The sequence below is a fragment of the Acinetobacter sp. YH12140 genome, from assembly GCF_013418475.1.
Taxonomy (GTDB): Bacteria; Pseudomonadota; Gammaproteobacteria; order Pseudomonadales; family Moraxellaceae; genus Acinetobacter; species Acinetobacter amyesii.
In genome coordinates, this window is the sequence record NZ_VPBZ01000009.1 from 115,344 (window position 1) to 172,050 (window position 56,707).

The following is a 56,707-nucleotide window of genomic DNA, read 5'->3' on the forward strand; positions in this document are numbered from 1 at the left end:
CGTGCCAGTTTATAAGCACTACTTGGCCCCATCAGTGATTCATCGGCCATGATGGCAATATCAAAGCGACGAGTCAGACGTTCCATGGCATCAATATTGTCAATAGCACATGGCTGTTCGATCAGATCGACACCACCGTCTTGCAGCAGGGTAATGCCTTTAATAGCATCCAGTTCTGACCAGGCACGGTTCACATCAACACGAATAGAGACTTCATCGCCGAGAGCTTTTTTGATCGCTAGTACATGTTCAACATCGGCTTCAACCGCACGAGAACCAATTTTTAGCTTGAAGAAGTTATGGCGTTTCGCTGCCAGCATTTTCTGTGCTTCTGCGATATCTTTTTCTGTATCCCCAGAGGCCAGTACCCAAAGCACTGGAACGCTATCACGTAAACGGCCACCGAGTAGTTCAGATAAAGACAAACCTAGACGCTGTGCCTGAATATCTAGCAGGGCTGTCTGAATAGCACATTTTGCAAAACGGTTGCCATTGATGTTCTTTTTTAGAACTTGCATGGTTTGTGCAATATTCTGTTTATTCAGCGACTTCAGTAGTGGGCTAAAATATGTATCAATATTGGTTTTGATACTTTCTGGGCTTTCTTCACCATAGCCTAAGCCACCGATTGTGGTTGCTTCCCCCCAGCCAATCAACCCGTCCTGAGTTTCAATTTTGATCAGCACCAATGTTTGGGTCTGCATTGTGGCTACTGCCATTTTGTGAGGGCGTATGGTTGGGATATCGATAAGCAACGTTTCTATTGATCTGAACATATCGCTATATAATCCATTATTCGATATCACATACCATATTTGAATTTATTTTGCGAAAATAGGCTATAAATAGTATTTTAATATACTTAAAAAGTATTTAATGGGGCGGTTCAATGGAACTGAAAACTTTAAAATATTTTGTAGCGGCTTTGTTGCATAAATATGTAAGCATCTGATTTAAATAAATTTAATTTTGGATCAAAAAATAATCAAAACCTTTAAAATCATATAGTTATGAAATCTTTGTGCAACAAAGCCGTGTCAAACCAAATTGAAATATTTCCTCGATTTATTAATGCTCGATTATAAGAAGACCAATTGGTGGTACGATAAATTTTAGGCGCAGGCTTGTTCATTTGGAAATTATATTGTGGAATAAGCCCTTAACGATAGGTTTGTGCAACAAAGCCTATATGAGTTAAAAGTCGAATGTGGGCGTGCTAAGCAGAACAAATATAATAAAAAAAATTTATTAATCGATGGTAAATGGGTTGCAGAAGATGAATGGTTAATTCCAGGTTACATTCGACCAAGTGAAATAGTAGGAAAGAAAAAAGTATGATTAAGGTGATAAAGACTAAAGATCTTAGTCTAGAGGATATCCCAGATTCCTATCATTGGGATAGCTTTGTTAAACTTGCATTAAGCTTTGATTCATCATTAGAAAAAAAAGATTGGATTCAAAGTGATTACATAGATAGGACAAGACTACCTATATTATCTGATTCTATTATAGGTTTAAGAGAGTATCTATATAGTCTGCAACGAATAAACAATCAATATATTCGAGATGAAAATGAATTAAAAGAGAGAGTAGAGTATGTATACAAAATTTTAAGAAAAAAAATTAGAAAGCTAAGATGAATAAAGAATAATTGTATTAATCATCGGCTTTGTTGCATAAAGATTTTAAAGATAGAGCTTTCATAAGTTGTTCAAATTTAAGTGACAACTTGGGTATGAGGCCGGCCGAGCTCCGCAAACTTATTTAAGATGGCCACACGTGCATGAATCTCGTTGACTTGGCTGTCAAAATTTCGAGCACTGAGTTTATCGCTTAATAATTTGATGCAGTGCATCTTGGTTTCAACCAGACTTCGCTGATGGTAGCCCGACCATTTTTTCATAGTGTCCTGCCTAAACGTTTAACAGTGCGAAGTACTTCATTTCGCTCTAGCGAATGAACTTTTTTATCTTTCCAAGGCTTGGCATTTTTTCTTGGTGGTATCACTGCATGTGCTTGCCGATCTGCAATGACCTGTCGACATTGCTTGGTGTCATAAGCTCCGTCTGTATAGGCTGAATCAATCTGCTCTTCCACCGAGATTTGATCCAGTAAATCACCAAGTACTTGCGAATCACTCACGTTATTGGTTGTAAGCTGAACAGCTCGTATTTGTAGGGTTTTAGCATCTATACCAATATGTAATTTACGCCATTGGCGACGATATTCGGGCTGATGCTTTTTACGTTTCCATTCACCTTCACCTAAAAACTTTAATCCCGTGGAATCGAGAAGTAGATGGAGCCTATCATTACTTTTTTGATAGCTAATTTAAATATCAATATGTTTTTGTCTTCTGCACAGTGTGGAGTAATCTGGCGCTATCCAATCTAATCCACAAAGCTTAATCAGACTTTGGACAAAGCCAGTAACCATACGTAAAGACAGACGAAATAAGGATTTAATTATTAAGCAGCATTGGATGGCTGCGTCGGAGTAGGTTTGATTTCGCCCTTGTTTGCCTTTTGATGGAGCATACCATTGCGTAGCAGGATCAAACCAAATGGCAATATTTCCGCGACTCATGAGTGCTCGGTTATATGCGGGCCAATTGGTTGTGCGGTAGATTTTGTGTGTAGGTTTCTTCATTTGAAAATTATATCGCTGAAAAAGCCTTTACAGATAGGTTTGTGCAACAAAGCCCTTTTGAGTAGTTCATGCAACAAGGATAACCGAATACAGCTTATAGATCGGTACGAAATATAATCACCGAGTTGGTTGTTTTTGATTTATGCAAGATGTCTATTAAAAACTTTATAGGAGTTTTTTTGTTATATCAGGACATTTTATTGGGAGAAATAATTTCCAAAAAATCAGGTGTGGTTCAGTTAGTCATTGCTGATCATAGGTATATCTACCTATACAAATAAGTATTCTTATAGATTCTGTCAGTTTTTTTCTTATCACATTACACGATTTTGACTATTACTCCTTAGCTTTTGCCTGATAAAAGCACAGATTCATCCTTATATTTCCCTGCCATGTTTCAGGTCTAGATTAAGTCATGAGCTTAAAGTCCGATAAACAAAGACTTTAGAAATTAGGGGAATGCTGTAAATGGTAAGAAAATATCTGAAAACAGTGGCATTGACCACATGTCTTTTCAGTAGTGCAAGTTTAGCGCTTGCCGCTGAAAATGGCGGAAGTGCTTATCCTGATGGAACAGAGAGTTTTTTTGGTGGAGCAATGCCACCACCTGGGATGTATCTCGTCAGTTATAACCAATACTACAACGCAGATAAATTTAAAAATGATCATCCAGTATTTGATGATTTTAAAATTGATACTTTTGCCACAGTTGCTCGTGGTGTCTATGTCAGTGACAAAACATTTTTAGGCGCGACATGGGGCATGCATGCATTCCTTGTATATGCCCATGCAGATCTTACATTAGGTGGTCGTCAAGATGATCACATGGCAATGGGTGATCTCATTATCGATCCATTCTTATTGGGTTGGCATAAAGGAGATTGGCATGTAGCGACAGGTATCGACTTTTATATTCCAGTTGGCTCTTACAACAAAAATAGACTCGCGAATATTGGACGTAACTATTACACCATTCAACCAATTATCTCAACCACATACTTAAATAAACAAGGTATCGAAGTCAGTACAAAGTGGATGTACGACATCAATTTCGAGAATAAGGATACCAACTATGAATCGGGCAACGCTTTGCATGTCGATTACTTAGTCGCTAAACACATGGGACCTTTGGCGGTTGGTGTTGGTGGTTATATCCACCGTCAGATTGAAGGTGACTCAGGTGAAGGTGCTGTTTTAGGTGACTTTAAAGCTAAAGCAGCCAGCATAGGTCCGCAAGTTCGCTATCAATTCCCTAAAGGGTATGCAATCGCAGCGAAATATCAAAAAGAATTTGATGTTGAAAACCGACCAGAAGGTCAGAAGTTCGCAATTGATATCACCATCCCATTTTAAAACATTGTTACCTAAACATTAGAGCAAGCATATAGAGGTAAGGCCATGAAAATTAAGAATCAAGAATATGCAGCAGGCAGTGCTGGAGCTGTCGATTATTTAGTGGTGAATGAGTTTTCAGGCGGTATTGTGGGACCAAGCCAACGTATGCTGGGACCTTTAAAAAATGGTGGAACGTTAAAAACAGGCACACCGCCTGGCTGTTGGGGTCCAATGATTACACCTGCATTCCAAGGTGGTCATGAAGTGACACTCCCTGTCTTTATTGAAGGTGCAGAGGTAGGTGATGCTGTTGCTTTAAAGATTAAGGATATGCATGTCACTTCTACAGCAACCTCATCGGGTGTGATGCAATTTGTTGAAGGGCGTTATAAAGGAGATCCATTTGTCGCGAAATATTGTGAGGCATGTGGTACTGAACAGCCTGCAAGTTATGTAGATGGGATTGGCGACGATGCGATTCACTGTAAAAACTGTGGGGCAGAAGTCAGTGCTTTTCGCTTTTCACATGGTTATGTGATTGTGTTGGATGAAGAAAACAAAGTGAGCTTGACGGTCAACCAAGAGATTGCCAACAAGTTAGCTGGTAATGCCAATGAGCTTTCTGCATTACCTGAACATGCAGCGCAACATTCAATCTTGTCGCTTGCACGTGCTGACATGCCAGGGGTTGCTGCGCATATGCGTCCATTCCTCGGCAATATTGGTACGACACCTTCACGTGACTTACCAGACTCTCACAACTGCCATGACTTTGGTCAGTATTTGATTGATGCACCGCATAAATTCGGAATGACTGAAGAAGAACTTATCGCAGCCAAAACAGACGGTCACATGGATACCAATTCGATTCGTCCAGGCTGTATTTTGATTTGTCCTGTGAAAGTACCAGGTGCAGGTGTCTACATGGGGGATATGCATGCGCAACAAGGCAATGGTGAAATTGCAGGACATGCCACGGACGTTTCAGGCGAAACAGAATTACAAGTAGAAGTGATTAAAGGCTTAACAATTGACGGCCCAATTTTACTTCAAGCACCAGATGACTTACCACCAATGGCACGTCCATTTACCAAGGAAGAGCGTGAAAAAGTGAAAGCTTTAGGTGCGCGTTGGGGACAAACTGAGATTGAGGAAAGTGCTCCAATCACATTTATGGGAACAGGTAAGAACCTCAATGATGCAACGGACAATGCTTTAAATCGAGCGGCAAAAGTCACAGGTTTAAGTGTGGATGAGGTCATGAACCGTTGCACCATTACAGGCTCTATCGAAATCAGCCGTTTACCAGGAATGGTACGTGCAACCTTCTTATGCCCAATGCCAATTTTAGAAAAACTGGGGATCGCAAACTTAGTTCGCGAACATTACCAACTTTAATTCATCACGTGAATGGTGGTTGATTAGCGTGTTTCAAACGCTGTTCACAAATAAGCATGAAATTTACTGAACTTAAAACTTAGAAAGAGAACTTGAACAGGAGTGTCCTATGAACAGTAATGCAAAACTTCGTTGGGGCGATTTATATCCAGAACTTGGTATTGAGCCGATTCCAACCGAACCATGTATTTCACCAGAGATCTATCAAGAGGAAATTGAAAAGGTTTTCTCAAAAGTCTGGTTGAAAGTGGGGCGTGTAGAAGAAATACCAAATAAAGGTGACTACAAAGTTAAACGCTTAGATTTTGCTAAAACCTCAGTCATTTTAATGCATGGCAAAGATGGTGAAATCCGTGGATTTCATAACATTTGTTCACACCGTGGCAATAAAGTTGTGGTGGAGACTGGCAATGAAACCTTTGGTTCAAATAAAGCTGCAGTCGTGACTTGCCGTTTCCATGGCTGGGTTTACGATGCTAAAGGGGATTTGGTCAGCGTGCCGGAAGAAGAAAAATTCACATCTTGCTTTGACAAAGGTCATAACGGTTTAGCACCAGTACGCACCGAAGTGTGGGAAGGTTTTATTTTCGTCAATTTGGATAATGATGGCACTCAATCGGTAGAAGAATTCTTAGGTGGTATGGGACAGCATTTAGGCGGTTATCCATTCCATGAAATGGAAGAATGCTTTGCCTATAACACCTTATTAAATTGTAACTGGAAAGTCGCTCATGACGCATTTGCTGAAGCCTATCACGTTACAACCATTCATGCTGGCTCTTTCCCGAATGTCTTTGCTTCAGGCCTACAGGAAGTACAGTTGTTTGGTGATCACCGTACCTGTGCAGTGTGTCTGACCAAGAATGCCAATCCAAAACCTGCTGCAGCATTGTCGGGCGAGATTACAGGTGCCTCTTTAGTCAATCACTATGAACGTGTTCAGTTACCAAAAACAGTCAATCCAAATGATCGTGATGACTTCTCGTTTGAATTATCTGTCATTTTCCCGAATATCTTGGTGCATGTGACTGAAGGTGTATGGTTCACCCATCAGTTCTGGCCGGTCGGTCATAACCAAACACGTTGGGAAGGTCGTTATTACATTCCTAAAGCGAAAACTTATTCGGAGCGTTGGGCACAAGAATTTGCACAAATCTTACAACGTAACGCTTGGTTAGAAGACACTGCAACAATGGAAGATACTCAAGCAGCTCTTGAATCTAAAGCGAAAAAAGTGATGCATCTCCAAGATGAAGAAATCTTGATTCGTCACGGTTACCACGTTCTTGAACAATATTTAAATCGCGCATAAGGAGAATGCACATGTCAAACATCATTTCACAATTGCCTGCTGACTTTGCAAGCTTAGAACCTTTTGTCGCGAAATGGGCTCTAGGGACATCGAAACAACGTCATGCAGCACGCTTAAATTCGACTACAGCCGAACTGCAAGCTTTTTACGATGCTATTTTGCCTGAAATGCGCAAGCTCCTTGCAGCACTTGACCAATACGCTTTAGGCACATTGCCTGAAGATCTCCATAAATTGTATTGGTTAAGCCTGAGTTTCGCTGAAGTTGCTCCACATATTGAGCTTTATAAAGGTTCAGTGGGTGTGCCGTATGCATTTGAAGAAAACCGTTTCATTTATGAAACAGGCAACGTAGTTAACGTTTAAAGGAATGTCTGATGAGCCAGCACAATCTAGAACAGCGTTTGCATTATCTGGAGGCCTGCGAGGCGATTCGTGGCCTGATCGGTCGCTATGCAACAGCGGCTGATCAGCGCAACAATTCAGCCATTTTACAGCATGTATTTCATGAGGATGCCATATGGTGTGCAAATGGTTTTGGAGAATATCAAGGACGCCAAAATATCTTGAATGCATTGTCAGAGATTGCAGAAGCACAAGTGCTTTGGAGCTTACATATCATGGCGATGCCAGATATTGAAGTCATTGATCAAAATCATGCAAACGCGTCATGGATGCTTTGGGAAGTCTGTAATTTAGCCGAGGAATCAACAAAAGCAGCAACAGATCAAGTTAAATCTGCAACGACCTGTTGCTTAGGTGGATTTTATAAAACGGAAGTACGTCGGAATCAATGGGGTGAATGGAAATTTGATCGTGTCGAACTGAATCTGACCTTCAATCAACCTTATCCGAACACAGCAATATAGGCACTGTATCAGTACGGCCTAAGGGGAATTCAAGATGAGAAAAATCGCAATTATCGGTGGTGGACAAGCAGGCTTATTACTCGCGTTCTCGCTACTCGAAAATAAATATGATGTCACTTTATATGTAGATCGCCCTGCGGATGAATTGTTACACGGTCGTATGGTCAGTACCACGATGTTCTTCGCCAATACATTAGAGTTTGAACGCAAACTTGGTTTGAATTTCTGGGATGGTAAAGCCCATCATGGTCAAGCATTGCATGTCGATTTTCGTGCACCAAACGGCGATATCATGTTACCTGTGACAGGTTTTTTACATAATAATGACGGTATTGCCATGGACCAACGAACCAAATATCACCGTTGGTTAGAGGAATATCCGCGCCGTGGTGGCAAGCTCATCATTCAAAATGTCAGTCCAGAAGATTTGGAAGTAATCACTGTTGAAAATGATCTGACGATTTTGGCAGCAGGTAAGGGCAATATCACCAGTTTATTCAAACGCAACGAATCACGCTCAGTACATCACACTCCTCCTCGCAAATTGGCTGCAGCACTCGTCGTAGGTGATGATTTATGCGGTCCAAACAGTTGGCAAGGTCAACCATCTCAGACTTTGCATTTTAATTTTGTTGCAGGTGCAGGCGAATACTTCAGTATGCCGTTCTATAGTCACACGCATGGTCCATGTCGTAGTTTCTTATTTGAATGTGTACCGAATGGTCCAATGGATATCTTCGATGATGTGACATCTGGCGAAGAAATGGTCCAACGCATGAAAGAAGCGGTTGCCAAAGTAACACCAGATCAAAGCTTCCGTATGGTCGATAATATGGAATTAAGTGATCCAAACGCATGGCTCAAAGGTGCATTCCGCCCTGAAGTTCGAGATCCTGTTGCAACCTTAGATAACGGTGCAAAAATTTGGGGGATTGGAGACACTGTCATTGTAAATGATCCAATCGCAGGACAAGGCGCAAACAATGCAACCCGTATGGTGGAGCATTATTTAGCTGCGATTTTAGCACGAGGTGATGAAGACTTTAGTGCAGATTGGATGACAGAAGTATTCGAGCAATTCTGGGAAAAGTCAGGTCGCTATACGACTGAATTCACGAATCTATTGTTAAATCCACCAAGTGAGAGCTTATTACAAGTATTAGCTGCAGCCTCGCAGAACCAAGCGATTGCGGATGACTTTATGGGGCATTTCAACAACCCGTGCGGTTTCTGGCCAGCCGTAGATGGTGCAGAAGGGGCTAAAGAATATCTGTCACGTGAGGAGTTTCAACATGCAGCTGCCTGAAGTTTTGTGGCAGGACGTTGACCTAGCTGAAGCGAAAGCGCTTCGGCAGGCCTTCGGCGGTTTTGCCACTGGTGTCGCGATTGTCACTTGTCTAGATGAACAGCAACAACCTGTTGGTCTTACGATTAATTCTTTTAGCTCGGTATCTCTTGATCCTGCGCTGGTGCTCTGGAGTCTAGTCAATCATTCACCAAGCCGTACAGTTTTTGAAAATTCAGAATACTTTGCCATCAATATTCTGGGAGCCGATCAGCAAGAAATCGGACTCAATTTTGCTAAGCCAATTCCAGACAAATTCCAGCATGGGAGCTGGAATCTTGAAACTACTAAAGCACCGCTACTGGAAGGTTGCGTAGTGCAGTTTATCTGCCGCCGGGAACAGCAGATTGAAGCAGGCGATCACCAGATTTTCTTGGGGAAAATTGAACAGTGCCGACATAGCAATCAACGCCCATTACTGTTCTGCAAAGGGCAATTTACCGAATGGCCACAATACAAGGAGGTTTCATGACCAATCTGAATAATAAAGTGGTTCTGGTCACTGGGGGCGCAACTCACATTGGCCAGGCAGTAGTCAAAGAATTAAAAAGTTTGGGGGCGGACGTCATTATTGCTGACATTAACGAAACTCAAGGCAGGCAGGTGGCAGCTGAAACCCAAAGTCGTTATGAATATCTAGATCTCGCTAATGATGAAAGTATTCAAGCTTTGGTTAGTAAGCTGAATAGATTAGATATTTTAGTGAATTTGGCCTGTCTGTATGAAGATCATGGCTCACAATCGACCCGTAGTGATTGGCAAAATACATTTAATGTGACCGTGTTTGGTCATGCAGCTTTGGTACAGGTATGTAGACCATTGCTGCAGGCCAGCAATGATGGGGCTGTCATTAATATTAGCAGTGTTAGCGCCCGCATTGCCCAAAAAGAGCGTTGGGTTTATCCAGCCTCTAAAGCAACCTTAGAACAACTGACCAAAAGCATGGCATTGGATTTGGCTGCTGATGGTATTCGTGTTCATGCTTTATCCCTCGGATGGACCTGGTCGGTGCCGATGCAGATGATTTCAGGTAATGACCGTCCTAAAACTGATCGAGTTGCAGGCCGTTTCCATGTGCTAGGCCGTATTGCCGATGCTGAAGAAGTGGCTGAAGCCTTAAGCCTATTATGTAGCCCGAAAGCGAAACTGCTGACCGGCAGTGTGATTCATGCTGATGGCGGTTATCACACTTTGGGGCCTGAAGCGACAGACTCACCGATTGAGGAGTTAAGCAAATGAATATCAAAATGGCCAATATTGCAGAAAAATTCCTTTGCGTGACTTCCGCTATCGAACAAGGTGAAGGTTTACAGGTGATTATTGATGGCTATCCACCATTGGCGGTGTTTCACCTAGAAGATGGCGAATTTTATGTCACTGATGATACCTGTACCCACGGTGATGCTTCATTGGCTGATGGTGAAATTGATGGCTGTGAAGTGGAATGTCCGTTTCATGCTGGTGCTTTTGATATTAAAACCGGTGAGCCTTGTGGAGCACCTTGTACCATCCCATTGAAAACCTATCAGTCTATCGTCCGCGAAGATCGGATTTATCTTGTGGAGTGATACCGATGTATAAAATCCAAATTGAAGGGCAAGGGGAATTTCATTGTGCAGCAGACGACGTGCTGCTGCGCGGCGGCCTTCGTCAAGGTCTTGGTTTACCTTACGAATGCAATGCTGGTGGCTGTGGGACTTGTAAAATAGAAGTGCTATCTGGTGAAGTAGATAATCTATGGGCTGAAGCACCTGGATTGAGCGATCGTGATAAACGTAAAGGTCGGTTACTGGCGTGTCAATGTCGTCCTAAATCTGATTGTGTTATTAAAGTCCGTTTGGATGAAAAATGCACGCCTAAAATTCTGCCAAAACAACAGGCCGTCAAGCTCAAATATGTACAGCCGATTACACACGATATTTTAGAAATCCATTTGCAGTCAGAGAAACCAGCGCAGTTTATTCCAGGTCAATATGCTTTGCTTTCAGTAAACCAGCAATTATTACGTGCTTATTCGATGTCGAATTTGCCGAATGATGAAGGCATGTGGGTATTCCAGATTCGCCGTGTAGTAGATGGCAAAATGACCAATCTGCTATTTGATGAGCAACAGCGACAAAGTGCCGTGATTCAGATCGATGGCCCATATGGTTTGGCACATTTACAAGAGCAGCCACGACCAATTGTTTGTGTCGCTGGTGGTTCAGGTCTAGCACCGATGTTGGCAATTGCCCGTGGAGTCGCAGTTAATCCACAACTACAAAATCATAAGGTATGGTTCTTTCATGGTGGACGTGAACAGCGTGATCTACTGACAGAAGATCAGTTAAGGGATTGGACTGAATTAGGTTCACGCTTGAATTATGTTCCAGCAACTTCATCTGAATTGATCGAAGGTATTCGATCAGGCTTTATTCATGAAATCATTCATGATGTTTTAGGTGAGCAACTGATCCAACATGAAATATACTGTGCTGGGCCACCGCCAATGGTAAAATCTATTGAACAAATGGCGTATCAGGCAGGTATTCCACTTCAACAAGTGCATTTCGACCGTTTCTTCTAAATCCTTTATTAATCTTCAAAAAACAGGCGATAGGTTAACCCATCGCCTGTATAGTTTTATCTCGACACATCAATACCATATTTACAATTTGGGCAATGGATTCTGTACCTAACTTCTGCCGAATATGCGTGCGGTGAATTTCTACTGTTTTATGGCTGATATTCAACATTTGTGCGATATGTTTACTCGAAAGTCCATCGACCAATAAATTGATAATCTCACTTTCTCTTGGTGATAAAGATTTCAATTTAATCATCTGTTCTTGACGTTTTTCTTCTTCAATAAAGTCTTGTTCAGCAAGTTGCAGACAGGCTTGGATTTGATTAAGCATATGCTGTGGATTAAAAGGTTTTTCTAAAAAATCAAATGCCCCAGCTTTCATCGCATTGACCGACATTGGAATGTCGCCGTGACCAGTCATGAAAATGATTGGCATACGGATTTTTTGTTGATTCAATTGTTGTTGTAGTTGCAAGCCACTCATCCCTCGCATACGAATATCAAGGATTAAACATGCAGGCGTTTGCGGGCGCTGAAAATTCAGGAATTCAGTAGCACTATTGAATGTTTTAGTTTCGAGTTGCACTGAATCAAGCAACCATGTGAGTGAATTACAAATGTCTTGATCATCATCTATTACATACACAATGGGCTCGGGAACATGAGAATTAGTTAAATACATTTTGCACGCTCCTGTGCTGCTAAAGAGATATTAAAAATGGCACCAGACTCACCTTCACAGACCCATAAGTAGCCATGATGATTTTCAATAATGCTGCGGGATAGCGTCAGACCAATACCCATACTGTCTTTTTTGCTAGAATAAAATGACTCGAATAATTGTTCAGGATTTTGACCCTGTAATCCTGGGCCGTTATCAGCAATTGCGATACGGGCATGTTGGTTGTGCTCCCAAGTACGGATAAAGATGTCGCGTTTTCCTTCTGGGTTACGTTGTAAAGCATCTACAGCATTAAAGACCAAATTAATAATGACCTGACTAAATAAAGTTTCGTCGGCAGAAATATAAATAGGTGAAACGCTTAATTCATAATGTATGACACAGCCAATTTGATCTGCTTTTAAGCCTATCAGTGGATGTAGATCCTGAATCAGCTTATTTAGAGAGTGAACTTGAAAATTGGCTTCGCCCTTACGTAAAAAGCTACGCATACTGTGAATGATTTTATTGACCCGCTGGGTCTGATCTAATGCTGCATTCATAGCGTCGAGTGTTTCAGTGGTATTTGCCAAACCTTTCTGAATCCGAATAATGCTACCACCAACATAGTTGTTTAAAGCTGCAAGTGGCTGATTCAATTCATGTGCTAAAGCAGTTGCAAGTTCTCCCATGGTTTTGCAGCGTGACATATGACCCAGCTGTTTTTCCCTTGCTCGAGCCATTTTTTCTGCTTCGATTCGTTCGGTAATATCTCGATAATTGACGAGAATGCCCTGAATTTCAGGATGATCAAGCAGGTTGCGATAGGTGGCTTCATGATGTCGCCATTTGCCATTATGATGCATGATTTTATAGTGAATCACACCAGCAGCTTGGTGAGAGGATTTTCTAAAAAGTAACTGGCGTACATTCATGCGGTCATCAGGATGAATCACATTCAAGATATTTTTGTTGAGTACAAAACGGTCGTGGTAACCGAGAATACGTTGTAGAGAAGGGCTGGCATAGAGCAACTTACCTTGCAAGTCGAGGATAGCAATACCATCTCCCGAGTGTTCCAGAAGCATCTTGAAATATTGATCTCTAGATTGTAGAGCATACTGATATTTTTTGATTTCGCTAATATTACGGACAAGTGCTAATAGCTTAGGTTGATGCTCAATCTCAACTGTTTTTAAACAGACTTCGACCGGAATTTTTCGTTGATCTTGGGCTTGGATAATCCACTCAAACGTAATCGCTTCGTGGCTAGCAGCCTGCTGAACCTTTTTTAAGGCATGAAAAAAATCAAAACCATGGCTATGTGCGCTGATTTTTTCTACACTCATTTTCGTTAATTCGGATTTACTGTAACCGGTGAGGTTTTCAGCTGCTTCATTTACGTCCATAAATTCGACACTGCCGATATCATGCACAAAAATAGCATCACCCGCTTTATCAAAAATGGTTTGATAATAATTTAAGCTGGTCATTATGTTCCTTACCTTGGATGGCGTCCGGCTATCTGGTAGAGGTATGTTTGATCTTCACTGATAAACACTTTTTATTATTGCATTTGATATTGCAGCAAAACGTGCTGTAGTGCAATTAGACTTTGAGTCTAATTACATACTTTAAACAATATACAAATGCTCATTTAAGTGTTTATCTCTATCCCTATTTATTAAGCAAGGTTAGTACCATATTCACGTTTTATTTTGACTAATAAAGGTAAATAATTTTTTATTATTCCTAAATATAAAGAAACTTTTAGATATAAGAAGGTATTCTCTTTTTAAAAAGACACCAAGATTACCCAGTTTGGACGTGTTCTGAGCAATTTCAATATCGATATCATTTTCGCTAACTCCCCTCAAGCCAAAGGCCGTGTAGAACGCGCCAATAGAACGCTTCAGGACCGTCTGATCAAAGAGATGCGTCTAGAAGGCATCAGTTCAATTGCAGATGCCAATAAGTGGCTGCCGTGCTTTATTGAGCAATTTAATCGTAAATTCGCCAAGATGGCCTTTAATCCCAAGGATCTGCACCGGACTATCACTGAAACAGCCGAAGAATTAGATGATATTTTTACCTGGCGTGAACTCCGCAGGGTTACGAACAGCTTGACGATTACTTATGATAAATGCGTATATATCTTGGAAAACAGCGAAGAAAATCAAAGATTGGTCGGCAAGTATCTTGAGTTCCTGGAATATCCGGATGGTGCTGTAGCCATTGAATATCAGGGAAGAAAATCAATTACAGCATCTTCGATAAATTAAGTCAGCTCAATCAACGAGAGATTGTTGAGAATAAACGTTTGGGTTCTGTGGTGGCACATATTCAACAACAGCATGAACAACTGGGACACCAAAACAAACGCAATCATTCTCAAACGATGCCACGAAGACAAGCACAGAAAACAGCGATTGAACAACGAAATCTGAATCCTGTGCTTGACTTGGAAATGTCCATATAGGACATTTCTACTTGGGAATAACAAAAAAAGCCTAGACACTGGTCTAGGCTTTAAACTTTAAAAATACATAAAAATCAGTGTAATAGATTCATTTCCAGAACTTCATATAACGTGTATCATGTTAGTTTTAGGGAAATTAAAAAGTAAAATGAACTTAAATCTAAATAATAAAAAATTTGTAAATGCTAAAAATACATCTAATGGGGAAGTATCTCACGAGACTATATTTAATTATTATCAAGTAGGTGAGCGTATAGAAGCTACCTATTCTGGTGGCAGTATTACCAATGGACATTTACTAGGTTTGATGACTTCTGAAAAAACTTTCACTATGGCGTACCACCACATCAATGAGATGAATGAATTACGTATAGGGGAGTGTAATACTGAGATTCAGATCCAAGCTAATGGGAAAATTAAGTTAATTGAAAACTGGCAATGGCGTAATGGAGACTGCTCTACAGGCGAATCAATACTTGTTGAAGTGTAAGATAGAGATACATAAAGCCCTGATTGTAGTTCAGGTGTTATTCCCCAATTAAAATGTCTATGCGATAAACCATTTAAAATGTCCTGTTTTTAACTACAAGAGTCAAGCACAGGATTTAAATTTCTTTGTTCAATAACAACTTTCTGAGCTTTACGACTCGGCATACTTTTCTTGAGACGGGAACGTTTATTCTGTTTCTCCAATTCCTCATGTTGCTGCTGGATATGGGCCAGGACCGAACCTAATCTTTTATTCTCAACCACATCATTCTGCTGTAGTCCAGCCAGTTTATTGAAGACGCTATAGTTGATCTTCCGTCCTTCATGCATGATTGCCACAGTACCATCCGGGTACTCCAGAAATGAAATGTATTGCCCAACAAGCTTATGATTCAGCTCTGTCGGTTCAAGCATATAAATACACTTGTCATAGGTCAGGGTCAGATTCTTGGTGACCTTACGCGGTTCCTGCCAGGTAAAAATATCATCCAGTTCAAGATCAGATTCGGTTAATGGCCGATGCAGGTTCTTTGAGTTTCGCGCACATTTGGTGAACTTCTGATTGAACTGCTCAATAAAGCAGGGTAACCATATATTGGCCTCTGCAATCGAACCGATGCCTTCCAGGCGCATCTCTTTGATCAGACGATCCTGAAGGGTTCTGTTGGCACGTTCCACACGACCTTTGGCTTGGGGTGAGTTGGCAAAGATAATATCGATGTTCAAATTATTCAGAATCCGCCCAAATTGCGTAATCTGGCTGTCTTGCCTGGATTTCTGATTAACTCTGAATACCGAATGCTTGTCACTATAAAAGGCTAGAGGTTTGTCGTATTGTTCAATGTAGGCTCGGGTTGAAAGCATGTAGTCAAAGGTCGTTTCAGCCTCACAAAAGCGCAGATGCAACAGCTTTCCAGTGGCATCATCGATATAAACCAACAAGCAGCATTTTGCAGCTCGACCTTCAAACCAGTCATGATATGAGCCATCAATTTGGATCAGTTCACCGAAGCAATCCCGGTTATAACGTGGCTGATATGGACGCTTCAGGCGCTTGGATCGCGGAATCCACAGGTCATTGGCCGTCATCCAGCGCCGAAGCGTTTCTACCGGGATATTCAGGTCAAATATGCTGCTGAGCTTCTCATGCGCCAAGGTGGGTCCAAAGCCCAGCAAATGTTCAGCAATAATGGAAAGGCACTTTGATTTTAACAAGTCATCATGGCGACGATGGCCAGGTTGACCACGACTGGCATGTGCCATACCTGAGACACCATCTTGATTGAGCTTCTGCAATAACCGGGTAATTTGACGGGTGGAAAGATTTAGGATTTCAGCAGCACGGACCTGGGTAATACGATGATCTCGAACGTCTTGCAGAACTGCAAGCCGTTGAATTTATTTGTCAGACATAGTGATCAGCATCTATATTTATATCCAGTCCATGGTGATAAAAACCATCATAAACTAGACATTTTTATTGGTGAGAATATAGACACTTTAAATGGGTTCTAACATTAAAATTTCGTATAATCGCCATTATGTTAAATGGAGAGAAAATTAGTCTAAAATTCTTATATATTCTTTTTGTACCCCAGTTAAGATACTCACAAGTTGTTTCTTTAAATTATCAGCATCTTCTTTATAATCAGTATTCCAATCATTCCATTCAGTTGGTCTGTTAGCTAAATCCCAATCGCATAAAGCTAACCCATTTATTACTTCCATATCGAAAATTAAAGTACCTAATTGCTCCTGCATTTCTATAGGGAAATTATCTTTAAAACCATCGTAAATATTTTCAACATTTTTCGTAAATTCAGCATAGTGGTAATGAGTTTCTGTGGGTCTCGAATAGTTCTGTACAAATTCTAAAAGTTCATTCATTTTATTTTCCCTTACCATCAATTTTCCCATGCGATACTGTAACAACATTGATCCTAGCCAAAATAATGGACAGTACTTCCCTCTAAAGATAACGTAACGTTAACTTTGGAGATACAAGAAATGGGCAAACGTTTTAGTCCTGAATTTAAACAGCAAGCAATTGATTATGCACTTTCAAACTCACACGAGTCAGTAGCTGCAATCTCCCAGAAATTAGGTGTGGGTTATTCAACATTAGATAAACGGATTCGTGAAACCAATCCGGCAGGTTCAAGCAAACGTCAACTTTCACCAGAACTACAGCGGATCCTAGAATTAGAGAAAGAAGTCAAACAGCTCAGGGAAGCCAATGACATCTTAAAAAAAGCGCATGTGTACTTTCTGACAGATCATGCCAAGAAAAGTACACGGTAATTCAAGATCTAGCTGTGAATGGAGTCACTGTATCTTCTGTCTGTAAATGCCTGGCGAAAACGCCAGGCCAATACAGCGCAAAAATATAATGATTTAAAAGCCGTATATTGGCGGCATCATGCACGATTGGGTGCACCTTCATTGGTACATGACATGCATGATTTGGGTTACAGCATGAGCGAACGAACCGTTGGAAGAATGCTTAAAAAGCTTGGTTTACGTAGCAGGATTGCACGTAAATACAAGCATACGACAGATTCAAAACATCGTTTGCCTACAGCATCAAATCTGTTGGAGCGTCAATTTACAGTCATTCAGCCTAACAAGGTTTGGACAACGGATATCACCTATATCCGTACCAAGCAAGGTTGGCTGTATTTATGTGTGATGCTGGATCTATTTAGCCGTCGTATTGTGGGTTGGCAAACCAGCCATCGAATAGACCGTCAATTGGTGTGTGATGCATTTAATTATGCAATGGCTCGTCAGGGGTATCCAACGGGTGTTATGGTACATTCACTTGCGAAGCAGTGCTTCTCAGGCTCACAGTACTGTAGTCGTGATTTTAGGGCGCTATTATTAACGAATAACTGTATTCAAAGTATGTCTAGAGGAGGCCTTGCGCAGTATACTGCTCATGGGATAATGCAGTGACCGAAAGCTTCTTTCATACATTGAAAGGTCATGTAGTCCATGGCAGTGCGTTTGCCACTCGAAAAGAAGCGAATACTGTCTTGTTTGACTATATTGAGATTTATTACAGTCGGGTCAGAAGGCATTCCGCAAACGGCTGGTTAAGCCCAGAAGCCTTTGAACAGAAATATTTCAAGAATTTAGAGGGATTTTTGTCCACGATACTGTCTAGGATCAGGTGGACTTTCAGTACTCCAATATATTTTCGAAGCCGTTTTTGGTGGAGATTGGAAAAAGCCTGATGCTAGAGGAACCATTGAAGATATAGGAATGGATCAAGCAGGAAAGGCTTATGAGCATGCTAAAAATGATGCCCGTATGAAATATTTCAAAGTCCGTGACTCTGGAGATATTGATGGACGAATTGGAGATGCAGGGCAAGCTGCCATAGCAGGTCTTCAAATGACCTACAAAAACCGATTTGCGATGCTGCAATAATCTTCACTATCTAGGGTGATTTAGTAATTCTCTGAATAATGGTCTGAGTCGCCCTATCTGTCATAGAATGTAAGTTTTTAACTAATTGCACATATTGATCTTGTAAACAAGAAGCTGTTTCTTCATAAATTTTATTTTTGTCTTTAGGAATATCTACAAATGCGAAACTTGTATTCATAGCACAATATTCTTCAGATGCCTGAACATAGTTCCTCGCATATTCTCGCACCTCTTTTTCAAACTTACCTTTTCCAACTTGTTGAAAATAGTATTTTACTTCTTCATTTAAATATTTGTTTTTATAATTTTTTAATTCACAATGCTTAGTATGTTCTGTACTGCCTGATACACATTCATATACTCTAGAATCAACATTCTTGGCTTGAGTACAACTAGTTAAAATAAAGAAAGATAAGATGGAAAATAGTAATGTTTTAAACATGATATAAAATTCTTTGGTTCTTATAGAGACCATTATCTAATAATTTAAAACAAAATCCATATTCATTTGTTTAACTGTAAAACCACTCTAATCGATATGCATCAGGATATGCTTTGTTGCACAAAGATTTCATAACTATATGATTTTAAAAGTTTTGATTGTTTTTTGATCCAAAATTAAATTTATTTAAATCAGATGCTTACATATTTATGCAACAAAGCCCTTCATAATTAATATTCTTTGTCTGAATGGTTTTAACTATTATCTATTACAATGTGAAAATGAATAAAAATCAATGAGGAAATGGTGCTGGATTAGGTGAAATTGTAAATATGGATGAGTTGTTTATGGATGAAACAACGATTATTACTTCAATTTGGCTTTGTTGCACAAAGCTGTTCTTGAGGGCTTCTTCAGCAATATAATCTTCAAATGAAGAATCCTACACACAAAATCTACCGCACAACCAATTGGCCCGCATATAACAGAGCCCTCATTAATCGTGGGAATATTGCTATTTGGTTCGATCCAAAGACCCAGTGGTATGCACAATTACAAGGCAAACATGGACGAAATCAAACTTACTCCGATACTGCTATTCAATGCTGCTTAATGATCAAATCTTTATTTAAATTGTCTTTGCGAATGGTCAAAGGCTTTGTCCAAAGTCTGATTAAGCTTTGTGGATTAGATTGGATAGCGCCAGATTACTCCACACTGTGCAGAAGACAAAGGCATATCAATATTGCAATTGGCTATCAAAAAAGTAGTGGTAGTCTCCATCTACTCGTAGACTCTACTGGCCTAAAGTTTTTAGGTGAAGGTGAATGGAAGCGTAAGAAACATGGACCTGAATATCGTCGCTAATGGCGTAAGCTTCATATTGGTATCGATGCTGAAACCCTTCAAATACGTGCTGTACAACTCACCGCAAATAATGTCAGTGATTCACAGGTACTGGAAGATTTACTTGCTCAAATCCCTTTAGATGAACAAATCGATTCTGTCTATACAGATGGTGCTTATGACACCAAGCAATGCCGTCAGGTCATTGCAGATCGGCAAGCGTATGCAGTGATTCCACCTAGAAAAAATGCGAAACCATGGAAAGATACAAAGATCAGCTCGCTAGCACGAAATGAATTACTTCGAACAGTTAAACGTTTAGGCAGGACACTATGGAAAAAATGGACAGGATATCATCGTCGAAGTTTGGTTGAAACCAAGATGTATTGCATCAAATTATTAGGCGATTAATTAACAGCAAGGAGTTTTCCAAGTCAGGTGAATGAGATTCGTGCACGTGTGGCCGTCTTGAATAGATTCACAGAATCAGGTCGCCCTCATACCCAAGTTGTCTCTTAAATTTGGAATACTTGGGATAGTTTTATCTTCCTAATCTTTATGCAACAAAGCCGAGGTTCCTTATAAAAACGGTCCTCCAGATAATCAGCGTTACCCAGACTTTAGTGATTTCAAATCTGAAAATGTTAATATTAAAATGACTGGTTTGCCTGAAAGTAAAATAACACCACCTGAAACAGGTGATTTTTCAAAGGCGTGGGAGCAACTTGAACAGCAGAAAGGTGAAAAATATATCAATGAAGTTTATGGAATAAACAAAAGACAAAGTGGTCAAAGAGCTGGCAGTTGGCCAGATACTAGTCCTAAAGGACAAACTTGGCATCATAGTGGTAATGGGAATGATATGGAATTAGTGGATGGAGCTGTGCATAGACAATTTACCCATAGAGGTGGTGCATCAGGAGCTAGAGGAGAATAAAGATGTCTGATTTTATCATGATTGAAGAAGGGCCTTTGCTTGATAAAAAGTTACTTGCTAATTTTGAAAAAAAAATTGGTAAAAAGTTACCAAGTGAATATCAGTCTTTTATAGAAACTTTTAATGGTGGTAGACCACAAAAATCTTATGTAGATTTTATTCTTCCTGATGGAGTTGATGCTGGTGATTCAATAAATTATTTTTATGAAATATCAAATGACGCAGGTAATAGTCTTATAGATATTTATGATGAAATAGGTTGGCAAAATCCAAAGGGAATTATAATGATAGCTGAGTCACCTGCTGGAAACTATTTTGGTATTAGTATTAATGATAACGATTACGGTCAAATTATTTATAAAGATCATGAATTAGAAGACGAACCAACAAAGGAGGATGGGCTACCATACAACATGGTTAAAGTCGCTAATTCGTTTAATGAATTTTTAGATAAACTTTATGATCCTGATGAATAACTTAAATGAGCTTGATTAAGGATTACAATTTTTTGACCTAAAGCCATATGGTTATAAAGGGTATATCATTGTAATTAAAATTGTCTTAAAACAAAAAGTTGAATACTTCTATAGTGATCTGACCACAGAACAACGAGAACCCATCATCAAAGGTTTACCCCTCAATGCCTTTGGTCAACTGGAAAAGATCAAACATGCTGATGGGACTGAAGAACATTTTGTCCATGATGCTGAAGGACGGTTAATTGCTCACGTTGATGCTAAGCAACAGCAGACACGCTATGAATACGATGCAGCAGGTTTAATAACCAAACGCATCGATGCATTAAACCATACGCTAAAATATCAATGGGATCGTTTAGGACGCCTAAAACGATTGACGAATGAAAATGGTGCAAGTTACGAATTTGTTTACGATGCTGGCGGTCGTTTGATTAAGGAAATTGATTTCGATGACAAAGAAACAATTTATCATTATGATGAGTTAAATGGTCGACTCACCACAAGTATCGAGGTTGCGTCAGCTTATGGACAAGATTTAAAAGACCGTGCAGCACCGAAAGACCGAATTCAACAATTCATCTTTGACAGTATGGGACGTTTGGAACAACGTACCGCAGGCTATGGGCACTATGGCTTAGAACTAGAAGAGAAACAGACTGAAGAATTTGCTTACGATTACATGGGACGTATTCTGCATGCCAAGAATGCAGAAAGTAACCTACAATGGTTCTACGATGCTGCGGGTAATGTGATCAAAGAACATCAGCAAGATTACAAGAGTCATAAAACAGCGGTGTGGAAACACAGCTACGATGAAATCAATGACCGAATCAAAACCATACGCCCAGACGGACAAAATATTGACTGGCTTACATATGGTACAGGTCATGTACAAAGCCTGATTGTCAATGGACAGGATTTAGTCAGTTTTGAAAGAGATGATTTACATCGAGAAATCACAAGACACTACGCCAATGGCATCAGCCAAGAACAACAGTTTGACCTTGTAGGACGCTTACACAGCCAAATCATGCTCAATGAACATGACAATGGCTACCAAAGCCAGTACAAAGAAAAAAATAACCAACAGAACAATGCGCTGCAACAGACCAGTCAATTGATTCAACGACTGTATCAATACGATAAAACAGGTGAATTGACTGCGATCAAGGATACACGACGTGGTAACATTGCCTACAAATACGATCCTGTAGGACGTTTACTTGAAGCAAGCAGTAAACTCGGTAAAGAGACCTTTAACTTTGACCCTGCTAGTAACATCATAGATCGTTACAATGATGATAAAGCGCAAAATCATGACCAAAGCCACCAACAACAAACAGAAGAAAAAGGCTTTGGCTACAACCGTCTAGTCAATAACGTGGTGAAAGAATATCTCGACCAACAATACCAATATGATGCATACGGACAATTGGTTCGACAGAAATCTACCCAAGGTGATTTAAACCTTGAATGGGATGTCTATGGGCGCATGATCAAAAGCCGTAACAGTCAATACACGGCAGAGTATCGTTATGATGCTTTAGGTCGAAGAATACAAAAGCGGAGTAAGCACCACCACACAGGTGATGAACAAAATATCATCTACGGATGGGATGGTGACACATTGGCTTATGAATCGACTGAACAAGCCACCAAACACTACATTTATGAAAAAGACAGCTTTGTACCGATGTTACAAGCGGTATATCAAAGCCCAATAGAGTTACATCAAACACCTGATTGGTCAGACAAGCCGTATAGTGTACATCGTGACCCACTCTGGAAAACCACCAAGCAAAGCAAAGGCTTTGATGATGTATGGTTCTACCACTGCGACCACTTAGGTACACCACAAGAAATGAGTGACCACACAGGTTCGATCATTTGGAAGGCTGAATATAAGGCTTGGGGTGAGTGTAAGGCTGAAAAGGCAAAATCAAGTTTCTTTGAAAACTCAGAAATTATATCGAACAATATTCGCTTTCAAGGGCAATATTTCGATCAAGAAACAGGACTTCACTACAACCGTCATAGGTATTATTCACCTTATGTGGGAAGGTTTGTAAGTAAAGATCCAATTAGTTTATTAGGTGGAAATAATGCATATATGTATGTTAAAAATCCGACGGGGTGGATTGATAGATTAGGGCTTTGTAGCACTACATTAAATAGAAACCTAGGAGGAGTCACAGGTGATCATTTACAAGCACATCATATAATTCCTGAGGAAATTTGGGCAAAACGTAAGGACTTTCTTGATGATATCGGTATTGGTGGGAATAGGGATAAGGCTGAAAATGGAGTATTAATGCCAGATAGTGAAGCAAAGGCAAAACAAATGAAACGTAAATTGTATCATTGCGGGTCCCACCCGATATATTCTACATTAATAAATCAAAAACTGATTAGGATTGAAAATCAATTTAATGATGGAAAAATAACTGCAGCACAAGCACGAGAAAAGGTTGCAAACGTACAAACTAGTATGAGAGTTGTTTTATCAGCACCTGGAAGTAACCCAATTAGATTAAGTTAGGATTGAATAAATATGAATTATTTCGTTTTAAGTGCTACACAAAGTGAAAATTGCCCAATTTCTCTTATTGAGGATGCAATTTTATATTCGGATAAAGAACAGGCTAATTCAAGTATAGAGCCAGGTTCTTTACCTTGGTATAGTTATAAAACTAGCGGAGATTGTGAATTACCTAAAAATGGAATTTTAGTTCTGAAAAGTAAAAAAACTAAAATGTCATTTCGAAATATTAATAAAAATATTTATGTTGTTAATGAACATTTTAAAAAAATTTTACAAAATTATATAAATGCTGACTTTTTAAATGTGAATGTAGTGAGTGAAAAATTAGAAGCAATTGATGAAAAAGGATATTTTATTTTTAGATTTAATAATTTAGTAAATTACATTGACGTAATTGATTTAAATAAATCTAAATATGAGTTTAGTGAAGGTGCTTTGATTTTAGAAAAAGTTCAAATATTAGAAAGTATAAATGAGAATATTTTTAAAATTAAAGATATTGATCCAGCACAAGATACCTTTTTCATAAGTGAAATTGTTAAAAATGGTATAGAAAAAATCGAGTTTAATGATATAAAAATTCATATTGTTTCTACAGCAAAGTGGAGAGATTCAGATGATTTTAATGTCATGTTTTTAGAAGAAAATGAAGTGAATGAATATGTGTGGCCGATCTAATGATATTGTAAACTGTAATTTTAGAAACAGATATGAATATTATTAACTTCCTTTAAAAATAATAGTACCATTGGAGGTTGTAAAAGGCTTTGTTGCATAAAGATTAGGAAGATAAAACTATCCCAAGTATTCCAAATTTAAGAGACAACTTGGGTATGAGGGCGACCTAATTCTGTGAATCTATTCAAGACGGCCACACGTGCACGAATCTCATTCACCTGACTTGGAAAACTCCTTGCTGTTAATTAATCGCCTAATAATTTGATGCAATACATCTTGGTTTCAACCAAACTTCGACGATGATATCCTGTCCATTTTTTCCATAGCGTCCTACCTATATGTTTAACAGTACGAAGTAATTCATTTCGCTCTAGCGAGCTGGTCTTTTTATCTTTCCATGGCTTCGCATTTTTTCTAAGTGGAATCACCGCATGTGCATCTAGATCTGAAATGACTTGTCGGCAGTGCTTTGTGTCATAAGCTCCATCGGTATAAACAGAGTCAATCTGCTCATCTTGTGGAATTTGATCGAGTAAGTCACCAAGTACCTGTGAATCACTGACATTGTTTGTCGTGAGCTGAACTGCCAGTATTTGCAAGGTTTCAGCATCAATACCAATGTGGAGTTTACGCCATTGGCGACGATATTCGGGCTGATGCTTTTTACGTTTCCATTCAGCTTCACCTAAAAACTTCAAACCAGTGGAGTCCACGAGTAGGTGAAGTCCATCGTTACTTTTCTGATAATTAATCGAAACATCAATATGCTTTTGTCTACGGCAAAGCGTACTGTAATCTGGAGCTGTCCAATCTAATCCGCAAAGTTTAATCAGGCTCTGAACAAAACCTGTGACCATACGTAAAGACATGCGAAATAGAGATTTGATCATTAAACAACATTGAATGGCTGAGTCGGAATAAGTTTGATTACGACCATGTTTGCCTTTAGAGTGAGCATACCATTGAGTCTTAGGATCAAACCAAATTGAGATATTTCCTCGATTTATTAGTGCCCTGTGGCTTTGTATTTCAAATCTTTGTGCAACAAAGCCGTTTTAAGTCCTTATGGATATTCGACTTATAGGGGTAACTAAGACTTAACAGGGCTAGTTTAACTAGCCCTTTTATTCGTGCTGAGTACCTAAACTACAGAAAAATCACAAAAAATTCATGATTGTATTGTTATTCTTTTAGTCAGATTAAAGTCGATAAAGCTTATTGACGCTTCGTGATGATTAAAAACGAGAATGGTATGAATCAATTTTCTGAAGAGGACTTATCCAGAATTATAGAAATGGCTTGGGAAGATCGAACTCCTTTTGAAGCTATTTTATGTGAGTATGGTTTAAATGAAGCGGCGGTGATCCGCTTGATGCGTCAAAATATGAAAGCATCGAGTTTTAAAATGTGGCGTGAACGCGTCACCGGCCGAAAAACTAAACATCTGCAACTGCGTTCACCCGACGTGATACGGGCCTATTGTTCACGGCAATACAAGCGTTTCTAAGCGTTTGATTTTGACCGCTGTCTGGACTCACGTTTACATCGTTCAGAACAGTATCTGACTTCCTCCCAGCAGCGTTGCCATTTTTTGCGCCAAGTAAAAGGGCGCAAGCAGTGAATACATATTTTTTCAGGGAGATGCTGTTTTTTCATCGTTTATAACTCATTGATCCGGCTAAGAAGCTGCTGGGCATGGCTGATGATCTGCTGCCGATCTTTCAGTTTGTCCAGCTGCCGATAGATCATGCCCATACGTGGATGGGTACGGAATATCGCTTCATGCCGGATCATGAAATACCAGTACAGGCTGTTGAACGGACAGCTGTCTGGCTCGGTACGGGTTTTGACATTGTAGCTACAGTGTTTGCAGTAATCCGACATCTTATGGATGTAATTGCCCGAAGCCGCATAGGGTTTGCTGGCCATCAAGCCGCCATCGGCATGCATTACCATGCCCAGTGTGTTCGGTAGTTCTACCCATTCATAGGCGTCGGCATAGACTGCCAGATACCACTCGCTGATCTGCTGAGGGTGTAAACCAGTTAATAAGGCAAAATTGCCAGTCACCATCAAACGCTGAATATGATGTGCATAGGCATGCTGAAAGGTATTACGGAAACACTCAGCCATACAGTTCATCTGGGTGTGGCCAGTCCAGTAAAATTGTGGCATCGGTGTTGAGTACTGCAGCGCATTGCGGCCGGCATACTCCGGCATGTACAGCCAGTAAATTCCACGCACATATTCGCGCCAGCCAAGGATCTGCCTGATAAAACCCTCCACCGCATTCAGTGGTGCATGACCGGCACAGTAGGCCGCTTCTGCCGCATCACAGACTTCTCTTGGCAGCAGCAAGCCGCAGTTCAGATAAGGCGATAGAAGGCTGTGAAACACCATATCTACACCCTGAACCATGGCATCCTGATAGTCTCCAAAATGCGGCAAACTGTGGGCAATGAAATGCTCCAATGCAATCAGGGCATTGCTGCGCGTGGTGGCCCAGTGAAAATCGGCAAGACTGCCAGAGTGATGGGAAAACTCGCGTTCAACCAGTTCCAGTACATCCAGATCAATCTGATCCCGTTCAAAATGAAGTGCTGGAGGCAATGCCGGACTGCCTGACCAGGCCTTGCGATTGGCACTGTCATAGTTCCACTGTTGTCCGAGCGGCTGCTGTCCCTGCATTAAGTAGCCGGTCTGCCTGCGCATTTCCCGATAAAAATATTCCATGCGCAGAGTCTGGTAACGGCTGGCCCAGTACCGGAACTGCTCCGGACTGCAGAAAAAACGCTCATCATTCAGGTACTGTACCGGCAGTTGCAGCTGCTGGCTCCAGTGCTGTTCAATCTGCTGCTGCAAGCGGTATTCTCCGCATTGGGTCATGACCAGTTCTGTGACAGGGAATAGCTGTTGCTGTCCCTGCACAAAATCCAGTAGGCTACGAATCGGACTGCCGGACTGAAAAGCATGGTAACGTACACGCCAGCCCTCGGCCTTGAGCTCTTTGGCAAAATGACGCATGGCGCTAAAAATCAGGGCAATTTTCTGTAGATGGTGGGCAACATACGTGGCTTCCTCCACAACTTCCGCCATTAGGATTACATCCTGGGTACGATCCAGCGCTTTGAGCGTAGCAAGCTGATGATGAAGCTGGTCACCCAAAATTAAACCAAAACGCATAGCCACTCCAGACCTGATCAAAGATAGCGAAGTGTAAATCTAGGCAGTTCAATTTTTTGTGAAAATAAAAATCACCCCACATGTTGAGCCAATTCAACACGGCTAAATGATCGTCTTGGATTGCATACATTGCACAGGAATCATGATTGCTGCAATAAAAGACTGTCCATCTCCGTAATGCTACAGCCCATTGATGAAATTCACATTGCATCATTCCTTAATCCATAGGTGGTGTGAAGATTATGTGATTTTAATCAAAAAGATACAAATTATTATGGTTGTAATTCAGGCAGCTTGCGCATAGTATCTGACCAGAAGTTACTCCATGTAAACTTCCTTAGTTTTATCCCATACACCCCTCTGTATGGGATTTTTTTTAATCAGGGAATTGTCATGAACATGCATTCAAAAGCGTATATTTTTAGACAGCAGCAATTACTGGTGGATGAGCATTTTCAGTTGCCGCAGGTAGCCAGACTGCAGCACGACCTGAACCTGACGGAAAATGGCGGGGTCATTGCCCGTGACCTGAAAGAAGACGAACCGGTGCCGCAAGGTTATCAGCTGGTTCCGATCCGGCAACTGGTGCAAGTCTGGGGCAGAACACAGTTTGAACAGGCCAGCCGTGCGGTACAGTTACTGGAATGGCGCCGTAATCACCGCTTTTGCAGTAAATGCGGTCACGCCACCCAGCAGCACGCCAGCCAGTATGCCATGGTCTGTCCATCCTGTGGCTATAACCAGTATCCGCGGGTGAATCCTTGTGTAATTACCATCATTACCCGGGGTACAGATGAAATTCTGCTGGCAAAAAATGCTCGCAACAAAACCCAGATGTACAGCCTGATTGCCGGCTTTGTTGAAGTCGGGGAAACCCTGGAAGAGGCAGTCCGCCGTGAAACGCTGGAAGAAGTGGGGCTGCAGATCAAAAATATTCAATATCTGGCCAGCCAGCCATGGCCGTTTCCCAGCAACCTGATGATGGCTTTCAAGGCGGAATATCATGCAGGGGACATCCAGATTCAGGAAAATGAACTCAGCGATGCACAGTTTTTCAAATTTGACCAGTTACCCGAAATTCCGTTCAAGGGCAGTATCGCCTATGCCATGATTCAGCATGTGATGCATGGAACGCCTGTTGCAGATGACAGCAAAGAGTGGCTTTGAAACAGCAATCCTGTTTGGGTCTCTCAAATAAACTGCGATAACGCACTGGGTCCTGAATATTCAGATGGCATTTCCTGACCAATAGACCCTGAATCGCAGCATTTGATCTTCACACTTTGTTCACATCCAGCTGGGTTATCTTAAGGCTGTAATCAAGAAAGGCTAAAAAATGAACATGCGATTCAAGTCTGTTTTTGCAGCGACGGCACTGGCCATCATCAGCTTAAGTACCACGATCCGAGCAGAAACTGCTGCACCTCAGGCAGTCGATCAGGTGGATATCCAGCAGTATGCAGGCAAGTGGTATGAAATTGCACATTTACCGATGTATTTTCAGCGTAAATGCGTCTCGGATATCACAGCGCAATATCGCCTCAATGCCGATCAGACCATGCAGGTCTTGAATAGTTGCCGGATTGCTAATGGCGAAATGATCAGCTCCGAAGGAGTTGCCTATACGCAAAATGCGGGCAACAGCAAACTGAAGGTCAGCTTTTTGCCGCCAGGTTTAAGATGGATTCCGTTTACCAAAGGGCATTACTGGGTATTACGCGTCGATCCGGAATATAAAGTGGCGCTGGTCGGTGGACCGAGTACCAAATACCTGTGGATTTTATCGCGTGAACCGCAACTGGATGAAGCCACCTATCAGTCCTTTTTGGAAACAGCAAAATATTATGGTTATGACATCACAAAACTGATCAAATTGCCGCATTAATCTGCTACCCTTTTGCCAAACTGCTTAGTCTCTCTACAGTTCGGCTTTTTTTATTTTACTTCACATAAAATTCATATCTGACTGATTAGACTCATCAAATAGAATAGAGACAATCACTTGAAAATAGGATGAGTCCATGTTGAACAGTCTGATGCGATGGATAGACAGCTGGTCTACACCCACAGCGCCCGAAACACTGACGGCTGAAAACAGCAAGATTCAGTGGCTGCGGATTTTGCCCTTTATTCTGTTGCATCTGGCCTGTTTCGCTGTGTTCTGGGTGGGAGTGTCATGGTTTGCAATTGGTTTTATGTTGGCATTCTACCTGATCCGCATGTTTTCAATTACGGCTTTTTTTCATCGCTATTTATCGCATAAAACTTTTCAGACTTCGCGTCCCGTACAGTTTCTGTTTGTGCTGATTGGTACCATGAGCGCGCAGCGTGGTCCGCTCTGGTGGGCGGCGCATCACCGCTATCACCATCGCTATACCGATACCTTGAAAGACCCGCATTCCTCGACGCATGGTTTTTGGTATAGCCATGTGGGTTGGTTTCTGAATGAATATAATTTTGCTACACGTAAAGAAGTCATCAAGGACTGGCTGAAATATCCAGAGCTGATCTGGCTAGACCGTTTCAGTTTGATTGTTGTGCTGCTGACTGCTGGTGGAATTTATGTACTAGGCGAAAGGTTGGCAATCACTTGGCCACAACTCGGGACGTCCGGCCTGCAACTTCTGGTCTGGGGATTTGTGGTGTCCACGGTGTTGTTGATCCATGCGACCTTATGTATCAATTCACTGGCGCATCATTACGGTAGCCGTGATTTTGACACGGATGACCACAGCCGCAACAATTTATTCTTGTCTATCATTACCTTGGGCGAAGGCTGGCACAACAATCACCATTTTTATGCAGGCAGTACCCGGCAGGGTTTTTACTGGTGGCAGATTGATATGACCTATTACCTCTTAAAAATTATGTCTTGGCTCGGGATAGTTTGGGACTTAAAGCCCATTCCGGCACGGATTTATGAAGCCAGTAAAATTGCTCAGGCTCGAAAAAATAAAAAAGCTGCTACGGCAGGCACTACCACGATTCATTCGAAGGAATCACCATGAAAATTGCAATTATTGGTTCAGGTATTTCCGGTTTGTACGCTGCCTGGAAACTCAGCAAAGCGCATCAAGTTACAGTCTTTGAAAAGAATAACTACTTTGGTGGTCATACTGATACTCATCAGCTAAATATCGATGGTGAACAGGTTGCGGTGGACAGTGGCTTTATTGTCTTTAATGAGCATAACTATCCGCTGTTCTGCGCCATGCTAAAAGAACTTGGCATTCAATCGCAAAGCAGTGACATGGGCTTTTCGGTGAATAATCAGGTCACTGGCTTACAGTACAATCCTTCAAAAAAATTCTCGTTATTGTTCCGACCTCAAAACTTTTTTAATGCAGATTTTCGCGCGATGTTGTCAGATCTGTTCCGTTTCTATGCCGCCAATAGAGATCTAGATGTCGAGCAGATTGATGTACAACTCAGTATTGATGAGTATCTGAATCAGCATGGCTATTCCGAAGCCTTCCGTCAGGAACATCTCTATCCGATGTGTGGGGCGCTGTGGTCCTGTCCGGTGGAACAAGCCGGACAGATTCCCTATAAATTTGTGGTGAGCTTTTTCCAGCACCATCGCATGTTGCAGCTGAAAGACCGGCCGTTATGGCTTACGGTCAAGGGTGGATCGGCTCGCTATGTTCGTGCGATTCAGTCCCAGGCCAATATTACCTTCCGCAAAACGGGTGTTCTCCATGTCTCGCGGAGTGTCAATGATGTGGTGGTTGAAACAACACAGGGCAGCGAACGTTTTGATTGGGTCGTATTTGCCAGCCATGCTGACGATAGTCTGAAGTTACTGAAAGACCCGTCTGCACAGGAACTGGATGTGCTCGGCAAGTTCCGCTATCAGGATAACCGCATGGTGGTACATTCCGATACCTCTATCATGCCCAAATCCCGTCGCCAGTGGGCCAGCTGGCATGTACACGTCACGCCGACTAAGGCCACTGAACAAACGCCATTCAAGCACAATGGCACACATTATGGCTTTAGCTACTGGATGAACCAGTTGCAGAACCTGAACTGCAAAACCCAGGTCTTTGCCACCCTGAATCCTAATTTTGCCCTGAATCCGAAAAAAGTCTGGGTAGAACGACATTACCGTCATCCGGTGTTTGATGCCCCAGCGATTGAAGCACAGCAACGCTGGGCCGAGGTCAACGGCCAAAACCGCACCTCATATTGTGGCGCTTACTGGGGCTGGGGCTTTCATGAGGATGGGGCGCGTAGCGCATTATGGGTAATCGATCAGCTATTAAAACAGGCTGAACAGGCAGCCTAGGAGCGCATGATGCAGATGTATCCACTGGCGATCGCCACTGCTGAAATCCGGCATCGACGTTATTTGCCCCAAGCCCATGCTTTTAAAACCCAGCTAAGCTATCTATGGTTTGATCCAGATCAACTCGCGACGTTTACCGGAAAATCCTGGCTGTGGTCATCTAAACGCTGGAATTTCCTGACCCTAGATGAGCGCGATTTTCTGACTATGGAATGTGGCTCGATTCGGCAGAAGATTGCACGCCTGCTGATCAAGCGGGAAAACTACCTGCTTCCGCATGCCGCGTCTATCCGGGTGCTAGCTTTGCCACGAACACTCGGCTTTCGTTTCAATTCCGTAGTGTTTTATCTGGTCTTTGGTGCCACCGACCAGTTGCTCTTTGTGCTGAGTGAAATCACCAACACACCGTGGAATGAACGACAGGTCTACATTCACGACTGCCGGAACAATGCAGACGAATATGCGCCGTACCAGAGTCACCAGTTTGACTTTAAAAAGGCCTTTCATGTGTCGCCGTTCATGCCGATGGGGCTGGATTATCGCTGGCGCTTCAGCTTTTCGGATCGGCAAAACGTGATTCATATGCAGCTGTTTGAGGAGGGAATCTTGCAATTCGATGCCACCCTGAAATTTTCCTTGCAGGCCATCACGGTTCCTTCACAGCAGTATCGCTATGCTGTACTGAAAGTTCTTGAACCCTTCAGGATGGTCAGCGGAATTTATCTGCACGCCTTTCGTTTATGGAAAAAGAAAATTCCGTTTTACCGGCATCCTAAAAAAGAAAAAGGAAACACATTGCAATGAAAACACTATTCATGGGAGAGCAAAGCACACTGCCGGTAGTATTACGGCATTTGCTGAAATTACGGCATGGTCAGCTGATTTTTAAAGGCGTCTGGAACGGGTCGGTCGGGGAAAACAGCGATCTTGAGGCCGTGATTCAGGTGCATGATGCCCGTCTGATGGAACTGTTGTTCCGTAATGGTGTGCTCGGTGCAGCAGAGGGTTTTATCCGCGGTTACTGGAGCAGTGAAGATCTGGTGGATGTGATCCGCATTTTGGCACGTAACCGCGATGTGCTGGATCTGATGAATCAGAATGCAGTGGCCAAAGCCAGCCAGTTACTGTTAAAGGTTTGGTATAAATCGCGCAAGAATTCGATTGATGGCAGCCGCAAAAATATTGCCGAGCATTATGACCTGAGTAATGACTTTTTCAAGCTGTTCCTGGATTACAGCATGATGTATTCCAGTGCGGTGTTTAAAGAGCCGGGCATGAGCCTGGAACAGGCTTCGGATTATAAAAAAGAGCTGATCTGCCAGAAACTGCAACTCAAACCGATGGATCATTTGGTCGAAATTGGCAGCGGCTGGGGCGGTTTTGCCATTTATGCCGCGCAGCAGTATGGCTGCAAAGTCACCACCATCACCATTTCCAGAGCACAGTATGATGAAGCCGTGGCCCGGGTCGCTGCAGCCGGACTGTCACATCGTGTGACTGTGCAGCTGAAAGATTACCGCTTACTGGAAGGCAAATACGACAAGCTGGTGTCGATTGAAATGATCGAAGCCGTAGGTGAGCAGTATTTATCCACCTATTTCCAGAAATGCCGTGAGCTGCTGAAACCGAATGGTCTGGCCCTGATTCAGGCCATCACCATTGAAGATGCACGCTATGCCAAAGCCCTGAATACCGTGGACTATATCAAGCGCTATATTTTCCCAGGCAGTTTTATTCCCTGTATCAGTGTCATGACCCAGACCGCTTCCGAACAAAAACTGCGTCTCAAACATCTGGAAGATATCGGCCAGAGCTATGCCCAGACCTTGCACCACTGGCGTCAGCGTTTCTTGCAGCAGCATGATCAGGTCCTGCAACTCGGCTTTGATGAGCGTTTTATCCGCATGTGGGATTTTTATCTGTGTTATTGCGAAGGTGGCTTCCGCGAAGGCGTGATCAGTGATGTACATCTGCTGTTCGAAGCCAGTGCCTACTAAGCCAAGATAAAACAGGAGGGACGAAATGCTGCTGAATTTACTGATGCTGAATGTCTTTATCATGCTCTGTAGCTGGCTGCTGGTGACCTATAATCGCAGAGCAGGGCTGGTCGATGTCGCTTGGAGTTTCAGTATTGCCCTCAATGTGATTATTGCCGCTTGGGCGATTGACAGTGCACCGATCTTGGTTCGCTTATTTCTGGGACTGGCGAGTGGGATCTGGTTTTCACGGCTGACTTGGCATCTGTTACGGCGCTATGCCAGTGAAACCCAAGAAGACACGCGTTATGCCAACATGCGCCGAGCGATGGGGGAGTATCAGCATCTTGGTTTTCTGGTGTTTTTTATATTTCAGGCAGGATTGGCTCTACTGTTTTCTTACCCAATGCTGAAGCTGTTAAGTATCTCGACCGAGCAATGGAATGACTGGACTTTGGTCACTGTGATTGTGGCGGGCATGATCATGCTATCCGTTTTGATAGGCGAAAGCACTGCCGATCAGCAACTTTACCGTTTTAAGCTAGATCCACAGAATCAAGGTAAAACCATGGATCAGGGTTTGTGGAAATATTCGCGCCATCCGAATTATTTTTTTGAATGGCTGCATTGGTTTGCTTATCCAGTGCTCGGTCTGGCAGCAGGATGCTATGAATTATGGATTTATCCACTGCTGATGTGGCTGTTTCTGTACTACATCACCGGGATTCCCTTTAGTGAACAACAGGCGCTGGCACATCGCGGCGACAACTATAAAGATTATCAACGACGAACTTCAATGTTTATTCCGTGGCCACCCAAACAGTAGGTAAATACATGGACTTTATGATTCAACAATCTTTAAAACTGGTCGAAAGCGGCAAGCTGCCCGATTCAGTCATTCGCGCCGGCATTCGCAGCCTAAGCAAAAAACGTCTGGCACAGGAAGGACGCTTTGACCCGGCACTGGCAGCTCGGCGCTATATGGATGTGCTGCATATGCTGAAAAACAGCGAGATTGCCATCGAGACCGAAAAGGCCAATGAACAGCACTATGAACTGCCCACCGCATTTTTCCAGGCGGTGCTGGGCAAGCGTCTGAAATACAGCGCTAGCCTGTTTGAACATACTCATACCACCCTGGATCAGGCGGAAGAAGCCGCACTGGCCAGCTATTGCCAGCGTGCACAGTTAAAAGATGGACAGGATATTCTGGAAATTGGCTGTGGCTGGGGATCGTTGAGTCTGTATATGGCCGAGCATTATCCCAAGGCCCGCATTACGGTGGTGTCGAATTCCTCGACCCAGCGCCAGTATATTCAGGAACAGGCGCGTCTGAAAAAACTGCAGAACCTGACGGTGATCACCTGCGACGTCAATGTACTGCAACTGGAACCCGCGTCCTTTGACCGCGTAGTTTCGGTGGAAATGTTTGAACACGTACGTAATTACCAGAAACTGTTTGAAAATATCAGCAGCTGGCTGAAAGCGGATGGTCTGCTCTGGTGCCATATTTTCTGTCACCGTTTCCTACATTATCCGTTTGAAGTGAAAAATGAATTCGACTGGATGTCGAAATATTTCTTTAGTGGCGGACTGATGCCGGCAGCTTCGACCTTTCTACATTTCCAGCAGCATTTGCAATTAGAGCAGCACTGGCAATGGGCCGGCACGCAGTATGAACGCACCGCAAATGCTTGGCTCGAGAACATGGACCGGAAACAGGACGAGCTGCGCCCCTTATTTGAACAGACCTATGGTGTAGATGCCGCCATCTGGTGGCAACGCTGGCGGATTTTCTTTATGGCCTGTGCCGAGCTGTTCGGTTATGAGCATGGACGCGAGTGGGTGATCGGTCACTTTCTGTTTAAAAAGAAAACCGTATAATTGAATGGCGAATCGGATGGGCTAGCGGGGAATGCACCAATGTTAAAGCTGTTCAGGGACAAACACGATCATCCTCTGGGTGAGGTGTTTAACCGCTATTACTGGCTGCAAATCGGATTCATTGCCCTGTCCGTGGTGATCGGGATTGGCTGTAGTGCCTGGGTAATCAAGGGTTCCCTGCTCAGAACTGCGCTAGAACAGGAAATGTCACACTACTGGCAGCGGCTGGAACGTAATCCGGCTGCTGAACTGCCCGACACCAAAAACCTGTATGGTTACCGCTGGAGCGATCTGCCGCCAGTTCAATTTCGCCACATGCAGCTTGAGCAAGGGGTGAACCGGCATTTTGTCGATGGCAAGGAGCGCATGACCGTGTATGGTGAAAAAGACGGACAGCATGTGCTGCTGGTGTTTGGCGAAAGCAACGTCAACAAGCTGGTCTGGCTGTTTGGTCTGGCACCGCTGATGGTCAGCCTGTTCGTACTGTATAGCGTATTTTGGTGGTGGAACCGTCGGGCCCGACGTTATTTTTCCCCGATTACCCGTCTTGCTAATGCGCTGGAGCATATTGACTGGGAACATCAGAAAAATCAGGCTTCGCCTTTTCAGGACATCCGCACCGACTCCAATCTGGAAGCTGAATACCTCAAGCAGGCGCTGGAAAAATATCATCAGGTATTAAGCGAATTTATTCAGCGTGAGCGTGAATTTACCGGAGATGTAAGCCATGAGCTGCGCACGCCACTGACCATTTTAAAAGGCAATGTGCAGCTGTGTCAGGCACGCTATGGCGACAACAAGTCCTTTACCCGCCTGCATAACACAATTGAAGACATGCAGCTGCTGGTCGATACCTTGCTGGCTATTGCCCGCAATACCACCAATACTTTAACTGCTGAACCGACCATGCTTTCAGAATGTCTGGACAATCTGGTGCAGGATCTAGAGAGTGTCAGTCATAACAAAGGCATGCAGATTGACCTGCAAAAAGACCTCGATGAACAGCCGCGTAAACTTTATCCATCCATGACCAAAATGGTGTTTGGTAATATTCTGCGCAATGCACTGAACTATTCACAGGGCACAGAAATTGATGTGATTCTGGAAAAAAATAAAGTGCTGATTGCTGACAATGGGGTCGGCATGCCTTTACCTAACAATTCTAAGGTTCAGGAACTGTCTGGCCAGCAGCTACAACTGGAAATCAAAGGGCATGGCATTGGATTGCAATTGGTGCAAAAGCTATGCAAACAGCTAGGTTGGCGTGTGGAGCTGTTTGACAGGCAATATTATATTGTCACCCATCAGAATGTTGACCTGGCAATGACCACTGGACTGATTGTCGTTGTGTACCTAAATTAGGCTTCATCTTCGAAAGCAATCTTTAAACCAATCCCGGATATGGTGTGAATCAGCTTTTGTTCAAAGGGTTTATCGACCATTTTGCGTAAATTATAGATATGACTGCGCAGAGCATCACTTTCTGGCTCTTCGTCACCCCAAAGCTCCATCATAATTTCCTGTTTGGTCAGTACTTTAGGAGAGTGACGCATCAGTAGCTTCAAAAGTTTAAACTGAATTGGAGGCAATTCAATGTTCTGGCCAGCTCGAGTTAGCTGCTGTGTTGCGGGGTCCAAAATTAGGTCATGAATTTGCAGACGACTGTTGGATACTTCACCCAGGGAGCGTTTGATCAGGGCCTTGACCCGAACCACCAGCTCGTTAAAGTCAAAGGGCTTGACCAGATAATCATCCGTGCCGGAATTGAAGCCTTTGAGTTTATCATCCAAGGTATCCCGAGCGGTAAGCATCAAGACAGGTAAGTCCAACCCCTCTTCATTGCGTAACCACTCGCACAATTCATAACCAGAACCATCAGGCAAATTAATGTCTAGTAGCAAGATATGGTAGCGTTGCTGTTTCAGTAATTGTCTAGCAGCACTCAGATTGCGGGCATGATCGACCACAAAGCCATGTTCTTCCAGAAACTCGCATAGGGTAGAGGCCAGTTCATAATGGTCTTCAACCATCAGGATAAAATGTTTCGACATAGCGGCAGATACTAATTTAATAATTGCTGTTTTAATTTAGCACTAAATGGCTGGGGACCCAGCCATATATTAAAATATTGTTGTGCCAGAGGATGTCTAAGCTGCCCTAAACCTTGCTGGTTCAAGGATAAGCTCAGGGTCTGTGTAGCATGGTTGTATTTTAAACGGTATAGGTCGCCTGATCTGACCGGACGATACAAATCGGTGATTGGGTTGAATAGAGCATGTATTTTTGCGTCTTTAACATTACGTTTCAGTAAATGTGTGGCCGCACGCTTAAATGCCCATTCCGGAATATTCTGTGTATAGGAAAAGTCCATCTGTATATTTTGTTTTTCCCAGAATTGGCTACAGTTTTGGGCAAAATAACTGGCCATACCGACCTGTTTTTGACCCACCATCAGCGGACCATTGCCGCATTGATTCAGGCTTTGTGCCTGTGCCCATGGACTGAAGCTACATCCCATCACTAAAGCCGTGCTGATCGCTATTTTTTGAAAGGCAGTAGCCATGAGTAGACCCCTCCAACATAAGGCAGGGAACGGTACAGGCCGTTCGCAGGGTCCCAGAAATCCTGCTGGAAAATAATCTTGTTGTTTTCGTTGATCTTGATTTCACTGATACCGTAAGAGTCCATACTGCGGGTCGTGCCGAACATTTTAAAATCATAGGCCATATGCCAGTGCACATAGGCAGAGTCCTGATGATAAGAAGCGTTTAACAGCTTGACGCTGACCTTGCTGACCCGTTTGTTCATGCCTTGAAAGTGCTCCAGCAGATTTTGACGGGATGAAAATTGCGATAGGGTATCGTTAATAAACAGCTGGTCAGCATACAGCGATCCGGCTCTTTCCACAAATTTCGGTGTGCCCAAGGTATTAAAGGCTGAGGTAAAGCGGAGGCCGATATCCTGAGCTTTAGCCTGATCCAGCGCTATCCCCTGAATACCGTTTCTGGATTGGGCATAATCGGCTGAATAACTGGGAATACTTTTACATCCGGCTAACAACAGAAGCGGCAAGGATAAGGCTGTAGCAATAAGTGTTTTTACAAGTCTCATCATCAGTGTCCGTATGAAGTGTATCTTTATACCTTAGGCAGCACAGCGTGAACAGAATGTGAAATAGACGTTATAGATGAGCAATTGAATAGAATTTTTCAAATCAAAGATTAAATGTTTAACTTTTTTCTTCGGCCATTAACCAATCAATGATATTCATAACATCACGATTTTCGTTATTTTTTCTGACCATTGCATAAAAATTATAGTCACAATAGATAAAACCAAAAGGGGCAATGATCTTTCCATTTAACATTTCTTTTTCTACTAGAATTTGAGGTGCTATGGCAATTCCTAACCCAGACACTGCAGCTTCTATCATTAAATTCAGACTATCAAAATAACGGTCATTGGATTTTGGGGAAAAGCTTATTTGAAACTGATCAAACCATGTATGCCATGCACTTTTATTTGAGTGGGTATGAAGTAATGGATAGTTTAAAAGATCATTTACGGAATGAAGAGGGTTTATTTCACGATTACAAATAGGACCCATGTTATCGGGAAATAACAGATATTTATTCAAAAAGTTGGGAAGTAGATGATGCTCACTGACGCTATTGATAAATATGTCAACTTTCTCTTTTTCTAACAATTTTAAGTCATTACATGTCATTAATTTGATATGGATATTGGGATAAATGACTTCGAGCTTTTCTAATCGAGGAATCAGCCAATTTGCCATAAAACTATGAGAAGCGCCTATTACAACTTCTACTTCTGAAGTTTTATTTGTTAACTCAAAGACGCATTGTTCTAAACGATTAAAAAGCTGCGTACAAACTAGCGATAATTCTTCGGCATCCGCCGTCAGAGAGATGGTCGAGGAATGTCGAATAAACAATTTTTTATCCAACCATTCTTCTAACTGCTTTATTTGATGGCTAATCGCACTATGGGTTACACACAATTCTTCCGCAGCTAAACTGAAACTTTTATTTCTAGCGACAGCCTCGAATGCTTTTAAAGCATTAAGGGGAGGTAATGTTCTGCGTTTCATGTTGTAAAATTCTCTAACACCATAAGCTCAAAATATATCAATTATCATAAAAATGAAAATATTTTAAGATCAAACAAGTTTTGATAGTAAAAGAGATATGAGATGACAACCCCTTATACAGGTAATGGTCCTGATGACTTGGGATTTTTTGGTAAATTTGGCGGATCTTACATGCCAGAGAGCTTAATGCCAGCACTTCAAGAATTAGAGCAAGCCTTTAATACAGTTCGGCACAAACCTGAATTTTGGGCTGAATATCAGCAGATTTTAACGGACTTTGTTGGTCGTCCTAGCCCTCTTTTTTATGCAAAAAACCTAACAGCTTATGCAGGCGGCGCTCGAATATATTTCAAGCGAGAAGATTTGAACCATACGGGTGCGCATAAGATCAATAATTGTGTAGGGCAAATCTTATTAGCCAAATTTATGGGCAAAACCAGAATCATTGCAGAAACGGGTGCTGGTCAACATGGGGTTGCAACAGCAACGGTTTGCGCGCTGTTTAAGATGAAATGTACCATTTTTATGGGAGAAACAGATATTCAGCGCCAACAAATGAATGTTGAACGTATTAAATTACTCGGTGCTGAAGTCAGAAGTGTTCAAAAAGGTCGTGGGACTTTAAAAGATGCCATGAACGAAGCATTACGTGACTGGATTCGTCATGTGGATACAACCTATTACCTATTGGGTACGGGTGCAGGCCCTCATCCATATCCCACCATAGTGAGAGAATTTCAGAAAATTATTGGTTTAGAAGCCAAAAACCAAATACTCCTGAAAGAAAATAGACTGCCTGATGCTCTAGTTGCTTGCGTTGGTGGGGGATCAAATGCACTAGGGTTGATGCATCCTTTTCTAGAAGACCTAAATGTCAAAATGTTTGGCGTTGAGGCAGGTGGAAAAGGAACAAATAGTGGTGAACATGCCGCCTCTATTTGCAAAGGTCAAGCCGGTGTGCTGCATGGCAATTTAACCTATTTATTACAAGATTCAGATGGACAGATTTTAGATGGACACTCTATATCAGCTGGCTTAGATTATCCTGGTGTTGGTCCTGAGCATGGCATTCTGTTTGAAACAGGACGTGTGACATACACGGCTATAACCGATCAAGAGGCTGTAAATGCATTTCAGCTTTTAAGTCAACAGGAGGGTATTATTCCTGCTCTTGAGAGTTCTCATGCGATTGCATATGCGATTAAACTTGCTCAAGAAATGCAACCAGAACAGATCATTATTGTCAATTTAAGTGGCAGAGGAGACAAAGACTTAAACACGGTCAAAAAATATCTTGCAGGAGCTACAGCATGAACCGACTAGATCAAAAATTAGAGCAATTGAAACTGGAAAATCGAAGCGGTCTGGTCTGTTATTTTACTGCTGGAGATCCTAATTTTACAGAAAGTTGTCGTCTGTTAAGCCAATTGGGTCAAGCAGGGGCTGACATTATTGAAGTGGGTATTCCATTTTCTGATCCAGTGGCAGATGGAGAGATCATTCAGGCAGCGCATCTTCGGGCTTTAGATGCAGGTCAAACGGTAAAACAGACCATTGAGTTGGTAAAAGTAATCAGGCTGCATGATGACCAGACACCAATAATTTTCATGACTTATTTAAATCCGATTATGCAATATGGTTTTGAGACACTTATCGCTGAAACAGAAAATCTTATAGATGGAATATTGATTTTAGATGCTCCATATGGATATCGAGAAAAATTTGAGGTGCAATTAAATGAAAAAAATATGCATTTAATTGCAATGACCGCGCCGACGACCCCAGTTGAAAGGTTAGAGCAAATTTCAGCGCGCGCGACAGGTTTTTTATATCATGTTGCAGAAAATGGCTTAACAGGAGGAGACTTCAATCTATCTAATCTTGAGAAAAAGATAACTGAAATTAAGCCAATTTTTAATATTCCAGTTGCAATTGGCTTTGGGATCAAAAATGAAAGCCATGTTAAAGCACTAGCCAATAAAGTAGATCTTATTATCATTGGCTCAGCGCTTGTCGATACTTTTTTTAATAAGGGAATGAATGCTACTTTAGAAAAAGTGACGGTTTTTGCACAAATACTTAGAGAAAATAAATAATATCCTTTTTTAAAATCAGTATGCTTTGAGTTAATTTATCAAATGGAGCGTAAAACTCTGTCCTTTAGGCCAGAGATATAAGCGACACGACATGAAGTGTCGTTTGATTTAACTAAGGACTATTTTCCTTGAGTTTTGATTGTTAATTAAGTACATGAAAACCCTTAAATTACGTATAAAAGACAAACATTGCAAGGTGTTAGACCAACTAGCATCAGAAGTGAACTTCGTCTGGAATTATGTCAATGATTTAGGGTTTAGGCATTTGAAGCGGAAAGGTGAATTTCTCTCTGCTTTTGATATTGCCAAATATACGAAAGGCACATCCAAAGAATGTAATTTACATAGTCAAACCATTCAGGCTGTAACTGAAGAATTAGTCACCCGAAGAAAGCAATTTAAAAAGGCAAAGCTGAAATGGCGTGTCAGCAATAAAAAATCAGCAAGGCGCTCTTTGGGATGGGTTCCCTTTAAAAAGGTGGCTATCAAATATGTCAATGGATATGTCCAGTATGGAAAACACCAATTTAAGTTTGGGATAGCTACGGTTTAAGCCAATACACGTTAAAAACAGGTTCATTTGTAGAGGATAGCCGTGGGCGTTGGTATGTATGTCTTGTTGTTGAATCACCTAAGCAAGATAAATCGACAGCAACCAAAGCGATTGGTATTGATCTAGGCTTAAAAGATATTGCCACCTGTTCTGATGGCACTGTAATTTCAAATCCAAAATTCTATCGAAAATATGAGCAGAAATTAGGTATTGCTCAGAGAGCAAGGAATAAGAAGCGTGTTCGTGCATTACACGCCAAGATTGCAAATAGTCGAAAAGATCATTTGCATAAAGCAAGCACCAAGCTTGTGAATGAAAATGCATTGATTATTGTAGGTGACTTGAGTGCTAAAAAATTAGTAAAAACCAAAATGGCAAAATCTGTTTTGGATACAGGATTTTCGGCACTAAAAACAATGAACCGTACCGAGTTTGTCGGAGAGTCAATATTCTGAGAGACTACCCCGATGACAAAATTAAAATATACCCCTGAAATCAGAGAAAGAGCGGTTCAATTATTGATTGAATCTGAAAAAGATTATCCTTCTACTTGGGCTGCAATCACAGCAATTGCGCCTAAGATTGGTTGTACTCCTGAAACACTTCGTGCCTGACATCAAAAGCATTTAGATCAGCAAAATCCTATTAAAGTACAACAGATATCTGATCAAGAAAAAATGAAGCAAATGGAACGTGAAATTAAAGAATTAAAGCGTGCCAATGAAATTCTACGTAAAGCAGCCGCTTTTTTCGCCCAGGCGGAGCTCGACCGCCCACACAAATAATGGTGGATTTCATCCATAACAATAAAGACTTATATGGTGTTGATGCGATTTGTAGGATTTTACCGATCGCAGCTTCAACCTATTACCGAACTTTAGATCTCGTTGATGAGAAGCATTGCTTCGCAAGGGAACATCGAGCGAAACGAGATCTACATGATGAGTATCACGCTGAACAAATTAAACGAATTTGGAAAGAAAGTCCAGGTCGATATGGTGTGCGTAAGGTCTGGCAACAATTGAAACGTGAAGGTTATATTATCGCACGTTGTACAGTTGCTCGATTGATGAAAAAGCTAGGTATACAAGGTGTTTGGCGTGGTAAGAATAAACAAACCACCCGTAGCCGAGATGATCAAAAAAGAGCAGATGATTTAGTGAAACGGAATTTTAATGCTGATCATCCTGACCAACTGTGGGTGAGTGACTTTACGTATATTCAAACTCATTCAGGCTGGGTCTATACCGCCTTTATTATTGATGTGTTCTCATGAGCAATTGTTGGATGGAAAGTATCTACACGGATGAATACAAATATGGTGCTCGATGCACTTGAGCAAGCATTGCACGATCGAGGCATGCCAAAGAATGTGATTCATCATTCCGATAGAGGTGTTCAATATCTTTCTATTCGTTATACCAATAGTTTAGAAGCTGCAAATTTAATAGCATCAGTTGGTACAACTGGTGATTCATACGATAATGCTCTGGCTGAAACGGTGAATGGCTTATACAAAACAGAGGTGATTGAATATTTAAAAGCAGATTGGCAAGGTTTAGCAGATGTACAACTTGCGACACTAAACTGGGTAGATTGGTTCAATAAAAAGCGTGTACACAGTGCACTGAGTTATGTATCGCCTTTTGAGTTTGAAGCAATGTACTATGATAAGATTAACCCGTTAGGTCAGGTGGCCTAACTTAAATAAAAAGTCTCCGACAAACCCGGTACGGTTCAGAATAGGAAAAAAAATATATATTTATCCAAATTCACAGACTAAAAAAGAATTATCGAAAGATAAGGATGGAGGATTAGCTTTTACAAGTGTTAAAACTCTGGGATTTCAAAAATTTGAATACGCACCTAAAAGTTTAAATATGCCTTATGCACCTCAAAGTGCAACTAATTTTGGAGAGTTTAAAGTACCAGCAGACAGACCTGTAATAGTACAAATGACCTATGGTTATAAGGAAGGTCAGAGATACGAATCCTGTCCATTCAGAATGTTTAAAGTTACATTCGAAGAAAGTAAGGATTATGTATTAATTATGAATACAAATTCAGGTTGCACCTACGAATTTTACGAATATAAAAATGGGCAAGCTCTTAGGATGAAAAATATTGAAAAATTATAGTTTTAAATAATTAAGCATCTCTAAAATTAACATAATACGCGTTATACGAATCTAAAAATGGGAGCATTAAGCTCCCATTTTTTAAGTAATTTTTTCAAATAAGACTTGGATGAGCATCTAAAATTCGAATCAATGTAGCTGCTGGTCCAGTTGGATAGCGTCGTCCCTGTTCCCAATTTTGCAGGGTACGAGGACTAATATGCAGACGTGCAGCAAACTCATTTTGGCTCAAGCCTGTTTTTTCACGTACTTCTTTAATATCTGGTAGTTCGAGTTCTGTAACTCGACTTGCTTTAACTTCTTTACGTTTGATAGCTCCAGCTTCTTTTATTGAAGCAACCAAGTCATCAAATAAGTTGTTATCCATGAAATTGCTCCTTCACGAGTTGGCGCAGAATGGCTGTTTCCTCATCTGTTAAATTATCTTTCACTGATTTTGGATAAGCCACTAAGAAAAATATCTGATCATCTTCGGTGACCCAATAATAAATCACCCGAATGCCACCACTTTTTCCTTTGTTACCTTGAGCGCAACGTACTTTGCGAATACCACCGCCATTCTTGATTAGATCACCTCTATCAGGCTGTACCAAAAGATCTTGCTGAAGTTGACGATATTCCTCATCAGATACAAGGTCTTTAATTTGCTTAGTAAAGATGCTGGTTTCAATAAATAACATGGACTCTTTATACGTCAATGGCGTACTTGTATTTTAGCAGTTTCCATAACAAAAAACGAGAGCTGTCAGCTCTCGTTCCGAATAACGCCCATCATGCTAAATAAAAGGATATTCAGAAAAATATAGATGTAAAATTATGACCAAGAAAAGTTATTTGAGTTGTTATATGAGCGTTACTGTTACTCAGCAAAAAGATATTGATGAGGTTTTGAAGAAATACCCTGATTGCTGTTCAGTCTGTAAAGATCATTTTGATGATGAAGATTTGACATATACAGTTTTTGGATATGACAAGAATCAACGTATGCAAATCGTTTCAGGTTGTTGTATTGATGAAATATCAGAGGTAGTGCTTCTAGGCTTATGTGGTTGTTATGCCCCAAATGACATACAGAATTTAATGAAAGAGCATCCTCTAGTAGATTAATTCTTTAAGGTGAGCTTGAAGACTTTCTAAAATTAACATAATCGGCGTTATTTGATTATTTATTGTTGATCCAAAATTTGTAAAAGAGAGTCTGGCTTAATTTAGACAGCTCTCTACTATATTTATTTAAGGTTTTTTATGAAGCACTTAGGATTTGTAGGAAAAAGTACTGAATATTTAGGGTATACCCATGTTGAAATTATCAATAGCTCATTACGCTTATCTTTCAATATTTCATCAACAAAAGATCTAGAAGAAACCTTTAAAAAGATGGTCGAAAATAACTATGATTTACTTATGGAAACATCAGCAGAAATCGAGTTCGAGTTAGAAAGTGAAACGATAGCAGAGATAGAAACCATCATAAAAGAAAAAGGGATTGAACTTGATGAGTTTGTTCAAAATGCGCTGATTAAACTTATCAACCAAAATGAATTGGCTAAGACTGATTAGACCTTAAATGCAGGCAATAAAAAAGCCCGACATCCTGTCGGGCTTTTTCGTATTGGGTGTTTAGGTATAACTCCTGTCGTACCTCACGTCCTGGTGTCGCACTTATTATTATTGTTTTATGTGTTGGAACATCTTGTTCTCTATGTCCCTATCATATGAAAAATCCCCATAGTGGCCTAGACGCAATGGTCCTTAATTCATGTCAGCATGAGCTTACAAGATTGCTCAAAACTTACCCCAAGGTTTATCCGCAGAAATTGCGGATAGTTTCAGAGGTTGGGGTATTGAGTTATCAGGGAAAATCGCAAAATCGACTACTTTTTAAACAAATTTATTGGCAAAACATTCCAAAACTGCTCATAAAAAAGCCGACTTGTTTCCAAGTCGGTTTTTTGTTGTTTTTTAGGGGGATGAAAATTTTTAACTATATGAAAAACAAAGATATTTTAAAAATCTGTTATTCCTAAGTAGAAATGTCCTATATGGAAATTTCCAAGTCAAGCACAGGATTTAGATTTCGTTGTTCAATCGCTGTTTTCTGTGCACGTCTACGTGGCATGGATTGAGAACGACTCCGTTTGTTTTGCTGTTCTAATTCTTCATACTGTTGTTGAATATGCGCTAGTACAGAACCCAAACGTTTATTCTCAACGATCTCTCGCTGGTTGAGCTGACTTAATTTATCGAAGATACTGTAATTGATTTTTCTACCTTGGTGTTCAATGGCTACCGTACCATCCGGGTATTCCAGAAACTCAATATACTTGCCGATAAATCTTTGATTTTCTTCTGTTTTTTCCATGATATATACGTATTTATCATGTAATCGTCAGGCTGTTTGTAACTTTGCGAGGTTCACGCCAAGTAAAAATATCATCTAATTCTTCGGCTGTTTCAGTGATAGGCCGATGTAGATTCTTAGGATTAAAAGCCATCTTGGCGAACTTCTGATTGAACTGCTCAATGAAGCAGGGTAGCCAGGCATTCGCTTGCTCAATCGAACAGATACCTTCCAAGCGTATTTCTTTGATCAGACGGTCCTGAAGCGTTCTATTCGCCCGTTCTACACGGCCTTTGGCCTGCTGTGAATTGGCGAAGATGATATCGATATTCAGGGTGCTGAGTACACGTCCAAACTGGGTAATCTTGGTGTCTTTCTTGCTGCTTTGATTCACCCTGAAGACTAAATGTTTGTCGCTGTAAAACGCTAAAGGCTTACTGTGCTGTTCGACATATAAACGGGTTGAAATCATATAGTCAAAAGTTGATTCTGACTCACAGAAGCGTAAATGCTGTAATTTACCTGTGGCATCATCGATAAATACCAGTAGGCAGCACTTGGCAGAACGGCCTTCAAACCAGTCATGGTGTGAGCCATCAATTTGGATCAGTTCACCAAAGCAATCCCGGTTGTAACGAGGCTGATACGGGCGTTTCAGGCGCTTGGATCGAGGAATCCATAAGTCAGCTGCAATCATCCAGGAACGCAGGGTTTCTACTGAAAGATCGAGTCCATGTACGGTGGTGAGCTTTTCATGCGCTAAAGTGGGCCCGAAACCATGGAGTTGGTCAGAAACAATATTGAGGCATTTGAGTCTGAGTTCTTCAGGAAGTTTGGAATTGCTGATTTGGCCACGACCGGCATGGGCTAATGCAACTGGACCTTGGGCTTTGTATTTCTGCAGTAAGCGTCTGATCTGACGTTCTGAAATATGAAGTAGCTGAGCAGCATGGGATTGAGTTATGCGTTGATCGCAGATTTCCTGCAAGACCGACAATCGTTTAAGTTCTTTATCCGACATAGACACCAACATATCAAACCGTCCGCTAAGGAAATTGCAGAAGTGCATATTCTAAAAGCGGACATTTTTACTTTGGAGAAACCGGACATTTCTATTTTGGAGTTACAGACAAACTTCGTATAAGAGATTTTATGTTGAAGACTTTCAATAGAGAGTACAGTGATAAAGCGATCATTTGGCTATTAAAATATAGTTAAATAATCGCTTTTTTATCGTTTACCTATAGGCTAGTGATAAAATTATTTCCGATCTAACCAAGATAAAAAACTAGGGCTAAGATTCAATTTAACTGCTGGAGTTAATAGTGAATAAAAAATGATTTACGAACAAGTTTTAATCAGTTTGCAGTATATAAAGCTCATTAAAATTTAATTTTTTCTTAAAATATAAATTAAGTAACTGATCAAGTTTCGCATAATCTATTATTTTTTTAAGATTTAAGGTAATTTGAAATATACTATACCAATCATCCATAGGTGAATTATCTCTCCATTTATCACCATATGAATCATCTCTTTCAACATTAATCACGATGTCCTTATAATCTGAAGATTCTTCTCGATCATCAACTATCGCAAAGAAAAATACCTGTTCTTTATTATGATTCACACATGATAATAGAGAATAAAAAGCATCTGGATCATTCCGTCTTGCATCATAATAATCTGATGAAAATTCCCAATTATTTATTTCATCTTTAGGAATATAAGCTTTCACAATATTTAAGATCATTAATCTAGCAGCACAATATTCATCATAATTAACATAATAATTATTAAAAGGATACTTTGGGTGTTTTTTAAAAAAACTAATTATTTCTTCTGTTTTATATTTCATTTAAGCACTCTTTAGAATTAATCCTGTTCTGATATCAATATCAATATCAATATCAATATCAATATCAATTCGCCTTGAATCACCCATAACTCGATCTTGCTTATGAGTTCCATCAAAACTAAAACTCCATTTACTAACACCTACCCCACCTGGAGTATTTTTTGTCATCCAAGAAACTAAATTATTATATGCCGTTGTTGCCCCTTTCTCATAATCAACTTTCTGCCCTTTTTTCTTATCCGGACTATGACCTTTTAAACCTATCATTTGTACCCGAACTGATTTTGCATATAATTTACATAAAGTTAACGAAGGTGGAGCAGGTAAATCTACCCATGCTGAATTAGCCTCAGTTGCTGTAACAATCATCTGGTTTGTTTTTGCACCATTTTGTGCTTGAATTCGACCATTATGCTTTTGTTTATTACAATTAGAATTATTAGGATTACAAGTTCTATTTAACTTATCTATTTCATCTTTAATATTTTGTAATGCTAGTGCTTTTTGATAATCAGAAATATTTCCTTTCTCTCTTTGTATTTGTTCCTCTGCTGTTTCTAATGCACTATTTAAAGCACCTGTAATAGTACTATCACCCAATGTAGATGGAGTTAATATACCGATCAATACTGCACCAACCGGATTAGTTCTCGCTCCAACTCTAGCAGCTTCACCCGCTTTTTCTACGGCTGTTCCCCATCCACCTAGACTACCAATATCTGCTGCTACTGCCATGTTTCTTTCTCCAAAGCAGCATAAAATTTTTGAGATTCAGAATTATTTAAGCAACTTTCTACAATTCCTGCTAAAACATCAATTCTTAAATACGGAGGCCATAATTTTTCTTCTAAAATACCTCTATTCCAATTATCATCATCTATATTGTTCTTATTTAAAATAAAACAAATTTCTCCATATACCGCACACCACTTATTATAGTCAGCATCTTCTTCCATTCCATTTAAATATTTCTTTACACGCCCCTGTGCAATAAATAAAAAATCAACACCTCTTTTTTCATCATTATTAAAATATTTTTCAGAAAAAAAAGGAAATTTCATTTTCAATCTATTCCAATTCCATAGAGCTAAATCTTCTTCACGGCTATTTGAAAATATATCAATCTGCTCTTGAGTAAACTTTATTGTCATATCAAAGACTCACTATATTATGCAAAGTACTATCGAATTCTTGATACCACCAATTACTAATTGGTTTTAATAAAACCATATAACTTTCATCATCTAACATTTTGTTAAGTATTTTAATAATTGCTGGATCATAAAATCTAAATAAAGCTAGCTCCTCACTAGGTAGCTCTGCCTGTAAAAAAGGCTGTAAATGTTGAATTAGTTGTTGTTTAGATAAAGAAGTTTCAATAATTGAAAACATCCCTATTGTTTCACCAACAACAAGTTTTTTTTGTAATAACTCACTAGATTCCTTTGTGATTGGTATTAATAATGGAGATACTTCTAAAGGGCTTTGTTGCACAAAGATTTGAAATACAAAGCCCCCCCTAATTGAACCTAATTTAAGGCGTAACTTGGGTAAGTGGTCGACCTAATTCCGTAAATCTGTTGAGGACTGCTACACGTGCATGAATTTCATTGACTTGGCTATCAAATTTTCTTGCACTGAGTTTATCCCCCAATAATTTGATGCAATGCATCTTAGTTTCCACCAAACTTCGGCAATGATAGCCGGACCATTTTTTCCATAATGTCCTGCCTGAGAAGCACTGCTTCGCAAGATTAACTGTTCGAAGTAATTCATTTCGCGCTAGCGAGCTGATCTTTGTATCTTTCCATGGTTTCGCATTTTTTCTAGGTGGAATCACCGCATGCGCTTGCCGATCTGCAATGACCTGACGGCATTGCTTGGTGTCATAAGCTCCATCGGTATAAACAGAGTCAATCTGCTCATCTTGTGGAATCTGATTGAGTAAATCACCAAGCACTTGTGAATCACTCACATTATTTGTAGTGAGTTGAATGGCGCGTATTTGAAGGGTTTCAGCATCTATACCAATATGAAGTTTACGCCATTGGCGACGATATTCAGGTCCATGTTTCTTCCTTTTCCATTCACCTTCACCTAAAAACTTTAGACCGGTAGAGTCTACCAGCAAGTTAAGCCCACCACTGCTTTTTTGATAATTAATCGCAATATCAATATGTTTTTGTCTTCTGCAAAGCGTACTGTAATCTGGTGCGGTCCAATTTAATCCACAAAGTTTAATCAGACTTTGCACAAAGCCAGTGACCATACGTAAAGATAGACGGAATAAGGATTTAATCATTAAGCAGCATTGGATAGCTGCGTCGGAGTAGGTTTGATTTCGCCCTTGTTTGCCTTTTGATGGAGCATACCATTGCGTAGCAGGATCAAACCAAATGGCAATATTTCCGCGACTCATGAGTGCTCGGTTATATGCGGGCCAATTGGTTGTGCGATAGATTTTGTGTGTAGGCTTCTTCATTTGAAAATTATATCGCTGAAAAAGCCTTTACAGATAGGTTTGTGCAACAAAGCCTTTTTGAATTACTTTGTACTTTCATCTGAGTCTATTAGAAGTTGCCTATTTCGTTCTTGTGTATTGATAGTTTCTAGGTGACTAAGCCAATATTGAATTGCGTATTGATATTTAGAAAAGAATGTAAAAAACATAAAAGTGAAGGTGGGTCCCATATCTATACTTTCAGAATAGCCCATATATTTATCATATAGCGCCATACCTATCGACCACATAGTTAACAACCAAAACATATAAGTTGATAATTTTATAAAGTTATCGAAACTTTTACCTTTGAACATAAAATTTATAAAAGTAATTAATTATTATTCTCAATTATACCAAATTTTGTAAGTAATTAAAATTTAAGAATATCTAAAATTAACATAATACACCTTATACGAAGTCAAAAATGGGAGCTTATAGCTCCCATTTTCAGTCTTTAATACGCTTTTTCGCTTCGTCATAAACTATGCTGTCAGCTCGTTTCCCGACGGTGATGAGCAAGATAACTACCTGATCATCTTTGACTTGATAAACTAGTCAGACTCCAGCCTTTAATAATTTAATTTTATAGCAGCCTGCGAGATCCCCTCTAAGCATATTCTTGGGAATATGTGGCTGCTCTATGATCTTGGCAAGTTTCTTCTTAAATTGATCTCTTATAGCACTAGGAAGCTTTTCCCATTCAGCTGTGAAGTCCTTATGACGTAAAAGCTTATAAGTCATCTAAAGTAATTTCCTCGAACATTTCTTTAGGATCATTAATTCGTTTACGAACAATCGCTAATAGCTCGGTATCCTCTTCTGAGAGTAAGGCTTTTTGTACAGGGAGTTTTCCAGTCGCTGCAATGTATTCAAGGACATTTGTAAAAAACTCAGTAGGTGCAATACCTTGTTCTCTTAGAACTGAATACGATTTTTCTTTAAGGGCTTCATCGACCCTGAAGTTAACAGTAGCCATCACTTTTCCCATTTATTGAATGTATGGAAATATTGTAATGCAAACTGCATTACAAGGCTTGTTATTCACCAATTAAAATGTCTATGCGATAAACCATTTAAAATGTCCTGTTTTTAACTACAAGAGTCAAGCACAGGATTTAAATTTCTTTGTTCAATAACAACTTTCTGAGCTTTACGACTCGGCATACTTTTCTTGAGACGGGAACGTTTATTCTGTTTTTCCAACTCTTCATGCTGTTGCTGGATATGGGCCAGAACCGAGCCTAATCGTTTATTCTCAACCACTGCATTTTGCTGTAGTCCAGCCAGTTTATTGAAGACGCTATAGTTGATCTTCCGTCCTTCATGTAAGATGGCCACAGTGCCATCTGGGTACTCCAGAAATGAAATGTATTGCCCAACCAGCTTATGATTCAGTACTGTTGGCTCAAGCATATAAATACATTTGTCATAAGTGATGGTCAGGTTCTTTGTGACCTTACGCGGTTCCTGCCAGGTAAAAATGTCATCCAGTGCAAGATGAGATTCCGTTAATGGCCGATGTAAATTCTTTGTATTTCTCGCACATTTGGCGAACTTCTGATTGAAGTGTTCAATAAAGCAGGGTAGCCAGGCATTGGCTTCGGCAATCGAACTGATGCCTTCCAGACGCATCTCCTTGATCAGACGATCCTGAAGTGTCCTGTTGGCACGTTCCACACGACCTTTGGCCTGTGGTGAGTTGGCAAAGATAATATCAATGTTTAACTCATTCAGAATCCGGCCAAATTGCGTGATCTGGCTGTCCTGACTGGATTTCTGGTTCACTCTGAATACCGAATGTTTGTCACTATAAAAGGCCAGCGGCTTGCCGTATTGCTCAATGTAGGCTCTGGTGGAAAGCATATAGTCAAAGGTGGTTTCAGCCTCACAAAAGCGCAGATGCAACAGCTTTCCAGTCGCGTCATCGATATAAACCAGCAAACAGCATTTGGCGGCTCGTCCTTCAAACCAGTCATGATATGAACCATCAATCTGGATCAACTCACCGAAGCAATCCCGGTTATATCGAGGCTGATATGGCCGTTTCAGACGCTTGGATCGAGGAATCCAGAGATCATTGGCAGTCATCCAGCGACGAAGCGTTTCTACAGGAATATTCAGGTCAAACATGCTGATGAGCTTCTCATGCGCCAAGGTTGGGCCAAAGCCCAGCAAATGTTCAGAAATAAGGGAAAGGCATTCAGACTTTACGGCTTCATCATGGCGACGATGACCCGGTTGACCACGACTGGCATGTGTCAGACCTGAGACACCATCTTGATTGAGCTTCTGCAATAACCGGGTAATTTGACGGGTGGAAAGATTTAGGATTTCAGCAGCACGGACCTGGGTAATACGATGATCTCGAACGTCTTGCAGAACTGCAAGCCGTTGAATTTCTTTGTCAGACATAGTGATAAGCATCTATATTTATATCCAGTCCATGGTGATAAAAACCATCATAAACTAGACATTTTTATTGGTGAGAATATAGACACTTTAAATGGGTTCTAACAAGGCTAGTTCGTATAATCGCCATTATGTTAAATAGACTTAATATTCGATGAAATTTTTCTGAAGGAACAACACCTATGGCAGGTGCCGAAACTGGTTTAGGTGGTGGTTTTAATATACAACATAATCTTAGCTATACTTTTGTTATCCCTTTGAATTGAATCCGGACAAAAATATGAGAATTATTCATTTAACTTTATGTACTATTTTTTTATTCACTGGTTGCGAAGCAAAAGTAGAAAAAACTATACCCCAAAGTAGTATATCTACTATTCAACTTAAAGAATTTAAGAATATTGTTGAAAATGGCAATAAAACCCAACAAAAAACTTTATTTGAAATGATAGAAAAAAATGCTAACGATGGAGACGCAACTTCTCAAAATTTACTAGGAGTCATTTATGAAAATGGTTATCTTGAGCAAATAGAAAACTTTGAGACAGCTCTTAGTTGGTATATAAAATCAGCAAGTCAGGGCAATGGAATAGCAGAAAATAATATTGGTAATCTTTATTATAGAGGACAAGGAGTATCAAAAGATGATGAGTTGGCCTATAAATATTATGAAAAGGCAATGCAGAAAAACATTCCTGAAGCAATAAATTCACTTGGATTGATGTATTTTAATGGATCATTTGTATCTAGCGATAAGCTAAAAGCATGTGAATATTTTAAAAAGTCTGCAGATTTTGGATATTATCTAGGAGAGTCAAACGTTGCAAACTGTTATTTAAATGGTTGGAATGGACCTATAGATAAAAAGAAATACTTTTATTATTCTTTAAAAGCAGCAGAAGCTAATTATGCTCCATCACAATTTAATGTTGCTGTTATGTATTCAAAAGGTGAAGTTGTAGAAAAATCCATTACAGAATCAATAAAGTGGTATAAGAAAGCTTTAGATCAAAATGATCCTAGAGCTGCCTATAATTTAGGAAATTTATATGAAAAAGGAAATGATGTTGAGAAAGACCTAAATAAAGCATATAGATATTATGAGTTAGCTTATGAAATGGGACTAGATATTGCTAAAAATAAATTAGATGAATTAAAAAACCTAGATGTTAATTAAAATTTTTAATGTATTTGTTGTATGAGTATTTCATAACCATATGATTTAAAAAGTTTTTATTATTTATTGATCTGGTAATCCTCCAATAAATAACCGAAGTTAAAAGTAGAGATTAAAGTATCAGTCATATAATTCTACGGTCATTAATTTTTCCTAAAATTAACATAATACACGTTATACGAATTCAAAAAATGGGAGCTAAGCTCCCATTTTTAATGCATTTTTTTAAATAAGACTAGGATGTGCATCTAAAATTCGAATCAATGTTGCTGCTGGTCCTGTTGGATAGCGTCGGCCTTGTTCCCAGTTTTGCAGAGTACGATGGCTAATGTGGAGACGTGCTGCAAATTCGCTTTGACTTAAACCAGTTTTTTCTCGCACTTCCTTAATATCTGGTAATTCAAGTTCGGTCGTTCGACTAGCTTGGATCTCTTTGCGCTTGATTGCTCCTGCTTCTTTAATCGAAGCAACTAAGTCATCAAATAAGTTGTTATCCATGAAATTGCTCCTTCACGAGTTGGCGCAGAATGGCGGTTTCTTTATCCGTTAGATTATCTTTTACAGATTTTGGATAAGCCACCAAGAAAAAGATTTGATCATCCTCATTTACCCAATAGTAAATTACTCTGATACCGCCACTTTTGCCTTTATTACCTTGAGCACAACGTACTTTTCGAATGCCACCGCCATTCTTGATTAAGTCACCTTTATCTGGCTGAACCAATAGATCTTGTTGAAGTTGACGATATTCCTCATCAGATACAAGATCTTTGATTTGCTTGGTAAAGATACTGGTTTCAATGAATAACATAGATTCTGTGTACGTCAATGGCGTACAAGTATTCTAGCAGTTTCCACATCAAAAAACGAGAGCTGCTGCTCTCGTTTCGTATAACAGCCATTATGTTAAATAGGAGCTCTTCGCTCCCATTTTTACGGATGATTTTTTAGTTCATTTAGTATTACATTACATAAATTCTGATTCATACGTGTCTGTTGACCTGAAATAAATTATTTTCGGGAGTATCTTAATTTTGTGGCTTAATACCTAAGCGATCAACTTCTTTAGAAATATCAAGCATGACTTGGAATTTATCCAGTTGAGCCACAAAAGGAATATATTGGAATAGATCAACTTTTTTCATGTTTTCTATGAGCTGTTTTTCACCAAGTACAGCAGGCGGTTCATAAGCATAAATTTCATTGTCTTTCAGTTCGCCTAAATTCGTTAAACAACGATCAAAAAGTAAGTTTTCATTTTGATCATATGTATCTATTGATTCTTTTGTTCCCCTGATCATAACTTTTGATAAAAAAGCTCTTAGATGTTCCCCATCTTTAAGATTCTTATTATTATTCAAGCTCGGATAAATACGCATATCAATAATATCTATAGTCAATCCCGAAGTTGTTTCTTTACCAATTAGAAATAAGTCCCCAAATGCTGTTCGCCCTATTACATAAAAGTCATCAGGCTCTAAATCTGTGTTTTTAAGACAAAGTTCTAAAATATCTTCATAATCGACAGGATTAACGAGCCAAAATCCACCATTCTCAAATGATGCAAAACCTAATTTGTCCCAAATATAAAAAAAATATTCAGGATAAGTATGTTCATATTGAGCAATAAATTCTGGAGAGGGTTTTTTACCTATTTCAATTTTAGAAAATTTAATTTTAAAATAATCTAGATACTTTTGTATCTCTTCCTGTTGGCTTAACGGTAACATTA

Annotated in this window: 56 protein-coding genes, 12 pseudogenes and 1 other annotated feature (1 of these 69 running past the window's edge); of the genes and pseudogenes, 39 read left to right on the top strand and 29 right to left on the bottom strand. The window is 40.5% G+C overall.

Going from position 1 to position 56,707, the window contains the following annotated elements; all coding sequences use genetic code 11:
* Both FTU75_RS14275 and FTU75_RS14280 read right to left on the bottom strand, forming a co-directional pair.
* Positions 1–776, bottom strand: partial view of a muconate/chloromuconate family cycloisomerase gene (locus tag FTU75_RS14275; protein ID WP_180037009.1) — the 5' portion only. The gene continues 334 nt to the left of window position 1, outside the view; the window shows 776 of its 1,110 coding nt (coding positions 1–776); the start codon lies at positions 774–776; its stop codon lies beyond the left edge, outside the window.
* Between the two features lie 260 nt (positions 777–1,036).
* Positions 1,037–1,132: pseudogene (locus FTU75_RS14280) on the bottom strand (IS5/IS1182 family transposase); the annotation flags it as partial.
* Positions 1,133–1,173: 41 nt separating this feature from the next.
* Between FTU75_RS14280 and FTU75_RS14285 the strand changes: the two are divergent.
* Both FTU75_RS14285 and FTU75_RS14290 read left to right on the top strand, forming a co-directional pair.
* Positions 1,174–1,338 (top strand): hypothetical protein, encoded by a 165-nt coding sequence (locus tag FTU75_RS14285; RefSeq protein ID WP_180109970.1) that lies wholly within the window; start codon positions 1,174–1,176, stop codon positions 1,336–1,338.
* On the top strand, positions 1,335–1,640 hold the full coding sequence (locus FTU75_RS14290) for a hypothetical protein (RefSeq protein WP_218948106.1): 306 nt from the start codon (positions 1,335–1,337) through the stop codon (positions 1,638–1,640). The genes FTU75_RS14285 and FTU75_RS14290 overlap by 4 nt, the downstream gene beginning before the upstream one ends.
* 77 nt (positions 1,641–1,717) lie before the next feature.
* Here the strand turns inward: FTU75_RS14290 and FTU75_RS14295 are convergent.
* Positions 1,718–2,649 (bottom strand): annotated as a pseudogene (locus tag FTU75_RS14295) (IS5 family transposase).
* Between the two features lie 468 nt (positions 2,650–3,117).
* Between FTU75_RS14295 and FTU75_RS14300 the strand changes: the two are divergent.
* The 10 genes from FTU75_RS14300 (at position 3,118) to FTU75_RS14345 (ending at position 11,473) form a co-directional block, all read left to right on the top strand.
* Positions 3,118–4,002: a transporter gene (locus FTU75_RS14300; protein WP_180109971.1), complete on the top strand. Its 885-nt coding sequence runs from the start codon at positions 3,118–3,120 to the stop codon at positions 4,000–4,002.
* A gap of 45 nt (positions 4,003–4,047) precedes the next feature.
* Positions 4,048–5,382 carry an acetamidase/formamidase family protein gene (locus FTU75_RS14305; RefSeq protein WP_180109972.1) on the top strand — a complete coding sequence of 445 codons (1,335 nt, stop codon included), beginning with the start codon at positions 4,048–4,050 and terminating at the stop codon, positions 5,380–5,382.
* A 109-nt stretch (positions 5,383–5,491) separates the two neighbouring features.
* A complete protein-coding gene (locus FTU75_RS14310) occupies positions 5,492–6,694 on the top strand; it encodes an aromatic ring-hydroxylating dioxygenase subunit alpha (RefSeq protein ID WP_180095325.1) in 1,203 nt (400 codons plus the stop codon).
* A gap of 11 nt (positions 6,695–6,705) precedes the next feature.
* Positions 6,706–7,059: a hypothetical protein gene (locus tag FTU75_RS14315; RefSeq protein ID WP_180095328.1), complete on the top strand. Its 354-nt coding sequence runs from the start codon at positions 6,706–6,708 to the stop codon at positions 7,057–7,059.
* An 11-nt stretch (positions 7,060–7,070) separates the two neighbouring features.
* A complete protein-coding gene (locus tag FTU75_RS14320; RefSeq protein ID WP_180109973.1) occupies positions 7,071–7,562 on the top strand; it encodes a nuclear transport factor 2 family protein in 492 nt (163 codons plus the stop codon).
* Positions 7,563–7,596: 34 nt separating this feature from the next.
* Positions 7,597–8,868 carry a styrene monooxygenase/indole monooxygenase family protein gene (locus tag FTU75_RS14325; RefSeq protein WP_180109974.1) on the top strand — a complete coding sequence of 424 codons (1,272 nt, stop codon included), beginning with the start codon at positions 7,597–7,599 and terminating at the stop codon, positions 8,866–8,868.
* The gene (locus tag FTU75_RS14330; protein WP_249748891.1) at positions 8,840–9,379 is read left to right on the top strand and encodes a flavin reductase family protein; all 540 of its coding nucleotides are present in this window, start codon (positions 8,840–8,842) and stop codon (positions 9,377–9,379) included. The genes FTU75_RS14325 and FTU75_RS14330 overlap by 29 nt, the downstream gene beginning before the upstream one ends.
* On the top strand, positions 9,376–10,146 hold the full coding sequence (locus tag FTU75_RS14335) for an SDR family oxidoreductase (RefSeq protein ID WP_180109975.1): 771 nt from the start codon (positions 9,376–9,378) through the stop codon (positions 10,144–10,146). The genes FTU75_RS14330 and FTU75_RS14335 overlap by 4 nt, the downstream gene beginning before the upstream one ends.
* Positions 10,143–10,475, top strand: a complete 333-nt coding sequence (locus tag FTU75_RS14340) for a non-heme iron oxygenase ferredoxin subunit (protein ID WP_180109976.1) — start codon at positions 10,143–10,145, stop codon at positions 10,473–10,475. Before FTU75_RS14335 ends, FTU75_RS14340 begins: the two co-directional genes overlap by 4 nt.
* A gap of 5 nt (positions 10,476–10,480) precedes the next feature.
* The gene (locus FTU75_RS14345) at positions 10,481–11,473 is read left to right on the top strand and encodes a 2Fe-2S iron-sulfur cluster binding domain-containing protein (protein ID WP_180109977.1); all 993 of its coding nucleotides are present in this window, start codon (positions 10,481–10,483) and stop codon (positions 11,471–11,473) included.
* A gap of 34 nt (positions 11,474–11,507) precedes the next feature.
* Here the strand turns inward: FTU75_RS14345 and FTU75_RS14350 are convergent, their stop codons facing one another.
* Together FTU75_RS14350 and FTU75_RS14355 are read right to left on the bottom strand one after the other, a co-directional pair.
* The gene (locus tag FTU75_RS14350; RefSeq protein ID WP_180079184.1) at positions 11,508–12,155 is read right to left on the bottom strand and encodes a response regulator transcription factor; all 648 of its coding nucleotides are present in this window, start codon (positions 12,153–12,155) and stop codon (positions 11,508–11,510) included.
* Positions 12,146–13,627, bottom strand: a complete 1,482-nt coding sequence (locus FTU75_RS14355) for a PAS domain S-box protein (protein ID WP_180109978.1) — start codon at positions 13,625–13,627, stop codon at positions 12,146–12,148. The genes FTU75_RS14350 and FTU75_RS14355 overlap by 10 nt, the downstream gene beginning before the upstream one ends.
* 306 nt (positions 13,628–13,933) lie before the next feature.
* On the opposite strand from FTU75_RS14355, the pseudogene FTU75_RS14360 reads away from it, so the two are divergent.
* Positions 13,934–14,613 (top strand): annotated as a pseudogene (locus tag FTU75_RS14360) (ISNCY family transposase); the annotation flags it as partial.
* 118 nt (positions 14,614–14,731) lie between these two features.
* Positions 14,732–15,103: a hypothetical protein gene (locus FTU75_RS14365; RefSeq protein ID WP_227591936.1), complete on the top strand. Its 372-nt coding sequence runs from the start codon at positions 14,732–14,734 to the stop codon at positions 15,101–15,103.
* Between the two features lie 89 nt (positions 15,104–15,192).
* On the opposite strand, the gene FTU75_RS14370 is transcribed toward FTU75_RS14365, so the two are convergent.
* Both FTU75_RS14370 and FTU75_RS14375 read right to left on the bottom strand, forming a co-directional pair.
* The gene (locus FTU75_RS14370) at positions 15,193–16,500 is read right to left on the bottom strand and encodes an ISNCY family transposase (RefSeq protein WP_227591942.1); all 1,308 of its coding nucleotides are present in this window, start codon (positions 16,498–16,500) and stop codon (positions 15,193–15,195) included.
* Positions 16,501–16,662: 162 nt separating this feature from the next.
* A complete protein-coding gene (locus FTU75_RS14375; RefSeq protein WP_180022336.1) occupies positions 16,663–16,989 on the bottom strand; it encodes a hypothetical protein in 327 nt (108 codons plus the stop codon).
* 120 nt (positions 16,990–17,109) lie between these two features.
* On the opposite strand from FTU75_RS14375, the pseudogene FTU75_RS14380 reads away from it, so the two are divergent.
* Positions 17,110–18,268: pseudogene (locus FTU75_RS14380) on the top strand (IS3 family transposase).
* A gap of 98 nt (positions 18,269–18,366) precedes the next feature.
* Positions 18,367–18,534, top strand: a complete 168-nt coding sequence (locus FTU75_RS14385) for a hypothetical protein (RefSeq protein WP_180110269.1) — start codon at positions 18,367–18,369, stop codon at positions 18,532–18,534.
* A 10-nt stretch (positions 18,535–18,544) separates the two neighbouring features.
* Here the strand turns inward: FTU75_RS14385 and FTU75_RS14390 are convergent, their stop codons facing one another.
* Positions 18,545–18,976 (bottom strand): hypothetical protein, encoded by a 432-nt coding sequence (locus FTU75_RS14390; protein ID WP_180110270.1) that lies wholly within the window; start codon positions 18,974–18,976, stop codon positions 18,545–18,547.
* A gap of 432 nt (positions 18,977–19,408) precedes the next feature.
* On the opposite strand from FTU75_RS14390, the pseudogene FTU75_RS14395 reads away from it, so the two are divergent.
* The 5 genes and pseudogenes from FTU75_RS14395 (at position 19,409) to FTU75_RS14415 (ending at position 24,458) form a co-directional block, all read left to right on the top strand.
* A pseudogene (locus FTU75_RS14395) lies at positions 19,409–20,341 on the top strand (IS5 family transposase).
* A gap of 103 nt (positions 20,342–20,444) precedes the next feature.
* Positions 20,445–20,759, top strand: a pseudogene (locus FTU75_RS14400) (HNH endonuclease); the annotation flags it as partial.
* Positions 20,760–20,761: 2 nt separating this feature from the next.
* Complete coding sequence (locus FTU75_RS14405; RefSeq protein WP_180110271.1) at positions 20,762–21,235, top strand: SMI1/KNR4 family protein; 474 nt, start codon at positions 20,762–20,764, stop codon at positions 21,233–21,235.
* Between the two features lie 79 nt (positions 21,236–21,314).
* Positions 21,315–23,777: pseudogene (locus FTU75_RS14410) on the top strand (RHS repeat-associated core domain-containing protein); the annotation flags it as partial.
* 12 nt (positions 23,778–23,789) lie between these two features.
* Positions 23,790–24,458, top strand: coding sequence for an Imm43 family immunity protein (locus FTU75_RS14415; RefSeq protein ID WP_180116206.1), 669 nt, complete (start codon positions 23,790–23,792; stop codon positions 24,456–24,458).
* Between the two features lie 137 nt (positions 24,459–24,595).
* On the opposite strand, the pseudogene FTU75_RS14420 reads toward FTU75_RS14415, so the two are convergent.
* A pseudogene (locus FTU75_RS14420) lies at positions 24,596–25,486 on the bottom strand (IS5 family transposase).
* Between the two features lie 224 nt (positions 25,487–25,710).
* Here FTU75_RS14420 and FTU75_RS14425 point away from each other — a divergent pair.
* Entirely contained in the window at positions 25,711–25,965 is a 255-nt protein-coding gene (locus tag FTU75_RS14425) for a TIGR03643 family protein (RefSeq protein ID WP_004976999.1), read from the top strand.
* On the opposite strand, the gene FTU75_RS14430 is transcribed toward FTU75_RS14425, so the two are convergent.
* Positions 25,962–26,114, bottom strand: coding sequence for a DUF2256 domain-containing protein (locus FTU75_RS14430; protein ID WP_160241406.1), 153 nt, complete (start codon positions 26,112–26,114; stop codon positions 25,962–25,964). The genes FTU75_RS14425 and FTU75_RS14430 overlap by 4 nt on opposite strands.
* A 3-nt stretch (positions 26,115–26,117) precedes the next feature.
* Positions 26,118–27,641 carry a cryptochrome/photolyase family protein gene (locus FTU75_RS14435; protein ID WP_180116207.1) on the bottom strand — a complete coding sequence of 508 codons (1,524 nt, stop codon included), beginning with the start codon at positions 27,639–27,641 and terminating at the stop codon, positions 26,118–26,120.
* Positions 27,642–28,034: 393 nt separating this feature from the next.
* On the opposite strand from FTU75_RS14435, the gene nudC reads away from it, so the two are divergent.
* The 9 genes from nudC to FTU75_RS14480 all read left to right on the top strand — a co-directional run bounded on the left by nudC (position 28,035) and on the right by FTU75_RS14480 (position 37,151).
* Positions 28,035–28,808: an NAD(+) diphosphatase gene (gene nudC / locus FTU75_RS14440; protein WP_180116208.1), complete on the top strand. Its 774-nt coding sequence runs from the start codon at positions 28,035–28,037 to the stop codon at positions 28,806–28,808.
* 169 nt (positions 28,809–28,977) lie between these two features.
* Entirely contained in the window at positions 28,978–29,526 is a 549-nt protein-coding gene (locus tag FTU75_RS14445) for a lipocalin family protein (RefSeq protein WP_111885231.1), read from the top strand.
* A gap of 136 nt (positions 29,527–29,662) precedes the next feature.
* Complete coding sequence (locus FTU75_RS14450) at positions 29,663–30,649, top strand: acyl-CoA desaturase (protein WP_180110275.1); 987 nt, start codon at positions 29,663–29,665, stop codon at positions 30,647–30,649.
* Positions 30,646–31,929, top strand: a complete 1,284-nt coding sequence (locus FTU75_RS14455) for an NAD(P)/FAD-dependent oxidoreductase (RefSeq protein WP_180110276.1) — start codon at positions 30,646–30,648, stop codon at positions 31,927–31,929. Before FTU75_RS14450 ends, FTU75_RS14455 begins: the two co-directional genes overlap by 4 nt.
* A 9-nt stretch (positions 31,930–31,938) precedes the next feature.
* Entirely contained in the window at positions 31,939–32,733 is a 795-nt protein-coding gene (locus tag FTU75_RS14460; protein ID WP_180110287.1) for a DUF1365 domain-containing protein, read from the top strand.
* The gene (locus tag FTU75_RS14465; protein ID WP_180110277.1) at positions 32,730–33,926 is read left to right on the top strand and encodes a cyclopropane-fatty-acyl-phospholipid synthase family protein; all 1,197 of its coding nucleotides are present in this window, start codon (positions 32,730–32,732) and stop codon (positions 33,924–33,926) included. The genes FTU75_RS14460 and FTU75_RS14465 overlap by 4 nt, the downstream gene beginning before the upstream one ends.
* Positions 33,927–33,951: 25 nt before the next feature.
* The gene (locus FTU75_RS14470; RefSeq protein WP_180110278.1) at positions 33,952–34,731 is read left to right on the top strand and encodes a DUF1295 domain-containing protein; all 780 of its coding nucleotides are present in this window, start codon (positions 33,952–33,954) and stop codon (positions 34,729–34,731) included.
* Positions 34,732–34,739: 8 nt separating this feature from the next.
* On the top strand, positions 34,740–35,789 hold the full coding sequence (locus FTU75_RS14475; protein ID WP_180110279.1) for a cyclopropane-fatty-acyl-phospholipid synthase family protein: 1,050 nt from the start codon (positions 34,740–34,742) through the stop codon (positions 35,787–35,789).
* A 39-nt stretch (positions 35,790–35,828) separates the two neighbouring features.
* On the top strand, positions 35,829–37,151 hold the full coding sequence (locus FTU75_RS14480) for a HAMP domain-containing sensor histidine kinase (RefSeq protein WP_180110280.1): 1,323 nt from the start codon (positions 35,829–35,831) through the stop codon (positions 37,149–37,151).
* Here the strand turns inward: FTU75_RS14480 and FTU75_RS14485 are convergent.
* From FTU75_RS14485 to FTU75_RS14500, 4 genes are all read right to left on the bottom strand, one after another.
* Positions 37,148–37,840: a response regulator transcription factor gene (locus FTU75_RS14485; RefSeq protein ID WP_078194299.1), complete on the bottom strand. Its 693-nt coding sequence runs from the start codon at positions 37,838–37,840 to the stop codon at positions 37,148–37,150. The genes FTU75_RS14480 and FTU75_RS14485 overlap by 4 nt on opposite strands.
* Before the next feature lie 11 nt (positions 37,841–37,851).
* Complete coding sequence (locus tag FTU75_RS14490; RefSeq protein WP_180110281.1) at positions 37,852–38,352, bottom strand: chalcone isomerase family protein; 501 nt, start codon at positions 38,350–38,352, stop codon at positions 37,852–37,854.
* Entirely contained in the window at positions 38,328–38,900 is a 573-nt protein-coding gene (locus tag FTU75_RS14495) for a nuclear transport factor 2 family protein (protein WP_180024907.1), read from the bottom strand. Before FTU75_RS14495 ends, FTU75_RS14490 begins: the two co-directional genes overlap by 25 nt.
* Before the next feature lie 118 nt (positions 38,901–39,018).
* Entirely contained in the window at positions 39,019–39,900 is an 882-nt protein-coding gene (locus FTU75_RS14500) for a LysR family transcriptional regulator (protein WP_180110282.1), read from the bottom strand.
* 102 nt (positions 39,901–40,002) lie between these two features.
* On the opposite strand from FTU75_RS14500, the gene trpB reads away from it, so the two are divergent.
* From trpB to FTU75_RS14525, 5 genes and pseudogenes are all read left to right on the top strand, one after another.
* On the top strand, positions 40,003–41,214 hold the full coding sequence (gene trpB, locus FTU75_RS14505) for a tryptophan synthase subunit beta (protein ID WP_180110283.1): 1,212 nt from the start codon (positions 40,003–40,005) through the stop codon (positions 41,212–41,214).
* Positions 41,211–41,996: a tryptophan synthase subunit alpha gene (gene trpA, locus FTU75_RS14510; protein WP_180110284.1), complete on the top strand. Its 786-nt coding sequence runs from the start codon at positions 41,211–41,213 to the stop codon at positions 41,994–41,996. Before trpB ends, trpA begins: the two co-directional genes overlap by 4 nt.
* A 154-nt stretch (positions 41,997–42,150) precedes the next feature.
* Positions 42,151–42,968 (top strand): annotated as a pseudogene (locus FTU75_RS14515) (RNA-guided endonuclease InsQ/TnpB family protein); the annotation flags it as partial.
* Between the two features lie 48 nt (positions 42,969–43,016).
* Positions 43,017–44,251 (top strand): annotated as a pseudogene (locus FTU75_RS14520) (IS3 family transposase).
* Positions 43,292–43,408 (top strand) — a sequence feature (AL1L pseudoknot). Its footprint overlaps the pseudogene before it by 117 nt.
* Positions 44,252–44,429: 178 nt before the next feature.
* Positions 44,430–44,687 carry a hypothetical protein gene (locus FTU75_RS14525; RefSeq protein ID WP_180109893.1) on the top strand — a complete coding sequence of 86 codons (258 nt, stop codon included), beginning with the start codon at positions 44,430–44,432 and terminating at the stop codon, positions 44,685–44,687.
* 94 nt (positions 44,688–44,781) lie between these two features.
* Here FTU75_RS14525 and nadS (FTU75_RS14530) read toward each other — a convergent pair whose 3' ends face one another.
* Positions 44,782–45,054, bottom strand: coding sequence for a NadS family protein (gene nadS, locus FTU75_RS14530; protein ID WP_000369781.1), 273 nt, complete (start codon positions 45,052–45,054; stop codon positions 44,782–44,784).
* Positions 45,047–45,367 (bottom strand): type II toxin-antitoxin system RelE/ParE family toxin, encoded by a 321-nt coding sequence (locus FTU75_RS14535; RefSeq protein WP_180109894.1) that lies wholly within the window; start codon positions 45,365–45,367, stop codon positions 45,047–45,049. Before FTU75_RS14535 ends, nadS (FTU75_RS14530) begins: the two co-directional genes overlap by 8 nt.
* 166 nt (positions 45,368–45,533) lie before the next feature.
* Here FTU75_RS14535 and FTU75_RS14540 point away from each other — a divergent pair, with 166 nt between their 5' ends.
* The gene (locus tag FTU75_RS14540; protein WP_180109895.1) at positions 45,534–45,794 is read left to right on the top strand and encodes a hypothetical protein; all 261 of its coding nucleotides are present in this window, start codon (positions 45,534–45,536) and stop codon (positions 45,792–45,794) included.
* Between the two features lie 138 nt (positions 45,795–45,932).
* The gene (locus FTU75_RS14545; protein ID WP_180109896.1) at positions 45,933–46,247 is read left to right on the top strand and encodes a hypothetical protein; all 315 of its coding nucleotides are present in this window, start codon (positions 45,933–45,935) and stop codon (positions 46,245–46,247) included.
* 478 nt (positions 46,248–46,725) lie between these two features.
* On the opposite strand, the pseudogene FTU75_RS14550 reads toward FTU75_RS14545, so the two are convergent.
* The 9 genes and pseudogenes from FTU75_RS14550 to FTU75_RS14590 all read right to left on the bottom strand — a co-directional run bounded on the left by FTU75_RS14550 (position 46,726) and on the right by FTU75_RS14590 (position 53,813).
* Positions 46,726–48,049, bottom strand: a pseudogene (locus FTU75_RS14550) (ISNCY family transposase).
* A 333-nt stretch (positions 48,050–48,382) separates the two neighbouring features.
* On the bottom strand, positions 48,383–48,886 hold the full coding sequence (locus FTU75_RS14555; protein ID WP_180109898.1) for a hypothetical protein: 504 nt from the start codon (positions 48,884–48,886) through the stop codon (positions 48,383–48,385).
* Positions 48,887–49,621, bottom strand: coding sequence for a hypothetical protein (locus FTU75_RS14560; protein WP_180116210.1), 735 nt, complete (start codon positions 49,619–49,621; stop codon positions 48,887–48,889).
* Entirely contained in the window at positions 49,612–50,037 is a 426-nt protein-coding gene (locus FTU75_RS14565; protein ID WP_180116212.1) for a hypothetical protein, read from the bottom strand. The genes FTU75_RS14560 and FTU75_RS14565 overlap by 10 nt, the downstream gene beginning before the upstream one ends.
* A gap of 1 nt (position 50,038) precedes the next feature.
* Positions 50,039–50,380 carry a DUF4123 domain-containing protein gene (locus tag FTU75_RS14570; protein WP_180109900.1) on the bottom strand — a complete coding sequence of 114 codons (342 nt, stop codon included), beginning with the start codon at positions 50,378–50,380 and terminating at the stop codon, positions 50,039–50,041.
* Between the two features lie 40 nt (positions 50,381–50,420).
* Positions 50,421–51,368 (bottom strand): IS5 family transposase, encoded by a 948-nt coding sequence (locus tag FTU75_RS14575; protein WP_180109901.1) that lies wholly within the window; start codon positions 51,366–51,368, stop codon positions 50,421–50,423.
* A 468-nt stretch (positions 51,369–51,836) separates the two neighbouring features.
* Positions 51,837–52,130, bottom strand: a pseudogene (locus FTU75_RS14580) (type II toxin-antitoxin system RelE/ParE family toxin).
* The gene (locus FTU75_RS14585; protein ID WP_111885987.1) at positions 52,120–52,365 is read right to left on the bottom strand and encodes a type II toxin-antitoxin system RelB/DinJ family antitoxin; all 246 of its coding nucleotides are present in this window, start codon (positions 52,363–52,365) and stop codon (positions 52,120–52,122) included. Before FTU75_RS14585 ends, FTU75_RS14580 begins: the two are co-directional and overlap by 11 nt.
* Before the next feature lie 113 nt (positions 52,366–52,478).
* Entirely contained in the window at positions 52,479–53,813 is a 1,335-nt protein-coding gene (locus FTU75_RS14590) for an ISNCY family transposase (RefSeq protein ID WP_180109902.1), read from the bottom strand.
* A gap of 265 nt (positions 53,814–54,078) precedes the next feature.
* Here FTU75_RS14590 and FTU75_RS14595 point away from each other — a divergent pair, with 265 nt between their 5' ends.
* Positions 54,079–54,975, top strand: a complete 897-nt coding sequence (locus tag FTU75_RS14595; RefSeq protein ID WP_180109903.1) for a tetratricopeptide repeat protein — start codon at positions 54,079–54,081, stop codon at positions 54,973–54,975.
* 225 nt (positions 54,976–55,200) lie between these two features.
* Here the strand turns inward: FTU75_RS14595 and nadS (FTU75_RS14600) are convergent, their stop codons facing one another.
* The 3 genes from nadS (FTU75_RS14600) to FTU75_RS14610 form a co-directional block, all read right to left on the bottom strand.
* Positions 55,201–55,473 (bottom strand): NadS family protein, encoded by a 273-nt coding sequence (gene nadS / locus FTU75_RS14600; protein WP_004676016.1) that lies wholly within the window; start codon positions 55,471–55,473, stop codon positions 55,201–55,203.
* A complete protein-coding gene (locus FTU75_RS14605) occupies positions 55,466–55,786 on the bottom strand; it encodes a type II toxin-antitoxin system RelE/ParE family toxin (protein ID WP_002126330.1) in 321 nt (106 codons plus the stop codon). The genes nadS (FTU75_RS14600) and FTU75_RS14605 overlap by 8 nt, the downstream gene beginning before the upstream one ends.
* Positions 55,787–56,003: 217 nt before the next feature.
* The gene (locus tag FTU75_RS14610; protein ID WP_180109904.1) at positions 56,004–56,705 is read right to left on the bottom strand and encodes a GAD-like domain-containing protein; all 702 of its coding nucleotides are present in this window, start codon (positions 56,703–56,705) and stop codon (positions 56,004–56,006) included.
* Positions 56,706–56,707: the final 2 nt, after the last annotated feature.

Excerpts from the sequence above, each read along its gene's own strand:
- nadS (WP_004676016.1), bottom strand. The coding sequence starts at position 55,473 with ATGGATAACAACTTATTTGATGACTTAGTTGCTTCGATTAAAGAAGCA.
- FTU75_RS14475 (WP_180110279.1), top strand. The coding sequence starts at position 34,740 with ATGGACTTTATGATTCAACAATCTTTAAAACTGGTCGAAAGCGGCAAG.
- FTU75_RS14495 (WP_180024907.1), bottom strand. The coding sequence starts at position 38,900 with ATGAGACTTGTAAAAACACTTATTGCTACAGCCTTATCCTTGCCGCTT.
- FTU75_RS14575 (WP_180109901.1), bottom strand. The coding sequence starts at position 51,368 with ATGAAGAAGCCTACACACAAAATCTATCGCACAACCAATTGGCCCGCA.
- FTU75_RS14490 (WP_180110281.1), bottom strand. The coding sequence starts at position 38,352 with ATGGCTACTGCCTTTCAAAAAATAGCGATCAGCACGGCTTTAGTGATG.
- trpA (WP_180110284.1), top strand. The coding sequence starts at position 41,211 with ATGAACCGACTAGATCAAAAATTAGAGCAATTGAAACTGGAAAATCGA.
- FTU75_RS14320 (WP_180109973.1), top strand. The coding sequence starts at position 7,071 with ATGAGCCAGCACAATCTAGAACAGCGTTTGCATTATCTGGAGGCCTGC.
- FTU75_RS14595 (WP_180109903.1), top strand. The coding sequence starts at position 54,079 with ATGAGAATTATTCATTTAACTTTATGTACTATTTTTTTATTCACTGGT.
- FTU75_RS14480 (WP_180110280.1), top strand. The coding sequence starts at position 35,829 with ATGTTAAAGCTGTTCAGGGACAAACACGATCATCCTCTGGGTGAGGTG.
- FTU75_RS14290 (WP_218948106.1), top strand. The coding sequence starts at position 1,335 with ATGATTAAGGTGATAAAGACTAAAGATCTTAGTCTAGAGGATATCCCA.
- FTU75_RS14465 (WP_180110277.1), top strand. The coding sequence starts at position 32,730 with ATGAAAACACTATTCATGGGAGAGCAAAGCACACTGCCGGTAGTATTA.
- FTU75_RS14525 (WP_180109893.1), top strand. The coding sequence starts at position 44,430 with ATGCCTTATGCACCTCAAAGTGCAACTAATTTTGGAGAGTTTAAAGTA.
- FTU75_RS14325 (WP_180109974.1), top strand. The coding sequence starts at position 7,597 with ATGAGAAAAATCGCAATTATCGGTGGTGGACAAGCAGGCTTATTACTC.
- FTU75_RS14335 (WP_180109975.1), top strand. The coding sequence starts at position 9,376 with ATGACCAATCTGAATAATAAAGTGGTTCTGGTCACTGGGGGCGCAACT.
- FTU75_RS14445 (WP_111885231.1), top strand. The coding sequence starts at position 28,978 with ATGAACATGCGATTCAAGTCTGTTTTTGCAGCGACGGCACTGGCCATC.
- FTU75_RS14565 (WP_180116212.1), bottom strand. The coding sequence starts at position 50,037 with ATGACAATAAAGTTTACTCAAGAGCAGATTGATATATTTTCAAATAGC.
- FTU75_RS14455 (WP_180110276.1), top strand. The coding sequence starts at position 30,646 with ATGAAAATTGCAATTATTGGTTCAGGTATTTCCGGTTTGTACGCTGCC.
- FTU75_RS14560 (WP_180116210.1), bottom strand. The coding sequence starts at position 49,621 with ATGGCAGTAGCAGCAGATATTGGTAGTCTAGGTGGATGGGGAACAGCC.
- FTU75_RS14545 (WP_180109896.1), top strand. The coding sequence starts at position 45,933 with ATGAAGCACTTAGGATTTGTAGGAAAAAGTACTGAATATTTAGGGTAT.
- FTU75_RS14345 (WP_180109977.1), top strand. The coding sequence starts at position 10,481 with ATGTATAAAATCCAAATTGAAGGGCAAGGGGAATTTCATTGTGCAGCA.
- FTU75_RS14340 (WP_180109976.1), top strand. The coding sequence starts at position 10,143 with ATGAATATCAAAATGGCCAATATTGCAGAAAAATTCCTTTGCGTGACT.
- FTU75_RS14405 (WP_180110271.1), top strand. The coding sequence starts at position 20,762 with ATGTCTGATTTTATCATGATTGAAGAAGGGCCTTTGCTTGATAAAAAG.
- FTU75_RS14390 (WP_180110270.1), bottom strand. The coding sequence starts at position 18,976 with ATGTTTAAAACATTACTATTTTCCATCTTATCTTTCTTTATTTTAACT.
- FTU75_RS14500 (WP_180110282.1), bottom strand. The coding sequence starts at position 39,900 with ATGAAACGCAGAACATTACCTCCCCTTAATGCTTTAAAAGCATTCGAG.
- FTU75_RS14450 (WP_180110275.1), top strand. The coding sequence starts at position 29,663 with ATGTTGAACAGTCTGATGCGATGGATAGACAGCTGGTCTACACCCACA.
- FTU75_RS14415 (WP_180116206.1), top strand. The coding sequence starts at position 23,790 with ATGAATTATTTCGTTTTAAGTGCTACACAAAGTGAAAATTGCCCAATT.
- FTU75_RS14535 (WP_180109894.1), bottom strand. The coding sequence starts at position 45,367 with ATGTTATTTATTGAAACCAGCATCTTTACTAAGCAAATTAAAGACCTT.
- FTU75_RS14305 (WP_180109972.1), top strand. The coding sequence starts at position 4,048 with ATGAAAATTAAGAATCAAGAATATGCAGCAGGCAGTGCTGGAGCTGTC.
- FTU75_RS14350 (WP_180079184.1), bottom strand. The coding sequence starts at position 12,155 with ATGTATTTAACTAATTCTCATGTTCCCGAGCCCATTGTGTATGTAATA.
- FTU75_RS14555 (WP_180109898.1), bottom strand. The coding sequence starts at position 48,886 with ATGAAATATAAAACAGAAGAAATAATTAGTTTTTTTAAAAAACACCCA.
- FTU75_RS14585 (WP_111885987.1), bottom strand. The coding sequence starts at position 52,365 with ATGGCTACTGTTAACTTCAGGGTCGATGAAGCCCTTAAAGAAAAATCG.
- FTU75_RS14310 (WP_180095325.1), top strand. The coding sequence starts at position 5,492 with ATGAACAGTAATGCAAAACTTCGTTGGGGCGATTTATATCCAGAACTT.
- FTU75_RS14435 (WP_180116207.1), bottom strand. The coding sequence starts at position 27,641 with ATGCGTTTTGGTTTAATTTTGGGTGACCAGCTTCATCATCAGCTTGCT.
- FTU75_RS14590 (WP_180109902.1), bottom strand. The coding sequence starts at position 53,813 with ATGCTTATCACTATGTCTGACAAAGAAATTCAACGGCTTGCAGTTCTG.
- FTU75_RS14300 (WP_180109971.1), top strand. The coding sequence starts at position 3,118 with ATGGTAAGAAAATATCTGAAAACAGTGGCATTGACCACATGTCTTTTC.
- FTU75_RS14605 (WP_002126330.1), bottom strand. The coding sequence starts at position 55,786 with ATGTTATTCATTGAAACCAGTATCTTTACCAAGCAAATCAAAGATCTT.
- FTU75_RS14385 (WP_180110269.1), top strand. The coding sequence starts at position 18,367 with ATGGATCAAGCAGGAAAGGCTTATGAGCATGCTAAAAATGATGCCCGT.
- FTU75_RS14485 (WP_078194299.1), bottom strand. The coding sequence starts at position 37,840 with ATGTCGAAACATTTTATCCTGATGGTTGAAGACCATTATGAACTGGCC.
- FTU75_RS14355 (WP_180109978.1), bottom strand. The coding sequence starts at position 13,627 with ATGACCAGCTTAAATTATTATCAAACCATTTTTGATAAAGCGGGTGAT.
- FTU75_RS14610 (WP_180109904.1), bottom strand. The coding sequence starts at position 56,705 with ATGTTACCGTTAAGCCAACAGGAAGAGATACAAAAGTATCTAGATTAT.
- trpB (WP_180110283.1), top strand. The coding sequence starts at position 40,003 with ATGACAACCCCTTATACAGGTAATGGTCCTGATGACTTGGGATTTTTT.
- FTU75_RS14315 (WP_180095328.1), top strand. The coding sequence starts at position 6,706 with ATGTCAAACATCATTTCACAATTGCCTGCTGACTTTGCAAGCTTAGAA.
- FTU75_RS14365 (WP_227591936.1), top strand. The coding sequence starts at position 14,732 with ATGTTAGTTTTAGGGAAATTAAAAAGTAAAATGAACTTAAATCTAAAT.
- nadS (WP_000369781.1), bottom strand. The coding sequence starts at position 45,054 with ATGGATAACAACTTATTTGATGACTTGGTTGCTTCAATAAAAGAAGCT.
- FTU75_RS14540 (WP_180109895.1), top strand. The coding sequence starts at position 45,534 with ATGAGCGTTACTGTTACTCAGCAAAAAGATATTGATGAGGTTTTGAAG.
- FTU75_RS14470 (WP_180110278.1), top strand. The coding sequence starts at position 33,952 with ATGCTGCTGAATTTACTGATGCTGAATGTCTTTATCATGCTCTGTAGC.
- FTU75_RS14425 (WP_004976999.1), top strand. The coding sequence starts at position 25,711 with ATGAATCAATTTTCTGAAGAGGACTTATCCAGAATTATAGAAATGGCT.
- nudC (WP_180116208.1), top strand. The coding sequence starts at position 28,035 with ATGAACATGCATTCAAAAGCGTATATTTTTAGACAGCAGCAATTACTG.
- FTU75_RS14430 (WP_160241406.1), bottom strand. The coding sequence starts at position 26,114 with ATGAAAAAACAGCATCTCCCTGAAAAAATATGTATTCACTGCTTGCGC.
- FTU75_RS14375 (WP_180022336.1), bottom strand. The coding sequence starts at position 16,989 with ATGAATGAACTTTTAGAATTTGTACAGAACTATTCGAGACCCACAGAA.
- FTU75_RS14460 (WP_180110287.1), top strand. The coding sequence starts at position 31,939 with ATGCAGATGTATCCACTGGCGATCGCCACTGCTGAAATCCGGCATCGA.